This is a genomic window from Liquorilactobacillus aquaticus DSM 21051, assembly GCF_001436755.1.
Lineage (GTDB): Bacteria > Bacillota > Bacilli > Lactobacillales > Lactobacillaceae > Liquorilactobacillus > Liquorilactobacillus aquaticus.
Window position 1 is genome coordinate 1 of the sequence record NZ_AYZD01000027.1, and the last position, 57,671, is coordinate 57,671.

At 36.6% G+C, this 57,671-nt stretch carries 48 protein-coding genes (1 of these 48 running past the window's edge); 13 read left to right on the top strand and 35 right to left on the bottom strand.

Features of this window, described 5'->3' with window-relative positions:
• Window positions 1–212: 212 nt before the first annotated feature.
• Together arcA and FC19_RS08790 are read right to left on the bottom strand one after the other, a co-directional pair.
• A complete protein-coding gene (arcA, locus tag FC19_RS08785; protein WP_057876599.1) occupies window positions 213–1,439 on the bottom strand; it encodes an arginine deiminase in 1,227 nt (408 codons plus the stop codon).
• Between the two features lie 5 nt (window positions 1,440–1,444).
• Window positions 1,445–2,596, bottom strand: coding sequence for an ABC transporter ATP-binding protein (locus tag FC19_RS08790; RefSeq protein ID WP_057876600.1), 1,152 nt, complete (start codon window positions 2,594–2,596; stop codon window positions 1,445–1,447).
• Window positions 2,597–2,729: 133 nt separating this feature from the next.
• Here FC19_RS08790 and FC19_RS08795 point away from each other — a divergent pair, with 133 nt between their 5' ends.
• The 4 genes from FC19_RS08795 to FC19_RS08810 are packed head-to-tail and all read left to right on the top strand — an operon-like array spanning window position 2,730 to window position 7,137.
• Entirely contained in the window at window positions 2,730–4,028 is a 1,299-nt protein-coding gene (locus tag FC19_RS08795; protein ID WP_057876601.1) for an ABC transporter substrate-binding protein, read from the top strand.
• A gap of 5 nt (window positions 4,029–4,033) precedes the next feature.
• Entirely contained in the window at window positions 4,034–4,888 is an 855-nt protein-coding gene (locus tag FC19_RS08800) for a carbohydrate ABC transporter permease (protein ID WP_057876602.1), read from the top strand.
• A 1-nt stretch (window position 4,889) separates the two neighbouring features.
• Window positions 4,890–5,711 carry a carbohydrate ABC transporter permease gene (locus FC19_RS08805; protein WP_057876603.1) on the top strand — a complete coding sequence of 274 codons (822 nt, stop codon included), beginning with the start codon at window positions 4,890–4,892 and terminating at the stop codon, window positions 5,709–5,711.
• Window positions 5,712–5,769: 58 nt separating this feature from the next.
• Window positions 5,770–7,137, top strand: coding sequence for an MATE family efflux transporter (locus FC19_RS08810; protein ID WP_057876604.1), 1,368 nt, complete (start codon window positions 5,770–5,772; stop codon window positions 7,135–7,137).
• A 163-nt stretch (window positions 7,138–7,300) separates the two neighbouring features.
• Here the strand turns inward: FC19_RS08810 and FC19_RS08815 are convergent, their stop codons facing one another.
• The 8 genes from FC19_RS08815 to FC19_RS08850 all read right to left on the bottom strand — a co-directional run bounded on the left by FC19_RS08815 (window position 7,301) and on the right by FC19_RS08850 (window position 13,825).
• Window positions 7,301–7,555, bottom strand: coding sequence for a hypothetical protein (locus tag FC19_RS08815; protein ID WP_057876605.1), 255 nt, complete (start codon window positions 7,553–7,555; stop codon window positions 7,301–7,303).
• Window positions 7,556–7,851: 296 nt separating this feature from the next.
• Window positions 7,852–8,097 (bottom strand): PspC domain-containing protein, encoded by a 246-nt coding sequence (locus FC19_RS08820; RefSeq protein WP_083488415.1) that lies wholly within the window; start codon window positions 8,095–8,097, stop codon window positions 7,852–7,854.
• 17 nt (window positions 8,098–8,114) lie between these two features.
• A complete protein-coding gene (locus FC19_RS08825; RefSeq protein ID WP_057876607.1) occupies window positions 8,115–9,059 on the bottom strand; it encodes a DUF4097 family beta strand repeat-containing protein in 945 nt (314 codons plus the stop codon).
• The gene (locus FC19_RS08830; RefSeq protein ID WP_057876608.1) at window positions 9,059–9,673 is read right to left on the bottom strand and encodes a DUF1700 domain-containing protein; all 615 of its coding nucleotides are present in this window, start codon (window positions 9,671–9,673) and stop codon (window positions 9,059–9,061) included. Before FC19_RS08830 ends, FC19_RS08825 begins: the two co-directional genes overlap by 1 nt.
• On the bottom strand, window positions 9,673–9,996 hold the full coding sequence (locus FC19_RS08835) for a PadR family transcriptional regulator (RefSeq protein WP_057876609.1): 324 nt from the start codon (window positions 9,994–9,996) through the stop codon (window positions 9,673–9,675). Before FC19_RS08835 ends, FC19_RS08830 begins: the two co-directional genes overlap by 1 nt.
• A gap of 742 nt (window positions 9,997–10,738) precedes the next feature.
• Window positions 10,739–12,532 carry a translation elongation factor 4 gene (gene lepA / locus FC19_RS08840; RefSeq protein WP_057876610.1) on the bottom strand — a complete coding sequence of 598 codons (1,794 nt, stop codon included), beginning with the start codon at window positions 12,530–12,532 and terminating at the stop codon, window positions 10,739–10,741.
• Window positions 12,513–13,199, bottom strand: coding sequence for a TetR/AcrR family transcriptional regulator (locus FC19_RS08845; protein WP_057876611.1), 687 nt, complete (start codon window positions 13,197–13,199; stop codon window positions 12,513–12,515). Before FC19_RS08845 ends, lepA begins: the two co-directional genes overlap by 20 nt.
• 212 nt (window positions 13,200–13,411) lie before the next feature.
• Entirely contained in the window at window positions 13,412–13,825 is a 414-nt protein-coding gene (locus FC19_RS08850) for an OsmC family protein (RefSeq protein WP_057876612.1), read from the bottom strand.
• A gap of 300 nt (window positions 13,826–14,125) precedes the next feature.
• On the opposite strand from FC19_RS08850, the gene FC19_RS08855 reads away from it, so the two are divergent.
• A complete protein-coding gene (locus FC19_RS08855; RefSeq protein WP_187327548.1) occupies window positions 14,126–15,604 on the top strand; it encodes an FAD-dependent oxidoreductase in 1,479 nt (492 codons plus the stop codon).
• A 181-nt stretch (window positions 15,605–15,785) separates the two neighbouring features.
• Window positions 15,786–16,277 carry a ferritin gene (locus tag FC19_RS08860; RefSeq protein WP_057876613.1) on the top strand — a complete coding sequence of 164 codons (492 nt, stop codon included), beginning with the start codon at window positions 15,786–15,788 and terminating at the stop codon, window positions 16,275–16,277.
• Window positions 16,278–16,403: 126 nt separating this feature from the next.
• Here FC19_RS08860 and FC19_RS08865 read toward each other — a convergent pair whose 3' ends face one another.
• The 16 genes from FC19_RS08865 to FC19_RS08940 all read right to left on the bottom strand — a co-directional run bounded on the left by FC19_RS08865 (window position 16,404) and on the right by FC19_RS08940 (window position 34,821).
• Window positions 16,404–17,057, bottom strand: coding sequence for an ABC transporter permease (locus tag FC19_RS08865; protein WP_057876614.1), 654 nt, complete (start codon window positions 17,055–17,057; stop codon window positions 16,404–16,406).
• Window positions 17,050–17,994 (bottom strand): osmoprotectant ABC transporter substrate-binding protein, encoded by a 945-nt coding sequence (locus FC19_RS08870; RefSeq protein ID WP_057876615.1) that lies wholly within the window; start codon window positions 17,992–17,994, stop codon window positions 17,050–17,052. Before FC19_RS08870 ends, FC19_RS08865 begins: the two co-directional genes overlap by 8 nt.
• 12 nt (window positions 17,995–18,006) lie before the next feature.
• Window positions 18,007–18,636, bottom strand: a complete 630-nt coding sequence (locus tag FC19_RS08875; RefSeq protein WP_057876616.1) for an ABC transporter permease — start codon at window positions 18,634–18,636, stop codon at window positions 18,007–18,009.
• A gap of 3 nt (window positions 18,637–18,639) precedes the next feature.
• On the bottom strand, window positions 18,640–19,863 hold the full coding sequence (locus FC19_RS08880) for a betaine/proline/choline family ABC transporter ATP-binding protein (protein WP_057876617.1): 1,224 nt from the start codon (window positions 19,861–19,863) through the stop codon (window positions 18,640–18,642).
• 230 nt (window positions 19,864–20,093) lie between these two features.
• A complete protein-coding gene (locus tag FC19_RS08885; protein WP_162261192.1) occupies window positions 20,094–21,893 on the bottom strand; it encodes a DUF2207 domain-containing protein in 1,800 nt (599 codons plus the stop codon).
• 560 nt (window positions 21,894–22,453) lie between these two features.
• Entirely contained in the window at window positions 22,454–22,969 is a 516-nt protein-coding gene (locus tag FC19_RS08890; RefSeq protein WP_235809359.1) for an SGNH/GDSL hydrolase family protein, read from the bottom strand.
• 330 nt (window positions 22,970–23,299) lie between these two features.
• Entirely contained in the window at window positions 23,300–24,979 is a 1,680-nt protein-coding gene (locus FC19_RS08895; RefSeq protein ID WP_057876619.1) for a glycoside hydrolase family 13 protein, read from the bottom strand.
• A 13-nt stretch (window positions 24,980–24,992) separates the two neighbouring features.
• Entirely contained in the window at window positions 24,993–25,814 is an 822-nt protein-coding gene (locus FC19_RS08900) for a PTS system mannose/fructose/sorbose family transporter subunit IID (protein WP_057876620.1), read from the bottom strand.
• A 14-nt stretch (window positions 25,815–25,828) separates the two neighbouring features.
• Window positions 25,829–26,671 carry a PTS mannose/fructose/sorbose/N-acetylgalactosamine transporter subunit IIC gene (locus tag FC19_RS08905; protein WP_057876621.1) on the bottom strand — a complete coding sequence of 281 codons (843 nt, stop codon included), beginning with the start codon at window positions 26,669–26,671 and terminating at the stop codon, window positions 25,829–25,831.
• Between the two features lie 13 nt (window positions 26,672–26,684).
• Window positions 26,685–27,176, bottom strand: coding sequence for a PTS sugar transporter subunit IIB (locus FC19_RS11860; RefSeq protein ID WP_057876622.1), 492 nt, complete (start codon window positions 27,174–27,176; stop codon window positions 26,685–26,687).
• 39 nt (window positions 27,177–27,215) lie between these two features.
• The gene (locus tag FC19_RS11865) at window positions 27,216–27,638 is read right to left on the bottom strand and encodes a PTS sugar transporter subunit IIA (RefSeq protein WP_057876623.1); all 423 of its coding nucleotides are present in this window, start codon (window positions 27,636–27,638) and stop codon (window positions 27,216–27,218) included.
• Window positions 27,639–27,779: 141 nt separating this feature from the next.
• Complete coding sequence (locus FC19_RS08920) at window positions 27,780–30,386, bottom strand: sigma 54-interacting transcriptional regulator (RefSeq protein WP_057876624.1); 2,607 nt, start codon at window positions 30,384–30,386, stop codon at window positions 27,780–27,782.
• A gap of 435 nt (window positions 30,387–30,821) precedes the next feature.
• The gene (locus FC19_RS08925) at window positions 30,822–31,517 is read right to left on the bottom strand and encodes a LiaF transmembrane domain-containing protein (protein WP_057876625.1); all 696 of its coding nucleotides are present in this window, start codon (window positions 31,515–31,517) and stop codon (window positions 30,822–30,824) included.
• Window positions 31,514–31,969 (bottom strand): LytTR family DNA-binding domain-containing protein, encoded by a 456-nt coding sequence (locus FC19_RS08930; RefSeq protein WP_057876626.1) that lies wholly within the window; start codon window positions 31,967–31,969, stop codon window positions 31,514–31,516. The genes FC19_RS08925 and FC19_RS08930 overlap by 4 nt, the downstream gene beginning before the upstream one ends.
• 225 nt (window positions 31,970–32,194) lie before the next feature.
• Entirely contained in the window at window positions 32,195–33,562 is a 1,368-nt protein-coding gene (brnQ, locus tag FC19_RS08935; RefSeq protein ID WP_057876627.1) for a branched-chain amino acid transport system II carrier protein, read from the bottom strand.
• Window positions 33,563–34,071: 509 nt separating this feature from the next.
• Window positions 34,072–34,821, bottom strand: a complete 750-nt coding sequence (locus FC19_RS08940) for a glucose 1-dehydrogenase (RefSeq protein ID WP_057876628.1) — start codon at window positions 34,819–34,821, stop codon at window positions 34,072–34,074.
• Between the two features lie 650 nt (window positions 34,822–35,471).
• Here FC19_RS08940 and FC19_RS08945 point away from each other — a divergent pair.
• Window positions 35,472–37,100, top strand: coding sequence for a peptide ABC transporter substrate-binding protein (locus FC19_RS08945; protein ID WP_057876629.1), 1,629 nt, complete (start codon window positions 35,472–35,474; stop codon window positions 37,098–37,100).
• Window positions 37,101–37,263: 163 nt separating this feature from the next.
• On the opposite strand, the gene adhE is transcribed toward FC19_RS08945, so the two are convergent.
• Window positions 37,264–39,945 carry a bifunctional acetaldehyde-CoA/alcohol dehydrogenase gene (adhE, locus tag FC19_RS08950; protein WP_235809360.1) on the bottom strand — a complete coding sequence of 894 codons (2,682 nt, stop codon included), beginning with the start codon at window positions 39,943–39,945 and terminating at the stop codon, window positions 37,264–37,266.
• A 200-nt stretch (window positions 39,946–40,145) separates the two neighbouring features.
• Window positions 40,146–41,129 (bottom strand): linear amide C-N hydrolase, encoded by a 984-nt coding sequence (locus tag FC19_RS08955; protein WP_057876631.1) that lies wholly within the window; start codon window positions 41,127–41,129, stop codon window positions 40,146–40,148.
• A 502-nt stretch (window positions 41,130–41,631) separates the two neighbouring features.
• Here FC19_RS08955 and FC19_RS11915 point away from each other — a divergent pair.
• Complete coding sequence (locus FC19_RS11915; protein WP_268872818.1) at window positions 41,632–41,766, top strand: hypothetical protein; 135 nt, start codon at window positions 41,632–41,634, stop codon at window positions 41,764–41,766.
• Window positions 41,767–42,191: 425 nt separating this feature from the next.
• Entirely contained in the window at window positions 42,192–43,040 is an 849-nt protein-coding gene (locus FC19_RS08960; protein WP_057876632.1) for a DUF72 domain-containing protein, read from the top strand.
• Window positions 43,041–43,236: 196 nt separating this feature from the next.
• On the opposite strand, the gene FC19_RS08965 is transcribed toward FC19_RS08960, so the two are convergent.
• Together FC19_RS08965 and FC19_RS08970 are read right to left on the bottom strand one after the other, a co-directional pair.
• A complete protein-coding gene (locus tag FC19_RS08965) occupies window positions 43,237–44,007 on the bottom strand; it encodes a DUF1003 domain-containing protein (RefSeq protein ID WP_057876633.1) in 771 nt (256 codons plus the stop codon).
• Between the two features lie 667 nt (window positions 44,008–44,674).
• Window positions 44,675–46,603, bottom strand: coding sequence for a PTS sugar transporter subunit IIABC (locus tag FC19_RS08970; RefSeq protein WP_057876634.1), 1,929 nt, complete (start codon window positions 46,601–46,603; stop codon window positions 44,675–44,677).
• Window positions 46,604–46,811: 208 nt separating this feature from the next.
• On the opposite strand from FC19_RS08970, the gene treR reads away from it, so the two are divergent.
• Entirely contained in the window at window positions 46,812–47,549 is a 738-nt protein-coding gene (gene treR / locus FC19_RS08975; protein ID WP_057876635.1) for a trehalose operon repressor, read from the top strand.
• 57 nt (window positions 47,550–47,606) lie between these two features.
• Window positions 47,607–49,277 carry an alpha,alpha-phosphotrehalase gene (gene treC / locus FC19_RS08980; protein WP_057876636.1) on the top strand — a complete coding sequence of 557 codons (1,671 nt, stop codon included), beginning with the start codon at window positions 47,607–47,609 and terminating at the stop codon, window positions 49,275–49,277.
• A gap of 242 nt (window positions 49,278–49,519) precedes the next feature.
• Here the strand turns inward: treC and FC19_RS08985 are convergent, their stop codons facing one another.
• The 4 genes from FC19_RS08985 to FC19_RS09000 form a co-directional block, all read right to left on the bottom strand.
• Window positions 49,520–50,176, bottom strand: coding sequence for an ABC transporter ATP-binding protein (locus FC19_RS08985; RefSeq protein ID WP_057876637.1), 657 nt, complete (start codon window positions 50,174–50,176; stop codon window positions 49,520–49,522).
• Between the two features lie 20 nt (window positions 50,177–50,196).
• The gene (locus FC19_RS08990) at window positions 50,197–51,654 is read right to left on the bottom strand and encodes an ABC transporter permease (protein ID WP_057876638.1); all 1,458 of its coding nucleotides are present in this window, start codon (window positions 51,652–51,654) and stop codon (window positions 50,197–50,199) included.
• A 320-nt stretch (window positions 51,655–51,974) separates the two neighbouring features.
• The gene (locus tag FC19_RS08995; RefSeq protein WP_057876639.1) at window positions 51,975–53,180 is read right to left on the bottom strand and encodes a glycosyltransferase 87 family protein; all 1,206 of its coding nucleotides are present in this window, start codon (window positions 53,178–53,180) and stop codon (window positions 51,975–51,977) included.
• A 610-nt stretch (window positions 53,181–53,790) separates the two neighbouring features.
• Window positions 53,791–54,465, bottom strand: a complete 675-nt coding sequence (locus tag FC19_RS09000) for an EAL domain-containing protein (RefSeq protein WP_057876640.1) — start codon at window positions 54,463–54,465, stop codon at window positions 53,791–53,793.
• A gap of 136 nt (window positions 54,466–54,601) precedes the next feature.
• Here FC19_RS09000 and FC19_RS09005 point away from each other — a divergent pair, with 136 nt between their 5' ends.
• Window positions 54,602–55,984 carry an FAD-dependent oxidoreductase gene (locus FC19_RS09005; protein ID WP_057876641.1) on the top strand — a complete coding sequence of 461 codons (1,383 nt, stop codon included), beginning with the start codon at window positions 54,602–54,604 and terminating at the stop codon, window positions 55,982–55,984.
• Window positions 55,985–56,290: 306 nt separating this feature from the next.
• Complete coding sequence (locus FC19_RS09010) at window positions 56,291–57,076, top strand: CHAD domain-containing protein (protein WP_057876642.1); 786 nt, start codon at window positions 56,291–56,293, stop codon at window positions 57,074–57,076.
• A 303-nt stretch (window positions 57,077–57,379) separates the two neighbouring features.
• On the opposite strand, the gene FC19_RS09015 is transcribed toward FC19_RS09010, so the two are convergent.
• Window positions 57,380–57,671: the 3' portion of a heme-binding protein gene (locus FC19_RS09015; protein WP_057876643.1), read on the bottom strand. Its footprint extends 170 nt past the window's final position; 292 of the gene's 462 nt are visible here — the last part of the coding sequence; the start codon falls outside the window, past its right edge; the stop codon is at window positions 57,380–57,382.

The following is a 57,671-nucleotide window of genomic DNA, read 5'->3' on the forward strand; positions in this document are numbered from 1 at the left end:
CTGAAGCTTTTTCACCCCCACAAGTAAAACTTGTGGTTTATTCGCAGATATAAAAATAAGGAACCTAGATCAAAATTTAACTTTTGACCCAGGTCCCTTGTACTATCCAATACTCAGTCTATTTCACCTAATCATGAGTTATTCGTAATCAGCTGTTACTACTACGCGAGAGGGTTCCTGCTTTCTACTGCCGCATTGTCTCGCTTCTGCCTTCACAAATCATCACGCAAAAGTGGCATTGACATACAGCGCGGGCCTCCACGGCCACGTGATAATTCACTCGATGGAATCTCATGAACCTTGATTCCATGTTCCCGAAGTAACTTATTCGACACATAGTTGCGGTTGTATGTTACAACTTCGCCTGGGGCAATCGTTAGTGTGTTACTACCATCATTCCATTGTTCACGTGGAGCAGCAATAGGATCCCCATTACCGGTATATATTAGGTCAACTTCATTTAATCCTAGCGTTTCTTTTAAAACTTGCTGCAGATTTGAATGTTTTTTGTACCTAATCCCTTCAGGAGATGAGTGCAAGGTCCAAATATCCATTTTCTGATGTTTCTGCATAATATCTGGATACACCGTGAATTGATCATAGTTGACCATAGTAAACACTGTATCTAAATGCATCATTGCGTGATTATTGGGAATTTTAATAGCAACAACTGTATCATAGCCTGAATCACTTTTGAATAGTCTATTGGCTAAACTCTCAATCGCTTCAACAGATGTCCGTTGTGAAATACCTACAGCAACTACATGCTCGTTCAGTACCAAAACATCACCACCCTCAATTCTCGTGATATCACCCCGCCGATGCCATAAAGGAACAGTATACTCAGAAAAAAATGGATGGTTCGCTAAAATATATTCAATAAAGAGCGTTTCTCTTCGCCTTGCTTTAAAAGTCATATTGCTTATGCTTGCCCCTTCTCCGATAATTGAAGCCAGATCGCGTGTGAAATATAAATTAGGCATTGGCGCCATTATAAAAGGCGTGCTATCGACTTCTGGAAAACTGCGCAAGTTTTTCAATGTATCTCCTAATGTTTCTTTTCGCACACCTTCCATAATTACTGAAACCATTTTGGACGGTGCTAAATTATACAGATAGCTTTTTAATGTATCATAAGTTGCTTCGCCCTTGAACCCAGAATCCATAATAATTTGATCCAAGAAAGTGTTTTTTAGTTTTTTATCCTTAAGTACCTCAGCTATCAGTTCGTCTAAATATAAGACTTTTACATTGTTTCGACGCAAAACTTCTGCAAATTTATCATGTTCCTTCTGTGCTTCTGGTAAATATGGAATATCATCGAAGAGTAAACTGTGCATCGTTGCAGGAGTAATATGTTCAATTTCCTTTCCTGGTCTTTTTAAAAGAACGACTTTTAACTTACCAATCTCAGATTTTATTCTAGTTTGGAACCTCATTTTGGCTATTTCCCTTCTCCAGTCTGTCTATTAGCATTCCTCAAATTCAAGCCCGTTTTTTCATCGAAAAAGTAAATATTCTCGGCTTGAACATGTATCCACAAATTTTCTGGACTTTTTTCATCGTTAATTTTTTTAGCTGTTTCTACTACGATATCTGTTCCGTCATTCATTTTTAGATAGACTAAAGTATGCGACCCCATATATTCTGATAAATTTCTCTTGGCAGAAAATATAAACTCCCCACCACTTCCTTCGGACTTAGCGCTCGGTTCAATAAAATCTACTTGTGACACCTTTTCAGGCCGGAAACCCAAAACGATCTCTCTTGGACTATCAGGCAGCAATTCATCTTCAATCACTCCATTAAGATTATACTCTGTCTTTCCAACAGTGAATTTTCCCTCAGGCGTCAGCATCCCCCGAAAAATATTCATGCTTGGAGAGCCGATGAATCGTGCAACAAAAAGATTATGTGGTTGGTCGTAAAGCTGATCAGGGCTTCCGAACTGTTGAATAATACCATCTTTCATTATCACGATCTTATCAGACATAGCCATTGCTTCTGCCTGGTCATGGGTAACATAGATAGTCACTGTCCCCAACTGACGATGCATTTCAATAATATCTTGTCGCGTTGAAACTCTTAGCTTAGCATCTAGGTTTGAGAGTGGTTCATCCATCAAAAATATTTTTGGATCACGCACCATCGCGCGTCCCAGAGCAACCCTTTGTCTTTGACCACCAGAAAGCTGCGCTGGTTTCCGTTTTAAGAATTCAGACAGTCCAAGCTTTTCAGCAGCTTTTTTGACCTTCTTATCTATTTCTTCCTTCGATAATTTGCTGAGTTTCAAATTAAAAGCCATATTATTATAAACAGTCATATGTGGATAAAGTGCATAATCCTGAAAAACCATCGCAATGCGTCTTTTTTGTGGCGGTATATTGTCAAATCTTTCCCCATCTACTAAAACTTTGCCCTTTGTTATTTTCTCCAAGCCTGCAAAGCAACGCAGTAAAGTTGACTTGCCACATCCCGAAGGCCCAATAATCGAAACAAACTCTTTATCATCAATTTGAAGGTTGATATCTTTTAATGTATCCTCATCCGCATTTTCATACTTTTTAAACAAATGCTCTATTTGAACGTTACTCATTAAAATCGCCTCCTGGGTGTATTCTTTGATTTTGCTTATCTCATGTTTCATAATAACACTATAAGATTATGATAAGAATTATAACGATTTATTGACTTTATCGTATAGCAGAAAGAATGAGGGAGGCGATAGGATGTTTTTCAAAAGTCGCAAATTCAGAGCATTGATTTTTGCACTGATATTACCATTATTTTTCGTGACAGGTTGCAGCTCCGGCTCACAACAGAGCAATAGTAATAAAATTACATTGAATTTTTTTAATCAAAAACCAGAAATCAGTACCCAGTATCAAAAACTAGCAAGGATGTATACAAAAAAGCATCCCAATGTTTCTATTCAAATAACAACTTCTGGTCAAGGTGGCGGTGCAGCTGCTCTTCAAGCTAAATTTGCTTCCGGCGAAGCTCCAGATATCATCATGCTTGGGGGCTTGCCCGAAATAGATCGGTACAAAGAACACCTAGTCAGCTTAAAAGGATTGTCAGCAACCAAAACTATTCTTCCCAGTCTCCTTAGCGGCGGAATTTCAAACAATCGGCTAGTAGGTCTCCCAGTCGATCTGGAAGCTTACGGGTGGTCTTATAATAAAACCGTTTTTGCTCGAGCCGGAGTCAATGCCTCTAACATTCATAATTATGATGATTTTGTAAAGGCCGTTAAAAAAATCGATGTACAGAAAGAAAAACTTGGCCTAAGTGGCGTGTTTGGTTTCAATGGTGCTGATACAAATTCAATCGCATCCGTTTCAGCCCAGTTTACATCGCAAGCATACGACAACAACCAAGTCAAAGCTTTCAAAAGTACAAATTTCCCTTGGAAATACGGCTCCCAAATGCACTCCTATTATGATTTAATAAGGAACTACAGTGTCCAGCCGATACTATCAGTTAAATATGATCCATCTGTTCAAGATTTGTTCTATAATGGCAAAGTTGCGATGATTCCGCAAGGAAATTGGATTATTCCGACGCTCGATGGAATTGAAAAAGGCTTCGTCCAAAAAAACTTAGGGATGATTCCATTCTTTGTTAAAAATGACGGTTCTGATCGACTTTTAACTGGATCATCATGGTACTTGGGAGTCACAAATGATCATCCTAAACGAGAGAAAGCTGCTAAGGATTTTATAAATTGGATGTTTACATCGAGAGAAGCTGAGAATGTCATTATAAATGAAATGCGTTTTGTCCCAGCAACTAAGAATTTTGATGTCTCCCGTCTGCCAGATGATCTGTCAAAAGATATTTATCGGATCGGATCTTCTAAAGATGCTCGTGCTCCTATCCACAAACAGTATCCGAATGGCTTTTCAACACAAGTTCTCGGTCCATATATCCAACGCTACTTTGTCCATGATATTTCATGGAATCAGTTGGAAAAAGTTATAACCACTAAATATCGTCAGCTTCGTGAAATCCAAAGTGGGGAGTGAAAAAAATGCTTATAAAAAAACACCAGTATTGGGCATTCGTATTACCAGCTTTACTTTTCATTGTTTTTATTATCGCTCTGCCATTCCTAATTGGCATTTACTATTCATTCACCGATTCAAACGGTTTACGCGCTTCCTTTATTGGTTTCAAAAACTATCAGATTCTCTTTCATGATGTGATTTTCTTACAGAGTCTATGGTTGACCGTCAAATTCTCAGTTGTTTCTGTTTTGTTGATAAATATTTTTGGCTTAGCTTTCGCTTTAATCGTCACTAGATCAGACAATCGATTTAACAAATCTTTGCGTACTGTCTTTTTCATGCCTAATTTGATCGGTGGCATCCTGCTTGGATTCATTTGGCAATTTATTTTCACATCTGCCTTCAAAGCAATTGCCAGCAGCTTGAATCTCAATTTTTTTAATGGGTGGCTTAGTGATCCTAATACCGGTTTCTGGGGCATTGTTATTTTATTCGTTTGGCAAATGAGCGGTTATATCATGTTGATTTATGTTTCTTTTTTAAATGCTATACCGCAAAATACAATTCAAGCCGCACGTCTTGATGGCGCTAATAAATGGCAGGCCCTTTTATTTATCAAATTGCCACAACTTGCCCCAGCCTTTACTATCAGCTTATTTTTAACTTTAGCTAATTCCTTCAAACTTTACGAACAAAATCTTGCATTGACCAATGGTGGCCCCTATCGTTCGACAGAAATGATATCCATGTATATTTACAACACTGCCTTTGTTAATTTCCAACAGGGATACGCTCAAGCCGCAGGGATCATTCTTTTCCTTTGCGTGACTTTGGTTTCATTTCTGCAGTTAGCTCTTTCGAGACGGAGGGAGAAATAAAATGAAAAAAAAGAAAATTAGTAAATATCTAAGCATATTTGTTTTCAGCATTATCGGTTTGTTTTGGATCTATCCCTTTGCGATCGTGTTAATTAACTCCATGAAAGGAAAACGGGGAGTTTTTCAAAATCCATTATGGTTCACTAAAGATTTTTCTTTAGCCAATTTTAAAACTGCTTTTCAAGCTCTGGACTTTGCTCACAGTTTCTTCAACTCACTGTTAGTCACAGTAGGCAGTGTACTTTTGATTACCATTATTTCTGCCGCTGCTGCCTACGCTATTTCGCGTGTAAAGGGCCCTTTCAGCTCAATTATCTATTATATTTGCGCAGGAACAATGTTGATTCCATTTCAATCCATCATGGTCCCTTTGTTATCTCTTTTTGGAAAAGTCAATTTTTTAAATAGAACTAGCTTAATAATTATGAACACTGGCTTATCAGTTAGTTTATCTATCATCCTTTATTATGGAGCATTTCAGGGCGTATCAAAAAGTTTAGATGAAGCCGCCGCGTTAGATGGTGCTTATCCTTTAAAAACATTCGCCTATGTTATTTTCCCAGCTGTAAGCCCAATGACTGGTACTGTAATTATTCTGAATTCAATGAAGATATGGAATGACTATCTCCTTCCTTCTCTTGTTGTCAATAAAAATGGGATGTATACTATTCCACTCAAAATGTACTCCTTCTTTGGCGAAACCAACAGTGAATGGCAGCTTGCTTTAGCTGGTTTAGTTCTGTCAATGATCCCGATTATTGTACTTTTCCTACTTTTACAAAAACAGGTTATGACAAGTGTGACCGAAGGTGCTATCAAGTAATCCAGATTAACCTAATTTAAGTTCTTGCAATTCATAAAAATATATCTTATGGGAGGAAATGACAATTTTAACTGTAGGTAAACCTTGGAAAATTATCCTTAACTTTGGATGGCCAATTCTTTTGAGCGGCTTGTTGCAGCAACTTTATAACTTCTCTGATATCATGATTGTTGGTCAATTGATGGGAAAGAATGCCGTAGCAGCAATTGGAAGTACAACTAGTTTAGTTAGCTTTATACTGGGTTTTGCACAAGGTGCCACTGCTGGAATGGGATTACTGGTAGCAAATTCATTTGGGTCACGTAATCCGCAGCAAGTTAACCGTCGCTTTGGCGTGAGTGCTCTTTTAGCAATGATCATATCACTTACCTTAATGCTTGTAGGCGTCTTACTTGCCGATGAAATTCTGGAATTATTGGGAACCCCCGCAAACATTATTGTCCCTGCCCAAACATATATCAGTATTATTTTTGCAGGAATCCCAATTTCGATGACATTTAACTTCTTGTCCAACATGATGCGAGCAATCGGTAATAGTCGTACTCCGCTGATATTCCTTGGTATCTCAAGCCTTGTTAACATCGTTTTTAACTTTATTTTCATTTTATTCTTTCATTGGGGAATCGCTGGATCTGCTCTCGCAACCGTTTTTGCACAATTTGTTTCTGCTATTCTCTGTGTTTACCACATCTATCGTCATGTTCCCTTACTTTATTGGCATAAACCGCTACATCTGACTTTTAAAGAAATTAAAGTTCAACTAGCTTCTGGAATACCAATGGGATTGCAATTTTCAATCATTGCAATTGGAGCTATTTTGGTTCAACGCTCATTGAATCAGCTTGGGACCGAGGCCATTGCAGCTTTTTCTGTTGCTTCAAAAATCGATCAAATATCTATGCTCCCAATGTCCGCTCTAGGCACTGCTTTAGGCACCTATGTTGCTCAAAATGCAGGCGGACAAAAATATCAGCGTGTTTTGTTAGGAGTAAAACAAACATTTAAGCTTTCCGTCCTGATAAGCGTCATAATTACAATAGTTATCCTTCTAACTAGCAGTCAACTAACATATTTGTTCATCTCCACACCTGGACAAGAGCTGCTGAACTTAACCCGATTATACTTTAGGCTAGTAACTCCTTGGTATGTTCTGCTATCTGGATTATTCATCTTACGTTTTACATTGCAGGGGCTAAATTACAACCTTCTCCCAATGGTAGCGGGATTAATTGAGTTACTAATGCGTGCACTTGCAGCAATTCTTTTAGTTGGTATCTGGGGTTATGTGGGTATCTGCCTGTCAGCACCGCTGGCGTGGCTGGGGGGGATCATGACGTTAATCTATCGCTTTTGGAAAGCTATCCGTCAGGTTGATCAAATGGCGCAGCTCCAAAAAAGGGGCGAGAAAATTTCCGAGTCACTCTAAATACAAAAAAGAGTCAATACAGGAGGTGAGAATTTTCTCCACCGACATCTCTTGTATTGACTTTTTTTTTAAAATAAAAATATCTATGCAACAATAAATCAGACTATTCTGCTGTTAATGATCGAACAATTTACTTTCGCTGCAAATTAGAATGTTCAATACCCTAGAACAAATAAATAATTAGACCTGCAGTAATCCAGATAGAAACCCATACTTGATTAAAAAGGGGCAGCATCCAAACAAAATAGATACTGCACATACCCGCTAAAATTGACAGGAATGGATACAACGGCACCTCAAATCTATCATTGCGAATATTCTTGCGCTTTCTTAACAGAATTATACCAAATGAAATAAACCTAGAATCAGCTTTGAGATAAGTGTCAATAGACTCTTTTTTGAAAAAAATTGTTTTCAAAAATTCTCCTCCAATATAAACTTATGTATACTTTTTTCCATATAAAAAGGAAAAAAAAATCTCCCCATGCTTCTACTTTCAGCACCAGGGAAACTTCAAGAACATTGCTACTTTTTGTTAAATTAAGGTGTTCTGCTACCATTTATTTAGACAGACAAGTCTACACTTGATCAAGTGTCCCAAAATCACTTTCCAAATCAAGCTTTTTTGATCCAAACTACTTTCAGCAAAGATCATAAAGGAGACACCCACTCTTAACTCCGAAAGTTCACAGTATTTTACTGTTTTGCTAGCAATTACTCTCTAAACTCACCTTCAATTATGTCATCATCATCTTTCCGATGGTTGGTATCATTTTTTTCAGGCATGACAATTGCTGCAATAACATATACAAGGATGCCTAAAAATAAGTTTCCCGGAAAAATAATTAGGATTGCTCCGACAATTCGTGTCCACGTTTTATCCCAATTAAAATATTCAGCTACTCCTCCGAAAACACCTGAAAAAATTTTATCATTTGATTTAGTCAATTGTTTTTTCATATCTCTATCCATCCTTTTTATTTGACTTCGTTATCGCCATCACTTGTTGTTAAACGTAAAATATTAGAACTCTTACTATTCTGAACTACATCACTATCACTACTGCGCCCGTACAATCGATTACTCCCATCTGATGTTGTCAGATGGTAACCTCCTGCTTGTGCATTTACAACTGTATTGTCACCACTGCTATTATCAACATCATATCCACCATTGATACTAATCTGATTAGCACTAAAGTCCCCATCCTGCATTTTCAGACCGCCGTTTATCAAATCTACATCGGTATAACTAACATCCCCACCACGATTTTGAACTTCGACTTGATTAAGTTTACTTGCTTTCATTGTCAGATCTCCATCAGTTTGTGAAATTTTTCCCGCGTTGAAGCCCACATTATCAGCGATTAAATCGCCTCCTTGCAAAGCAACATTTGCTTTAGAAGCAGTGACATTATTGAGTGTAAGATCTCCATCAACACTTGAAATTCCTAAGCTTGCTGTCCCTTGGTCATTAACTGTAACATTTCCAGAATCAGTCTTCACTTTAATATCATTTAAAGAAACCTTTTGCGGCACAGTAATAGTTATTTTTTCTGTATCCTCACTATGTTCATTATAATAGAAACTGAGATGGAATTCATTAAATGTACTTTCTTTTTGTTTAATAATCAGCCTTTGGTTTTCTACTTCAACACTTGGCTTATGCTTTGTTTTACCATCATATTCAACCGCATAACTATCTCCTTTTACAATTGTAAGATCAGCCTCAGTTGTTGTGACATCAATACTATTAAATTTTCCAATTTTAGAATATTCTTTTTTTAATTTTGTGTTATGCACGGTACTTGGTTTCCAATTATCAAAAGTAACGGCTTTATTTCCGTGCATAACAACCCCCACCCCTAACAAAAGAATTCCGAGTATCAGAACAATCCATCCCCATGTAAAAAATTTTTTCATTACAGTTCAGACCTCCTCTGATTCCTCCTAGAAAATTTTTGATACAAGTAGCGGGCAAAATTTGCCAGAATTTGTATAACGACACTGCAAATCCAATACAATACAGGCAAAACAACCATAAGACATCCTAATGCAATAATGCCTATCCCTAAATAAAAAATTCCGGTTGCTAAATGTGTGAACAACAATAACACACCCGTATAGATGCAAACTGCCATGAGAATTATTAATGTCGCCAACAAAACAACCGTCATTATCGCCACCACCAAAGCTGCACACATAATCATTAATAGTACTACACCACCGATTCCCAGTGTCATTGGTGCCGAAATAATTACTAAAATTATCATCCAAATCATCTTTGAATTTGACTGTGGAGTACTCTTTCGGTTATTTTGACGGTTATCCTCATCAGCTTTTATCGAGTAATCCGCCAAAATTTTGCGACTCAACTGTCTGGCATTTCCTAGTTTATATTCGATTTCTTTCTTCGTTTGAAGGTTAGCATCTTCTATATATTCCCCGTAAAAATCAATTGCATCATTTGCCTCTTCAGGTGTCAGCGGCTCCAAGTAGCCTTCAAGCTCCTTGAGGTAACTTTCCTTATCTGTCATCATTCATCCCCCTTTGATGATACAAAAAAGACTTTATCTAAGCTTTCCTTGTAATTGCTCCACATTTCAAGCACTTTTTTAAGATGCTCTCTACCCTCATCAGTAATCTTATAGTAACGCCTATTTCTTCCCTGATATGCTTGGTCATATGTGGTTAAATAACCGTTTCTCCTCATCCTGCGTAAAACAGGATACATTGTTGACTCGGAAATACTGATTGCTTTTTGAATATCCTGCGTCAAAGAATAACCATAATAATCCTTTCTGTTCAACAAGGCCAAAACCAGCCCATCAAGTAAATCTGCGGCCACTTGAATTTTCATAATAACCCTCCCATCGTCAATATCATCGTCTTCACTTATCTACAACAATATTATACGGTATATAGTATTGTATTTCAATAAATTTAATACTATATATAATTTTTTGCCATTACATCAGATGATGATAGCCGCCAATTACTTTTACCACATGCTTTTTACTAACTTTGTTGAATTCCAGCATGACACTCAAATATCAAAAACTAGCCTATGATCTTTCTATAAAAATTAATTTTTAAGATTAACTCCTTAATAGTGAAGATTTAATGAATTAATATACCGGTAGCCACAATACGATTAGAAAAACACTTGATGTTTTATCTAACTATTCTCGCGCTCGCTACCTTCAAAAAAAATTAACCTCGTACTATTACTTCAGTAATCACTTAAGCCATTATTAAATTACTAAACTTTAAACAACTTTTCTTCCAAACGCAAAAGGCACGTTTCAAGCTTTCAACGTGCCTTTCTTCAGATATATTGTTTTTTTCTTACACAAAAAAGAGCTGACTTAGAAGAGATGTCGTATAATATTGTAGATTGACTTGTTAAATATATCTTTTTTTATAATTTCCTTTCTAAAAGTAATAAGCTCAATAAACAGCCCCACAGAAATAGACGTTAACACCATCAAAAACAATATATATATTACTTGTTCAACTGAAATCAATATTGATACCCTCCCCGTAAATAAGCCCCTTCCTTTTTAAGGTACGCCTAACTTTTTTATTTTGCAATTAAAATACTATTTTAATTCTAGAAGACTGTTAAAAACTTCCTGTGTGAGTTTTATATCACTTTGTGCTGATTGCCTTTTATTAATATTCTGCCGACGCAATAAATCCTTTTTCTTTGAAATGCTTCTTTTTTCGCCATTAACAGCCGCATTTTTACGCAGTGGCGGTATATCTACGCGTGCAACTGCTTTTCCTTCAACAACTGCCTGTGTTGGCATAGGATATAGTTTACGTGGAACACTATATTTTAATTTTTTTACTAAATTTTGACTTGCTTTAGGCACATCTTGTCGATGAAGTACAAAAGCTAACGCATCAACTTTAGCGTAGTTAATATGAACTTCTACTTTAACAACGTCAGCTACCTGATAATTTAAAAACGAAGTATCCAAGTCTGCATACCCATGTGAAATAGACTTTAATTGACTAAAGAAATCATATGCGATTTCAGATAATGGCATATTGTACTCTAAAACTACTAAATCCCCTTTATTATCCAAATTCTTTAAATCTCCCTTGCTTCGTTCGGCTAATTTCATTACCTGATTCACACTCTCAACAGGGGTTGTTATTATTGCACGGATAAAAGGTTCTTCAACATAATTAATTTCAGAAAAATCTGGAAATTTTGCAGGGTTATTTACCTCCATGATTTTCTGATTATTTCTAATGTGAACATGGTATGTAACATTCGGTGATGTGGTCAAAACTTCAAGATCATATTCATCTTTGAGACGCTCACGTATAATCTGCAAGTGGAGCATTCCTAAAAAACCGCATCTAAATCCCATCCCTAATGCATCTGATGATTCTAAACCATATTGAAAAGATGAATCGTTTAAAGAAAGTCGTTCAATTGCTGCTTTCAAGGCTGCATAATCATTATTTTTAGGATAAAAGCCCGCAAAAACCATTGGTTTAGCTTTTCTATACCCTGGAAAGGCACTCTTTGTCGGCTTTTTTTCATCTGTTAGAGTATCTCCAACATTAATTGCTTTAGGATCCTTTATTCCAGTAATCACATAACCGACATCTCCAACACATAAACTCTCAACGGTTTTCATATTAGGAGTTAACACTCCAATTGTACTTGCTTTAAAGCTTTCCTTCGAAGCCATCAGTTTCAATTTGCTATTAAATTTTATCTGACCATCAAAGACTCGAATATACGCAATGACCCCTTTGAAGGAATCATATACTGAATCGAAAACCAAAGCCTTTAAAGATGCACTATCATCCCCAGAAGGTGCGGGAATTCTCTGATGTATAGCTTCTAAAACTAAATGTACTCCTTGACCAGTTTTAGCAGAAATTTTCAAAAAATCTTGTTCCTCAAAAATAGGATCAAGTTTCTTGATCTGCTGTACGGTCTTCTTAATATCAGCACCTTTGCTGTCTATTTTATTTATTACTGGAATAATAACTAAGTTGTTTTCCTTTGCAAGACGAAAATTCGCAACTGTTTGTGCTTGTACACCTTGGGTGGCATCAACTAACAGTAGAACTCCTTCACACGCTGCCAGGCTTTTTGAAACTTCATATGCAAAATCAACATGACCAGGAGTATCAATAAAATTATATTCATATTCTTGACCATCATCCCCTTTATAATAATTGCGGACTGTGCGTGATTTAACCGTGATACCATGCGCTTGCTCAACTTCCATATCATCCAACAATTGTGCCTTTTTTTCTCGACTGTTAACTGTTTCTGTCATCTCCATAATTCGATCAGCTAAAGTTGACTTACCATGATCGATATGCGCAATTATTGCAAAGTTTCTAATATTTACTGATTCCATCGTTTCTTTTTGCCCTTTCTTTTTTTAAAAATAAACCATCCATATATAACGCAAAAACATTAACAGCATCTAATTCAGGATCAAGTTTAAAAGTCTCTAATCGTTCTCCTATTTCATGCTGCTCAAATTTATCTAAATTAGACATGCTAAGAACACCGCTCAAAATTGCACTTTGAATTATCAATAAATGCCCTGCTTCTCTCGGCTCAACTTCATCAACTCTTTGTGCAATTGTTTCTTCTAGATGCAAAGCTATTTCATTTAACTTTGAACGACCTTCAATTGTCTGAGATATATCTGCTTTTGCTTCCAATACTGACTCACGCAAAGCATTCAGCCTTAAAATCACTTCGTGCTGCTGAATCAGCAACCTTGCTTCTGTGACCATCAAAGCCTTAAATTCAACAATTGATAAATGTGGGATCTTTATTATCTTTTGATCCAGCTCCTTAAAGTAATTTTGATAGCCGGTCAATAAAAGATCCATAAAAATATTTTCTTTGGTATTATAATAATTAAAAAGCGTTCCCTTAGAAATATTGACTTGCTGCGCAATATCTGCCATTCTAATGTCGCTAAATTCTTTCTTTCGAAAAAATGCCAAAGCAGCATCAGAAATTGCCCTGCGTTTTTTCCTGCGTTGTTCTTCTGTCATTGTACTTCGCATGTTGCACCTCTTTTTTTGACCGCCAGTCATTTTATGAATTAATACTATAACTAAAATATTGCAAAAGCAACACTTAGGTCCCCATCTTATAGTTATTAATAAGTAATAAAGCACACTAAAACTGATTCCGGAATTTTTTCAAGTTCCTAAACCAACCTTTGTGTGCTTTATTTGCAACATACTTCAATTAAATTATGTTCTATTATCTATGTTTAGAAATGCTCAACAGCTTCAATAGTATAGTTCTTGCTGCCACTCAGCAATTTAGACACTGGGCAACTCCGTTCAGCCAATCTTACAAAGCTTTCCGCTATTTTCAGACTCACGCTGGGAATATGCACACGTGCTTTGACTATAAATTCCAATCCAGTAGGGCCTTGGACCATCGTGACCTTGACTCTCACTTCTGAGGTGTGCTCCAATCCTTGTTTGCGTTCTATTGCTTGCAACGTAGCATTCATGCAAGTACTAAGAGATAGGCCTAAGAGTTGTTCCGGATTTGTCCCCGGACTATCACTACGCGGATTACTAACCTCGATCTTTAACCCGTTTTCAATAAATGCTTTCCCATTCAGGCCATCTTGATTTATTGCTTCAGTTTCGTACAATACTTTCTTTCCTGCCATAACTGCACCCCTTTCTTTATCTACTAGAAACCTCTTCTTTACATATCCACCTTAGCTAAAAAACGTTTGCAGGTCAAAAAATTTAACTTCTTTATAAATTTATTTATTTTGTCATTCACACACCAAAAATGAATGACAATTTTCATTAAAAATCGTATAATATGTGAAAGTCAAAACATGTATTAAAAGTTACTTTCATTCGTTATTAGCCTGTATTTATAGAATATATCAGGCTAATAGATGTTAACATTTTTTTATTTGACATATATGTTCAATAAATCACATTTTTGGAGGTAGAAAATGACAGAAATTAAAGATACAGATATTGTGGTTATCGGAGCCGGAGCCTCAGGAATCGGTGCAGCGTTGACGGCTGTGGAAAAAGGCTGCGGTGTAGTTCTGCTTGAAAAGGGAAATAAATTCGGTGGTGCAGGCATGTTTGGTGCGCAAGGCTTATTCGCCGTAGAGAGCGCACAGCAGCAGGCAAAGCACATCAATTACACAGTAAGCGATGCGTTTAATGAGCTGCTAGAATATACACACTATCGCTCAAATGCTAAAATCACAAAAAAAATACTAAGCCGGTCAGCTGAAACAATCGATTGGCTTGCTTCAAATGGTCTAAAAACCGAACTAGTTAATAACACACAAGAACCACATCAAAAACATGCTGAGGTATATCATCAGTATATTGACAAATTTAATGGCTTTCAAAAATTAATGGATAATTTCATTGATCGTGGAGGAATCCTTCTGACTGAAACATCCGGTCTTGGGATCATCACTGATAACTCTGGTCAAATATCGGGCGTTCGTATTCTGCATGAAGGTAGGTCGAGTACTATCAATTGCAAAGCTGTCATTTGTGCTGATGGCGGTTTTATTGGCAACCAAGAAATGGTCGCCAAATATTCTGCTGTTGCTCCAGATGTTCTCCACAGCATGGGTGAAAGAAAGGCAACTGGCGATGGTATCAAAATGCTTGAAAAAATTGGTGGAGATACTCGTCATATAGGCACATTTGAAAACCATGCAGCAACTGTTATCAGCCCAACCAACCCTAAATGGCGCCAGCAATCACTCTTTACTTTGACAAATATTCCCTTGCTGTGGATTGACAAGCAGGCCGCACGTTTTGTAAATGAAGAAGTTGTTTACGATTTTGCTTTATGGGGAAATGCAACCTATGCAGCAGGAGGATACTATTATATTATTCTTGATCAGAACCTTGTTTCAACATTAGAAAAACAGCAACTTGACTGGACCGACGCATTCGAACGGACTTTCAAAACTTTAACACATGAGCCTGTTTCTCACAAAATCGGTCCTTTTTCAACACTCCAAAACGACTTAGCAGATGCAGTTGCAAATAAAGCAGCTTGGACAGCTAAAACACTTGATAGCTTAGCTTTACAATTGAAACTTGATCCACAAAAATTAGATGCTACCATTAAACAATACAATGAATTCACTGCGAATAAAAAAGATGACTTATTTTATAAAAGCAGCCAATTTTTATCTTTTAAAGTTGAACAAGGTCCTTTCTATGCTCTAAAAGCATGTTCAACTAGTCTGGGTACCATTGGTGGGATTGAAACAAATGAAAACATGGAAGTTCTTGATCAAAAAAGCAATATAATTAAAGGTGCGTATGCCACGGGAAACAATGCAAGCGGTATGTATGACACGTCTTATCCGACACTTGAAGGTATTAGTTGTGCATTCGCTTGGAATTCAGGTCGAATCGCTGGAGAGTCTGCTGCAAACATTTTGAATTAACCTCACTACCCTATAACTATCTTTAAAAAGAAAGTTGTGCTAAGTTCTTTAGTCACAACTTTCTTTTTTGTCTTGACCTATTTCTAAACAGTTCAATTAAGAGACTAGATGCACAAATTATTGACCGCTTTTATTTCAAAATTAACCATGCTAAAATAAAATCAAAGGGAGGTGTTCTAAATTGGAAAAGGAAATTTATGCTCTGTTAAATCAACAAATTAACAAGGAATTTCAATCGGCCTATATTTATTTGGATTTTTATAACTTCTTTGAAGAAAAGTCTTTAGATGGTTTTTCAAAATGGTATAAAGATCAAGCAAATGAAGAAATAGGTCACGCGTGGAGATTCATCACTTATTTGCATGATAGGGATCAGCCCATCAAACTAACCCCTATCGAACATGATTCACAAAATTACAGCTCGGTTAAGGAAATTCTTGATAAGGGATTAGAACATGAACAATATATTAGTAACTGTATTCGTGCTATCTATGCTCAAGCAGATGCTACCAAAGATTTTGAAACAATGAACTTCTTGAATTATTTTCTTTCCGAACAAATTGAAGAAGAAGTTAACGCACGCAATTTGATCGCTAAATATAATTTTGTTGGGGAGACTGGTGTATTAGCCATGAATGGTCTTCTTCAAAACAGCAAAGATCATGAAGGCTAGAATTTAATCAGCAGGAGCGATAATCATATTAGAGTTTAAAGTGGCTGGGCCAAAAGTTATTTTTTGACCCAGCCACTTGTTCTTTTTAATTCACTAACCTGCATTTTAATATTAAGTTAAATATTATTAATTTCTTTTAGGTTCAAGCCTTCGTTGGAAAAAGCCTAAGACAAGATCCGAAATAATTGCCATCAGTGCAGTTGGTAAAGCTCCCGCTAAAATAATTGCTCCACCGCTAGTCGCATTGGTTCCACGGACAATAATATCACCTAAGCCTCCCGCACCAACAAAAGCCCCGATAGCAGTGATTCCAATAGCAACAACCAACGCATTTCTGATCCCTGCCATGATAACAGACATTGCCAATGGGAGTTCCACCATATACAAAATTTGGAGACTCGTCATTCCCATCCCTTTACCTGAATCGAGGATCGTCTTATCCACACTAGCCATACCAGTATAAGTATTTTTAATAATTGGTAAGAGTGAGTAAAGAAAGACTGTAAAAATAACTGTATTTACTCCTAAACCTAATCCCAGCATGACAATAGACAACATCGCTAAAGAAGGAACCGTCTGAATAACATTGGCAAAACCGATAACAACTGTGCTCAGTCGCCGTTTGCGTGCAATCAAAATACCAATTGGAATACCAATGATTGCAGCTATTAGAACACCATAGATTGAGATCAAGAAATGTCGAACAAACTGGCTTAAAACGTATGAACCGTTGTTAGCTAAATAATACCAAAACTGTTCCCAAGTGTTCATATTAGTCATTCTTTTCACTTCCCCTAAAATAATCATGCTTCGCCAAAAATTGCTGTGCAACAACTGAAGGTTCTAATAGATCATTATCTACTTTGTAGTTCAGTGATTGCATTGTTTTTAAGCCTATTTTGCCATCTAGTCGATGTAAAAGTGGTTCTAACTTAGGATATTTTTTCAATAAACTATCGTTGACCACTAATGAACAATCATAAGGCGGGAAAAAACGTTTGTTATCTTTTAGAATTTTTAGATCATAACTTCTGATACGCCCATCTGTTGAATATCCAAGTACTGCTTGCATTTTCCCAGCTTCAACCGCATCATAAACTAATCCAATCTGCATTGGATAAACTCTTTTAAAATCAAAGGCATACTTCCGCGAAAAATCTTTATAACCGTCTCCAGGACGATTCATCCACGAACTATCAACACCTGCATTCATTTCACTAGCATATTTACCCAAATCAGATATAGTACTAATATTATATTTTTTAGCTGTTTTTTGCGTTACCATAAAAGCATAAGTGTCTGCAAAACCATATGATGGGAACCACGTCTGATTATATTTTTTTTGAAATTCTTTTTTTACAAGCTGCAAGGCTTTTTTAGGATCTTTGACCACTGGTAACTGTAAAGTCCCTGTTATATCAGTTCCCGTATACCGTGTTGCAGAAATATCAGCATCACCGCGAATCATCGCTTGGTGAGCAACAGTAGTGGAACCAAGATTACTGACCAATGCGGTCTTATATCCAAGTTCGTGATTGATCAACTCTGAAAGAATATTAGCCATGATTTGTGACTCAGTTGAACTTTGCGATGCGATGCGAATCGCATTTCCACCTGAACCGCTGACACCTGGAAATGAACACCCTGTCAGAAGAAGTAAAATACCGCCAAAAAGCAATGCTGCTTCAAAAATAATTTTTTTTGTTGATTTAAGCATTCTTTTACCTCCCTATGATCTTTGACTAACAGGTGTCAGCCATTTTTCTAACCTGCCCAGTAAATAGTCCGCTAAAAGCGCTAAAAGCGTTACTGGGATCGTTCCTCCGATAATCAGATCGGGCTGAAACAAATTTAATCCATTAAATATCAAATCACCCAGTCCGCCTGCACCGATATAGGAAGCCAATGTTGCCCATGCAATAACATATACAGCTGACAACCTGATACCAGCCATTATAACCGGGATCGCCATTGGAATTTCAACTTTCGTAATAGATTGAAATGGAGTCATCCCCATTCCTTTGGCACTATCTTTTAAAATTGGATCAACATCTTCCATTCCAATATACGTATTTCTTAGGATCGGCAAAAGCGAGTAAATAAATAAAGCAATGATCGCTGGTATTTTTCCAATTCCGAATATTGGAATCATAAGAGCCAGCAAGGCTAAGGATGGCACCGTTTGTAGCATACTAGCCAATCCGATTATTATTTTTGCTGTTCTAGCAAAACGTGTTAATAATACTCCCAGCGGAACCGCCACAATAATTCCTAGTGCGAGAGCTATCCCTGAAATATAGAGCTGTTCCCACGTTTTAGTTATCAGCTCACTGCCATGTTGATTTAAAAAGTCGACCATTGCCTACACCTCCTTGGTGCTTGAAGCCTGATCGAACTGATTCAAACCATCTCTGTCAGAACTTTCTGAGTCCGAATCTCCTTCATCCTCAGAGTCGCCCCAAATTGTATCGTAAACCATATCAACAATTGCAGCACGCGTGACAATTCCACGCAGTTTCCCCGCATGATCCACAACTGGTACATACTTCAATCCACGCTTCAGAATTCGATCAACTGTGTCTCGCAACAACGTGTCGTCAACAACGTAGAAAATTTTAGTATTTAAAATATCTGAAACGCTTGTAGCGCGACGATATCTTGTGTTTAATGTTTCAATGTCAATGTAACCTTTTAAATAATTATCGGCATCAGTCACTAAAAGTGTATCGACTCTTCGTTTACGCATTAACCGAATTGCTTCAGTTAAAGAACGTCCAGGTGTAATAGACACTGGATTCTTAAGCATAATTTGACTAACAGTTGTAACATCAGCGCGCGCCTGCATCAACCGATCTTCGCCAATCAGATCTTCGACAAAATCATTTGCAGGATGCTGCAGAATTTCACTGGGCGTTGCGTTTTGAATAATATGTCCTGAATCCATAACCACTATCTGTGTTGCTAAATTCAATGCTTCATCCATATCATGTGTGACAAAAATAACCGTCTTCCCTAATTTTTCTTGTAAATGTTTAACAAGTTCCTGCAGGCTTTCACGAGTGATCGGGTCAAGTGCACCAAATGGCTCATCCATTAAAATTAAGTCCTGATCAGCCGCAAGAGCACGGATAACGCCAACACGTTGTTGCTGACCACCAGATAGTTCTGAAGGATAACGATCCAAAAAATCCTGAGGTAACTCAACCAACTTAATGAGTTCCTGTGCTTTTTTTCGCCTTTTATCATCTGGCCATTTCAATAATTTAGGAACCAAAGTAATATTTTCATAGATAGTCATATGCGGCATTAAACCAATGTTCTGAATGACATAACCAATTCGACGCCTTAATTTCACTGCGTCCGTCTTATGTATGTCCTTCCCGTTATACAGGATTGTTCCTCCAGTTGGTTCTAGCATACGATTAATCATACGCATAGCAGTTGTCTTCCCCGAACCTGAACGACCGATAAAACAAACAAAATCACCCTTATTGATCGTTAAATTTACATGTTCTATTGCGACATTTCCGCCACGATAAACTTTTTCAACATCCTTAAAAATTACAATTGGATTTTCCTTTGGCATATAGAGCCTCCATCATCAAGTATTTACTTCCGCAATTTTATTCTAACATATTAAACTAAACAGCGTGTTTATAGAGAATTTAGTATAATTTACCCAACAATGCTAGTTTAGATAAAAAAATAGGACTTGTGCCAAAATATTTTTGGTCACAGTCCTATATCTAAAAATATTCTACCAAAAAGAAAGTTTTTTTGCTTTCGACTATACCTTTAAAATTTTAAAGCATCGAGTTAGAAGGCGCCGCCGCCAGAGCCACCTCCAAAACCACCAGATGAACCACCACTGAAGCCACCAGACGAGCCACTTGCCGAAGAAACTCCGCCGATCGCACTTGAAAAACTACTGTTAAATGCTACTTCAAAGTTTGTGTTCCCTAGAATAAAAATAGGATAATAGCTTCCCAAGCCTGTCTCTAATTCCTCAACAGAGAAATTAGCCTTCAACTCTCTGATGACCTTTTTGGCTAATCCGAACGCTACGGCATATGGTAAAATCTGTTCCCATAAAATAAGATCGCCGACTTTTTTCATATCAAAACGGCCAATATCCTGCAACATTTTCTTAAAACAGGAGAAACGATAAAACAACTCCCAACCAGCTGTCGAATATTTTGGTCGTTGCTTGCGGTATAAAGAACAATTCGAGATATTAAGTATTATCAGAACAGCAAACAGCCAAAGCCACCAGGTTTTCCAAAACATAGCTGCAGTGATTATTAATAAACCACTGCTGACGACTGTTGCCCATAAAGCTGTCGTTCGCAGCTTAGCATTCGTTTCGTCATAATACCCTAAGTCTCGTGCTTGTTTAAAAATCTTTTTCTGCCACGAGCTAAAAGCTTTTTGTATTTGCAAACTACGTTTCGATGAGTTGCCAAATTTATTCAACTGTTTCAGCGAAAATTTATTTCCATCACCGACCTCATCAAACAGTGTTTTCACCAATTCATCTTTCTCTAGAATTGTCTTTTCAAGAAGCACTATCTCGTAATCATTTTTCTTATCTCCCGTTCTTCTGATATCTATTTTCTTAGCAGCTGCCAGTTCAAGTAAATATGCACTAAAAGTTTTGGAAGTAGGTTTTGCATCCTCAATAATCGTTTGGGTGATTTCCGCCGAGTATTCCGGTAGTTCATATGAGTGAACCAATGGTGGTAATGATTTTTGCGGATTTCCCGGGTTACGCCAGCGCCACAACCACCAACCACCAGTGCTTAACAAACTTAAAACCATAACCGTATATTTTATAATCATACTACGCTGCTGATTACGTCTACGTTTTTCATTAGCCTTACGCGCTAATTCAGCTTCACGCTGCTGTGCCTTCTTTTTGATATTTTTATTTACCTTATTGTGATTAGCCGATGTCACACTTGTTGGGAAGAGTAAATGGCTCTCAACAAATTGATTCGCTGGATTTTTATCCAAACGTATTACAACTTGACCACTTTTTTTTCTGATGCTCGTATGGCCATTCAGATCTCCATGTGTCCAGCCTTGAAGATCATGAATGTTGCTTTGCGGTAATTGAATCGTGATCAAAACATTTTCTAGAGGAACATCCCACTTTTCCCCGATTATTTTCCAATTTAACTCAGCAGTATCATTATAATTAGTAACCACACCATGCAATAAATACTGGTATGTAAAGGTTGCAGAATCATCAGAGATAGCGTGAAAAACTTTGATTTGCAAATTATCTTTGGTTTGATTCAATCTGTATGTATTGTTAGTTTCAGTATTGGCTTGCGTTAAATTAGTTTTCTTTTCATTCTGAACTGAAGAAACACTAATATTTGAAACATTCTTAATTCCGCGAAGATCTTGGTTATAGTAAACCCCATGAAAATCTCCATCAAAATCATAAGTAATTCGCTGCGTTAATTCGGCATCTCCATTTTTCAAAATGTTTACATCAATATGATATTGCTTAATATCATATGTGTTATCAGCTCTTGCCGGCACAGCAGAAAATAAGAATAAACTTAAGACTGCCGCTATAAACCCTAATATATAAAACCTATACTTCATTAGTTTGACCCCCATCTAATTTCCCCCATTATCTCAAACATTCTCAAGAAAACAAATATTATAATATCTTAAACTCCTAGAAATGCAGCAAAAATCCCAAATTTTGTAGTCATTTTTTAAAGTTCTTTTTTTTCAGAAGACAGTCTGGTATTTCTATTATTGTATGCACTGAGTGAAAGAATATCAAAAATCCATATATATTCTCTTTGAAAAATTATTAGTTTTTGCTTTTTCAAACAAAATACGTTTAAGAAATAACTATACCACAAAAAAGAATGGTCGCACATTTAAACTGCAAGTGTGCAACCATCCATTATTAATTTTCAAATCCATCTGCTATTTTCTTATTTAAGACTGAAGTTATTTTAACGGCAGCGTGCTAAGTGTTGTTAGGCTTCAAATATTAACTGTGCATTATGCACCATAGTCTGGGTTTGACTAATAAGTTATTCATAATTAAGCAAAATTTACTAAAACACATTAGTTCACATAATACGAGGTTAAAACAAGGTGTCGGGTCTTTTTTATTTTGCCCCCAACCCTGCCTAATCAGTAAAAGGCTAATTATTAATGTAATTGTGAATTTTTCGTGCAATCTTATAATGACCCAAGTCATTAGGATGCAGTGTATCATAACTGTATTTTTCAGCCAATGTCGGAATGAAGAAATTAAATCCTGCATTATGGTACAAGCTCAAATGTGGAATCCCAAAATTCTGTGTCATTCTGCAAATGGCCTCTTCATAATCCAATTGGAGTAAACCAAAACTGTTTTTTTGGGGGAAAAAGTCTGTCCCGATATGAACATGAGATATATAATATATAACCATGTCTGGATGAGCTGACATACTTTTCATAAACAACTGTTCTAAAGCACCATAGAAAGTTTCTACCGTCTTATCTCCAAAGTGTCCCAAGGGCTGATTCCTGCCAAAATCATTAATACCCCCGTAAATAGTCAAGATATCACAGTCCGCTGGAACCTGCTGACACCGCTCGACCATTGAATCATGTCCCCAGGCCACTGTTGACCCAGCAGTTCCAAGAATTGTCGTCTGTTGCGGCTGCGCCACCACTCATTAAGCCCAGTCATGATACCATTTACTGGCATATGGGGTCCTATTATCTGTTATACTGTCCCCCAATGCTACATAATGTGTATACATGAAATCTCACTTTCTCCTTTTTCTTTTAGCTAGGGCATAAAAAGTATCGCAAACACGATAAAGTACAGTTAAACTCCATCTAAAAATTAATTTTAATTTTCAGCATTAATATATTCGCATTCCAAGAACGTTTTTCCACCTAACAATAAATTAATCATAGTCGGAACCAGATTGCACTCACTAGCTGAACTCGTTACTTAATCCTTCCCGATTTTTGGCACATTTTTAAGAATTAATCCATCAAGAAATCGCTAGAATTAAACTTTCCCAAGGTCTCAAAAGGCCATCTGTATTGGTTCGATCCCGATAATTAGCAATTATCAGAGTCTCTTTTTTCAGCACTTGCGGCAAGTAATCACTCAATTCAAATTGGGTATCACTCAAATTAACAACTATCAACCAAGTTTCCCCATCCAACATCCTTTTATATGTGAAAACATTTGGATCTTCTGGATAAAGCAGTTCGTAAGAACCTTCTGTTAAAATTTTACATTCGTGCCTGAGCCTAATCAAAGTCTGATAGTACTTAAAAACAGATGTGTCTTTTTTTCGATCATCTTCCACATTAACTTCTTTATGGTCTGGGTTAAGCTTAAACCAAGGAGCTCCAGTCGTAAAGCCAGCGTTATCAGTCTCATTCCATTGCATAGGAGTCCGAGCATTGTCGCGACTTATTTTACGAGCTGCCTTGAGGAACGCTTCCTTCGAAATCGTTTTTTGTTCAAGTACGAGTTCACGATAATTGTCCAGAAGCTCGATATCCTCGTAATCTTCGATTTCAAAATCTGGATTTGTCATGCCGATTTCTTCGCCTTGATAAACAAAAGGTGTCCCTTGTAATCCATGCAAAATGGTTGCAAAAGCCGTCGCACTCTCATATCTGTATTTTTTATCATTTCCCCAGCGCGAGGTGACCCGGGCCCGATCATGATTCTCAAAATATAATGCATTCCATCCATGACCTCTTAAATTTATCTGCCAAGAAGACAAAATTTTCTTTAGTTTTATCAGATCCATTTTTTGAATATCCCAACGTCCATTTACACCACTCTGTGCACGATCGACATGCATGTGTTCAAAGGTAAAGATCATATCAAGCTCTTCACGTTCTGGATCAACTAACAAAGTTGCATCCTGACTAGTTGAATCAGGCGACTCTCCTACACTCATCATTGAGAATGGTTTCAAAACTTCCTGATTCATTTCATGTATGAACTCATGCATCCGCGGACCGTTATTTTGATTTCCCACAACATATGGCTTTCCATGCGGATTAGGATTATCTGGAAAATGCAGATCTTTAGAAATAGATGTAACTACATCCATCCTCCAACCATCGACACCTTTTGCCTTCCAGAAGCGCATCATATCATAGATATACTGCCGTACCCTTGGATTCTCCCAATTCAAGTCAGGCTGCTGTTTCGCGTAATAATGTAAATAATACTGTTTACGATTTTGATCCCATTCCCACGCGGAGCCTCCAAAGTTTGAGCCCCAGTTATTTGGTTCGCTCCCATCTTCTTTGGCATCACGCCAAACATAAAAGTCACTAAAGAAATTATCCTTTGATTTGCGGCTTTCCTGAAACCAAACACTTTGATCTGATGTATGATTAGCAACCATATCCATAATAATCTTTATCCCGTATTCATGTGCTTTGTCAATCAGATGATAGATATCGTGGTTGTCGCCGAACATTGGATCAATTTTACGATAATCTGTAATATCATATCCGTTATCGATTTGTGGCGATAAATAAACTGGGCTTATCCAAATGGCATCGATTCCTAATTCAACAAGATAGTCTAATTTTTTTTCGATCCCCTTGATATCGCCTATCCCGTCTCCATTAGTGTCTAAAAAGCTTTTGGGATAGACTTGATAAATGACTGCTTTTTTCCACCATTCTTTTTCCACTATTATGCACTCCTTAAGCAATCCCGAGTAGCGAAACAACAATTCCTAAAATAATTATTCCAAATATCAGATAATTGATTGAAATATTCTTTTTCTTCAATAGATAAAAGCACAGCAAAGTAATTAGTAATGGGACTAACCCTTTAAAAATCTGATCAAGCATTACTTGAGTCTTTAAAACAGTCTTCCCAGCCATTACCATATTCCACTTGACCTTGAACAGTACCATTTGATTTGTCATAGCTCCAACCATGATCAATCCCACGATACTTGCAGCTTTAGTCAAAATATTGATAAGGCCATTTTCATAAAGCTTCGAAATATAGGTTGAACCCAATGTGTAACCTAATTTACCGCCATACCACCGAACAGCTTGAACCGGTATATTAAAGATCAGCAAGAAAATAATCGGTGCGAGGAAGTTACCAGATTTGGCTAAGCTAATGGCAACACCAGCCGCAATTGCTTTTAACACACCCCAGAAAACTGAATCACCTATTCCTGCTAATGGACCCATCAAACTAGTTTTTATGGCATTAATAGAGTCCGCATTAAAATCTTTCTTAGTTGCGTTTTCTTTTTCCATTGATGCTGTAATTCCCATAATGAATGGGCTCATGGCTAAATTAGTATTAAAATAGGACATTTGACGAACCATAGCTTCTTTTTTATCTTCAGAATCCTTATAAAAATAATTGATAAATGGAAGCATTGAATATTCAAAACCTGAAGCACCTTGTTTTGCTGGTGTTACAGATGAATACAACATAAAAGAACGCCAGTACATTTGATGTAATAATTTTTGTTCATCTTTACTTAAAGTATTGTTTGCCATCTTTTTTTCCTCCACTAATCAAAGAAATCATCATCTTCTATATCATTTCCTGCTCCAGCTACCTGCGCATTTTGAACGTTTGCTGCTGCTAATGCTTTTTGTTCGGTTGCTTTTTTGTTCAGCTGATGCATTTCGAAATCACGCTGGCCGCTTACAACTCCAATTACAATTGCCATAACCGCAACTGCAATCAGTGGAACCTGGAAGTATGCAACGATTAAGAAGCCTAAAAAATAATATACTGAAATATTGTTCTGCCATAAAATTTTCATTAACATTGCCATCCCAACGGCGGGTAGCAGATTCCCAGCAACCGTAAGCCCATTGACGATCGTTTTAGGAATCATATTTAAAATTTCCTGCGTAGCTGTTGATCCAAAAAGAATGGCGAAAAACGGAATTAATGAATAAATAAACCACTGTGAGGCCCACAATCCATAATGCAGTGCAACTATTTGTTTTTGATTGCCTTGTTTAGCCAATGTATCGAATCTGCTGGCAAATGGGCCAACAAATAATACATAAATTAATGTCTTAATCTGTAATCCAATGATTCCGATTGGAATTGCGATAGGCAAAGCAACACCCAATCCACCGTGTAAATTGATTGCAAAAGCTACGGCTAAAGCACTTGCCAATCCTGGTTCAGCCGAACTGGCACCCCCAATGTTAACAACACCCATAAAGATTGTTTCAAGTGCCGCTCCCAACAATAAACCTGTTTTTAAGTCTCCTAGTGCTAATCCAACAAGCGGACCAATAACGATTGGTCTCCCCAATTGAGTAAACCCAAGCAGTTCTTGACCACCTACCGTGAGCCATACTATCAGGGCAACTATTATAGCTTGATACAACATGTTTGCTTCCTCCTTACAAACTCAATTTTTTCAAAGCACTGCTTGCTAATTCTTTTTTATCATCTGGCAAATTCTGAAGTGCAGTATCTGGATAGATCTTTACCAATTCCTTAAGACTTTCTATTTCTTGGTTTGTTAGCATTACAAATTGAGTTAGAGTCGTTTTATCTCCTTGAACAGACTTGCCCACATTGCCAATATTGACATAGTTAATACCTGAGATACTTTCCGCCAATACCTTTGCATCCGCAATTGTCCTCACTAAGACAAGTAACTTCATCTTTCCGGCACGAGGATCATTTAGCAAATTGATCGCACCATCAATTGTTTTGATAATAACTTTAATTCCTGTAGGAACCGCCATCTTAAGCGCCATCTTTTGCGTTTCATTGCCAGCGGTTTCATCATTAGCAACTACAATACCATCTAGGTCAAGTGCTCTTGACCATACCATCGCGATTTGTCCATGAATAAGTCTTTCATCTACTCTTAAAGCTTGAATCATTTTAATCTCTCCCTAAATTTATTTTTTTATTATATTTGCTTACTCAAAAAAATCTTGTTCATTCTCATCAATATCCGACTGTAACTGAACTTGTTTTAAATTATCTTTTCCCTTTTTGATCACACTTTCAATAAAATCTTGTGTAATCTTTGCTTGTCCCAACACAGTCTCCAAAATAACAGGCAAATTAAATCCAGTGATAATAAAGATGTTTTTTCGTCCAGCAGCCATAACGCTCACTTTTTGATTGACACTGCCGCCATACAGGTCAGTAAAGATTACTGCACTATCTTCATCATTTAATCCATCGAAGAAACCATTTAATTCTTCATCTAAATCCTTTGTACCGTCTGTATAGGCAGAAATATAACTAATTGGCTGCTCCTGCCCTGCAAAAAGTTCAATTGTACTTTTAATTCCTTTTGCCAGCTCACCGTGTGTTGCAATCAAATACTTGTTCACAAAACCATCCCTTTCTATTCTTCTTTCTCATAATTATTACATAGCAACTTCCGTGCCAACTTTTACAAAAAGCTTCAATTCAACTTTTTTGAGCAAAAAAAAGAAACAAGCACTCATTTTTGAGCACTTGTTTAAGCACATTCAATCAACTATCAGCGGTCTTAGCAGCTCGTACATCAATGATATCTCATAATCATTCACCGTAATATTGTACTTCACTTCAGCATCATGAAAAATATTCTTTGAAACTGAATAAAATTCTAATTGAGCTTCTGACATCTGTTCATGGATAGTATGTCCTTTGTTACTGGAATTATTTGAAACCAATGTTCTTTCAAGCATTAAAGAAATATGCATATACAAATTCAATTTTATTTTCCCGCTTAAACTCAAATGATAGTACTTTTCATACTTGCTGGTAATTTTCTGAACTTCTTTTATCACAACTTCTGGATTTAAAAACTCTAACCTATCCCCAATGCCCTCAATCGTGAAAAATTTCAGTAGCTCTTCGATCAAAGCATTAATATTTTGATCACTTTCTCCAAGTTCTTTTAGCAAAGCATAGAGCTTTTGGGTACCCGGTTTATCCATAATATCGTAAATGTTAATAATTGAGGTTGCCGTATGCTGTGGAATATCTGTGGTAGTGAGAATTACCTTTGTGTTCCGAAAGTATTCGTGATCGTGATTGTCCAAAGAATTTTTCAGGTCTTTATAATCCATCGTTATGATATCAGTGTCGGTTTGAGAAACTTTCTTTATAATATTTTTGATTTCCTTAGAAAGTCCCTCACCTGACATACACGAGACAATAATATTTTGTTTCTGCGATAATCCCTCATAATATTGTGTACTGATAACATCTCGATATGATTCTGCCTTTTCGGCAATTTCTTTAAATTGATTATTTTGTTGTATTTGAAGGCCTATATCCAGTGCTGTCGCTGTTGTCACATTATTGATAACCAATAAATCTGAGGAAAGCAATGGCTTTATCTCTTTATACATCTGACTCAAAGATCCCATATCAAACATCAAAATCGTTCCCTTATATGTTTGAGACTGCTGATTGATAAAATTACCGATTTTTTTACTAATATCCAACATTGAAGTTTCAATTGGCATATCGAAGCTTTCAAAAATATAATTACCACACAAATTATTAACAATACTCTGGATGCTGGCCGCCATTGTTTCTCCATGCGACACAATGATTGCTAACATATCTATTTTCTCGATGTCATTTACTTTAGGTGCAAAAATCAAGAAAACCATCGCCAAGGTAACTAAATTTTGAGGTATTTCCTTAAAATTTAGTTGCTGTGTAGCAAGTACTGCTAGATATGTTGTTCGTGGATATCTTTTTTTGACAGATCGTACCAAGCTTTCGATGTCGTTCAAATTAAGCTGCTCAGAAAAATGGATCATCACATCCAAAAACTGCGTTAAAGTTCTCACATCACTATCTGAAATATTAAGATTCAATCCATAGCGATGCCTTAAAAAAATAATTACTTTTTTTACTCTTTTTGCCATTACACCGGCCATTTTCTCATCTAAGTCAATATTAAGAACTGCCTGTTTCATATCATGTAAAAAACTTTGGATTTCTAAAACATTATCTGAAATGGGCGCATTTTGATGTTCATTTTTCTTCAAAACACTAATAAGTTTTAAAACTTCCTGCTTATCGCCAACGGACATTACTGGTTCAAAATTCTCGACTTTTTGATACTCAAGGAGAACATACTCTTCCAAGAAAACCTTTTTATTATCGATCGTTATGCAGTGTCGCTTACTATTATCATTACGATACGCATCAGCACACATTAACTTTACTTTATTTTGAATGGTACCAATATTACCCGCTGAGGAAATAGCGACTAGTGATCTGAGAATACCATAGGCAATTTTCAAATCACGCTGAATAGAAACAGCTTCTTGATAAAAGAAATGAAGTATAATTTGATATCTCTCGAATAGAGGCCTTTTAGAAAAAGATGGCAGTTCAAGCTTCAAAGGTACTCGTCTCCTAAATGTTTGCAGGAGATAGTTATCTAATTTCTCTGTTGTGGCAAAAATAAAACGGATATGAACCTGACGTGCTTCTTTGCTCTCTCCCAATGGATAATAATAACCAGTATCAAGCAGGGTAAATAATTTTTCCTGACTCTCTATTGGTAACCGGTGAATCTCATCTAGAAAAAGATAACCACCATCTGCTTGTTCAACCAAACCAGCAGTATCTTTTTCAGCTCCAGTAAATGCACCTTTTTTGTAACCGAATAGAACTGAAGAAAGAAGTTCCGGATTATTCGCATAGTCAGCACAATTTAACACAACAAATTTTGCAGATTCGGCGATAACATGCTTCTGGTGCGCATATTTATATATAAGGGATGCAAGATAACTTTTACCTGTACCCGAAGGACCTGTGATAATCAACGGGAAACCGCTAGGCGGATAAACAACTGATGATTTAGAAGATTCGATGACTTTCCTTAAACTACCTGATGAACCTATAAATTTTGAAAAAACATCTGTGTTCTCTTTTATTTTCCAATAAATAGGCTTAGTTCCATATTTAATGACCAAACCATCTTTACGCAATTGAGATAAATATGAGCTAGTTACACCGCGTGTGAGTCCTGCAGCTTTCGCAATTTCTTCAGTTGATATGTCCTGATGACCACCGTTGAGCAACTCTTCCAGCGCATCTCTGACTTTAAAACGAGCTTTTTTCATGAACTAATCTCCCTTAGAGTGTTTAACTATATTTAATCACATTACCACAAACACAACCATCTTATTTTTTAATTACAAAAACAAGCAAAAAAGCTCGTTATTTTCTCTCCTAATCCGTCTTTCTCCATTAATTCAGATTAAAAGCTAAACTGCTTAATCCCATTAAGCACATTATAGTTAAGCCTGCGTTAAAAGTTATATTTAACTAATCTTCTCCTTGAGTCTTGTATTATACAAGTTAGCATTTTTTTTAGCCATGAATCAATATTCAAAGCCAAACTTTGTTCACAATTCAATTAATGCTCAAGGTTAGCAAATCCTGGCACACTCCTCTTTCTACAAAATAAAAAACATCCTCAAAGTTTTTATTCCGACCTTGAAGATGTTTCATATGATAACCACTAGTTTTTTATAAATTATAATTAAAAACACTCTTTAGATATAATGAATCACCAAACCGCTTAATTTTAAATTACCCTTTAAAAAAACAGTCGGTCCTTCTCCAACGTTGGGCCTTCCCTTTTCTTCTATCCCGCTCAAGAAAGAGGCCACTTGTTTTTTTAATTTCCATGTTTTCGGAATATAGAATTCAACCCCACTGTATGCAGCATTTATGTTGATTGCTGCACCGTCTTCTTCAATCGTTGCATTGTCAAAATAAATCTTCATCCCAGATGCATATGCATCAACATCTGCTTGTCTGAAATTTTGAGACTGTACATACTGGACACTTGAATTCATATTGCCGCTGAGGCGGACATGAGAATCATCTTTTGTTGCCGATGTTTTGTCAAACGTATATCCGTGCTTCTTTTTTCCAAAACTCATCCCCTGGTGAAATAAGAGTGAAAAGCCAATACTTAACAACACCGCTGATCCAAGTATTGTCCATGGAACCAAATGTTTAATTCCCAGAGGTTCCGCATAGAGCATGCATAAAAAAGCGATCGAAAAAACCATTCCTGGAACAGTTCTGTGAACCACGCTCTGAACAAACGCTGCAACTAAGAAAAGTGTAATAATAACACTCCAAAAACTAATTTGTCCACTAATCCATCCCATTTGACCAGCAACCAACAAAAATGCACTCAATAAGAAAAATATTCCCCAAAACCATCTTTGCTTTTTCATAAATTTTCCTCCTTTTCTTCTAACCGTTTCCTCAATAATTTGTAGTATTTTCTAGAAACATAGATCTGCTTATGTGAATTTTGAAATTGGATAAGGCTATTAGAAACAGAGTGAGTCAATGAAAATATTTTATTTGTGTTCAGAATAGTTGATTTCGACACACGCATGAATTCATCCGACAAAATATCTTCCAACTCATATAAACGATACTTGACCACATAAACATCATCTTCCGTATGTGCGTGAATTTGACGAGCATTTGTTTCAAAGAACAGAATATCATCAACGTTTATGTAATACTCTGTTCCTTTTTTATAAAATAAAAGAGAACACCTTTTCTGCTTAGCTTGGAGCATCTCATTTAACTGCATAATCTCTTGAGAATATTCTGGGGCGTGTATCACGACCTCTGTTTCTTTCAAATTTCCATCAATATCAATTGTTATCTTCATAGACAATCCCTTTCACACTCTAAGTAGAACATATTTCGAATGGCGGGTAAATTATTTTGGTACAAGTGGTAAGTTCTTCTGTGTAAGTGGCACATAGTTCTAGAAATCAGGCACCAATTAACTGATCTGCAACCTTGAACAGCGTATTACAGCACCTCCCTCTCATCTGTCGAGATAACGAAGGAAAGTATTTGCAATCTTTTAATCGCAAATGACCTTCATGTTTTAAGCTGCATTACGTTTGTTTAAAGCTTTTTCAGCCGTACTTTTTTTCCAATGCAGCAAAATCCCCAGTGCTAACCCTGCTACTGTGGGCAATATCCATCCAAACCCAACTCCCGAAAATGGTATAAATTGATGATATTCACTTAAAAGGCCGCTAAAAAGGCTGCTTAGTTCTTTTGGCGCAGCGTTAATACCGTCTAAAACCGCAGCAATACTAGTAAAAATCAATGTGGGACGGTATATAATAGGATTCAGTTTAAAGAAGTAAGTAAGCAATGAAAGTAATATCAAAGCCATTGCTAATGGATAAAGAAACATCAATAGCGGTGTAGCCCAGGCAATAATCTGGGTCAAGCCTAGATTAGACGTGCAAAATGATGCAGCAACTGTGAAAATAAGGAAAAAATTGTATTTGATCTTTGGAAAAATGCTATGCATATCTTGCGCAAAAGAAGTTACCAATCCTAAAGCCGTTGTAAAAACAGCCAACGTTCCCATAACTCCTAAGAATGCAGTTCCAAAAGAACCTAAGTAATGTTGGGTGATCTGCCCCAGTGCAATCCCACCGTTTGCGGAAATTTTAAATTGACCTAAACTTGCTGCTCCTAACATTATCAATCCAAGATAGATAATCGCTTCAATACTCATTGCCAGAATACCTGTTTTTATCAAGGATCCTGCAATCTTTTTCGGATGAGTAATCTTCAAAAAGTTAAGTGCTTTTATAATTGTTACTCCAAAAGCAAGTGTTGCAAGAGCATCCATTGTGTTATATCCTTCTAAGAAACCATTTGCAAATGGTGCTGTTTGATAAATAGCTGTGACATTTTGCTGCAAGCTCCCCATGGGTTTGCTTATACCAATAATAAAAATAATTGCTAGCAATAATAAAAACAATGGATTCAACCATTTACCAATGTAACGCGTAAGGTGTATTTCATTCTGTGCAAAAAGATACACCAAAAAAAAGAAAATTGCAGAAAAGAAAAACAGACCTAAGCCTTGATACTTCGTTGGTAAAACACTTGCAAATGATAACTGAAAAGCAGTTGAAGCTGTCCGTGGTGTTGCAAATAAAGGTCCTAAAGATAAATGCGTAATTATTAAGAAGAACACAGCAAACTTTTTACCAGCAGGCGCCCCAAAGTCATATAATCCGTGACTCTTAGAAATTCCTAATGCTATCAATGCTATCAATGGTATCAATGTTCCAGTTACTAAAAAACCTAATGATGCTAACAACCAGTTCTGTCCAGCCAACTGCCCTAAATGTACTGGAAAAATAAGATTGCCTGCCCCAAACAACATGCCAAAAATCAGTGATGCAATCAAAATTATTCCTCTAAAACTCAATTTGTTTTCTTTCATAATAAAAATACACCCTTTCATAATAAAATATTCTATTCATTTTTTTCATTTTAATTTACATCTTAATTCGACTTCCTTTCATATTTTCGCAACAAAAAAGCGTCCTTGAATTAAATCCAAGGACGCTTTCAACGCGGTACCACCTTTTTTACCAGAAAACTGTAGTCTGAAAATAGACTATAATTCTGATCTCTCATGCGCGGCCCCAAAAAGAGCGATGCATTGGCACTTTAATGGGTGCACTCATCAACAACTAAAGGCTTACTTTTCGTTGCTGCTACTCAAAGACTACAAACAGCACTCAACCAGATATTCTTCCACCATCGCGAATATTCTCTGTACGGGCCAATATTACTGTTCCTTCTTCTCAACGTATCTTAACTATATATTATATTAAGGCATATTATTCTTTAAACTACATAAAAAGTCAAGATTTTTTTATCTTTTTGTTTTTTTTTTGTAAAACCAGCATCTATTTTTCATCTCTGATTGAAAATTCGAAGAGCTATTTAAGCCCTTATACCACCGTCAACTGTAAATTCTGAACCCGTGACGTAACCAGACTCATCGCTGCCTAAGTAAACACACAACTCCCCAACATCTTGGGGAGTTCCCACATGTCCTACCGGTATTTCAGGGATGATCTGCTCATAAATATCTTTTGGCACCATCGGGGTGTCTATCCAACCTGGATGAACCGAATTAACACGGATTTCTATTTTTCGATGAGCTAACGAAAGAGCCGCTGAATGAGCTAATAATCTTGTACCGCCCTTACTTGGTGAATAAGCTGGTGCAAAAGGGAAGCCTACTAAACTGGCATCCGATGAAATATTTATAATTGAACCTTTAGAATTATTTGTCTGCTTCATTGCTTGGATTGCTGCCTTAACGCCTAAAAAGTTACCTGTTAAATTCACATCGATAACTTTTTGCCAGTCACTTAATTCCTCTTCTTCAATTGGAACTAAATTTCCACAAATACCTGCATTATTTACCAAGATGTCTAATTTGTGAAACTTTGCTAATGTTTCTTCAATAACTTTTTGCCAATCTTTCTCCTTAGAAACATCTTGTTGAACAAATAACGCTTGTTTTGAACCAAATTTGTGAACAGCAGTTTCCCCGCCTTTCACATTATGATTAGCAGTCAACACAACACTAGCGCCTTCACGAACATAACATTCAGCAATTCCTAAACCAATTCCTGCGACTCCACCGGTAATAATCGCTACTTTTCCTTCCAATCTTCCTGCCATCTATACTCACCCCATTATTATTTAAATTCACTTACTGCAATTCGACATCACGCATCTTTGAAAGATAGATTCTGCGCAGTTCAACTGTCTTTCAAGTTTTAAGATAGCACTTCCATTTTTTATATGCAAGTAACTGCTTGCTTGATCCTAAAAAATAATTTAAAAATTATGTATATATTTTGATTTTTTTTAATAGATAATCTTTGATTTCGTTTTGCTTTGTTAGGAAACCAGAAGTTAAATAATCATGACAATTAATATTAACTAATATTGCTATAACATCTAAGAAAAAATTTGCTATTGATTTTTTTTTTTAAATGGCTATACTTTAACTATTCGTTAAAAAAACTGCTAGTCAGTTTAAAATAAAAGGGAGATTAGATGACCATGACGCGTTTACATAATTTCACTATTTCTTGTTTATCAGTAATTTTAATTATTAGCCTAGTCATTATTAGCACGCGCGATGTGTCATCTAATGTCTTGGCTTTTTAGGAAACCAAAAATTAGACCCATCGCGCGAAAAAACCATTTTTCAAAGCGGTGGGTTGTTAAATATCGAACTCTGGCACCCACCTGCTGCGCATTCTCAGGTGGGTGTTTTTTTCAGTTATATTAAAGAGTTGATCGTCCCTTTAGGAGGAATTTATATGAATTGGAAAAAAGTTTTATCTACATCAGTTGTTTTTGCAGCTTGCAGTCTAGCTCTTGGAGCATGTGGTTCTAAAAGCTCTGGTCAAGCATCATCCAAACAAACCTTGCGGTGGTCAGAACCTTCTGAGCTGCAGACGTTGGATCTCTCAAAAGTTGTTGATACTGTTAGTTCCGATATGATCAGTAACAGTACTGAAGGCCTCTATCGCCTTGGTAAAAACAGCAAAATCGAACCTGGACTTGCTACCAAAACTCAAGTATCTGATAACGGTCTAAAATATACTTTTACCTTGCGCAAAAATAGTAAGTGGTCAAATGGTGAACCTGTAACTGCTAAAGACTTTGTCTATTCCTGGCGCAGAACCATTGATCCTAAAACAGCATCTGAATATGCTTACCTCTTCGCGGGCATTAAAAATGCTGCCGCTGTTACGGCTGGGAAAAAAGCAACATCCGAGCTTGGCGTTAAGGCAATTAATAATTATAAGCTGGTTGTTACTTTAGACAAAAAACTGCCCTACTTTAAGCTTTTGATGGGTTTCACTCCATTCTTCCCACAAAATCAAAAAGCAGTTGAAAAATTTGGCTCAAAATATGGCACCTCTGCTAAATACATGGTTTACAACGGGCCTTATAAAATGACCGGCTGGACTGGTTCTAATTTAAAATGGAAGTTAGTTAAGAATAATAGTTACTGGGATAAGAAAAATGTCAAATTAAATGATATCTCCTTCCAAGTTACTAAAAGCCCAACGACTTCATACAACCTTTATCAAGATAACAAATTGGACGAAACTTATTTAAATGCGGAACAGGCTAAACAACTGAGCAACAATAAAGAATATCTTTCTTTAAAACAGTCACGAACAAACTATTTAGAATTCAATCAAACAAAAAAAGAATTTCAAAACAAAAAAATTCGCGAAGCTATCTCTTATGCAATCGACCGTCAGCAATTAGTTAACAAAGTACTAGGCAACGGCTCGCTTGTGTCCAAGAGCGTTGTTTCAAAGGGATTAGCAAGCTATAATGGTCAGGACTTTACTAAAGACGCCGCCACAACAGCTGGAACTAGCTACAACAAAACTAAAGCGCAAAAATTGTGGAAAGAAGGCTTGAAGGAATTAGCTGTTAAGAAATTAAGTTTCTCTTTATTGGGTGATGATGATGATGCTAACAAGGATGTTGCAACTTATCTTCAAAGCCAATTAGAAACTAATTTGCCTGGTGCAGACGTCTCAGTGTTAAGTCTTCCTAAGAAGACAAGAATAACTCGCTCTACCAATGGACAATTTGATGTGGTTGTTTCTGGCTGGGGAGCAGATTTTTCAGATCCAATCAGTTTCTTAGATCTATTCACAAAAGGCAATTCCTATAACAACGGTAAATGGGATAGTTCAGAATATGACAAACTGATCACAGCTTCAAAAACAACTGATGTTAACAATACCAGTAAACGTTGGAATGATTTAGTCAAAGCATCACAACTCTTGAATAAAGAACAAGGGGTCGCTCCACTGTATCAACTGTCCCAAGCTCAAATGTTGAAGAGCAAGGTTAAGGGTGTTATTTACAATACAGCTGGAGTAGCCTTTAACTTCAAAGAAGCTTATATTGAGAAATAATCATTATATCTTTTATTTCATTAATTTCATGATACTATTCCTCAATCTTTAACTCTCAGTCTTTGAGGTTTGTGTTGAAAAAAAATAGAACAACAAAAGGGTCTACGCAAAACGTTAGTTTTGCGTAGACCCTTTATTGTTTGGATACTATTTCTTCGAAAACTTAAAATTGATCTAACAGCATCTGACGAATTTCCTCAAGACGTGGTTGCCTTGGGTTGGCTGGTGTGCATTGATCGTTATAGATCAGATCAACCAGTTTATCAAGTGCACTGTCAAATTGTTGCTTCGTCACACCGTTAGCAGACAATGTAGGTACAACCTCTACAGCCTTCATCAAGCCTGCAATTTTATCGCACAAAGCCTCAACTAGCTCTGCATCAGTTCTGCCTTTCAAGCCTAAGTAACGCGCAACATCAGCATAGTCCTTTTGAGCACGGTAAACTTCATAGCGAGGGAATGGAGTCCGTTTTACTCTTCCCGCAACACCATTAAAGCGAATCACATGCTGCATCGCAATTGAAATAACCAAGCCATGTGGTAACCCAAATTCCCCACCAGTTTTATGAGCAATCGAGTGATTGATACCTAAGAAAGCATTGGCAAAAGCCATTCCACCTAAAGTTGCAGCATAATGCATATTTTCACGTGCTGTCTCACCTGCTAAATCTGGCTCCTTAGGATTAAATTTGTATGAATTTTCCAAGTTTTCAAAAACAAGTTTAATTGCTTGCAATGACCATGGACGAGTGAAGTCAGATGCCATAACAGAAACATACGACTCCAAGGCATGTGATAAAGTATCCAAACCTGACAAAGCAACTGTCCGCTTTGGAACCGTCATAACGAATGCTGGATCAACAATCGCAACTTGAGGTGTCAGTTCATAATCTGTTAATGGATATTTAACATGTGTCTTATCATCTGTAATGACGGCATAAGGTGTCACTTCTGAACCAGTACCAGAGGTTGTTGGAATTGCAACTAACTTAGTATGTGTTTGGTGATGGAATTTCACAATTCTTTTACGGATATCAATGAACTTTTGCTGCAATCGAGTAAACAGCTCACTCACTGCTTCATAGCTATCCAAGAAACCTGGTTCTTGATCAAGTGAATACTCGTAGATAAAGCGTGCAATCTTTGAAGCATCCAAGGCAGAGCCACCACCAATTGCAATGACTGTATCTGGTTGAAAATCACGCATTTGTTTTGCAATTTCAATTGTTTGCCCTAAGGTTGGGTCAGGACGAACAGTTCCGTAAATTGATGTTTTAACTTCATCGTCTCGAATTTCCAGTTGTTCATAAATTTTATCAACAAACCCGAATTTGACCATCCCTGGATCAGCAACGACGAATGCTCTCGTAATATTTTCAATATCCTGCAAATATGAAATGGCATTTTTTTCATAGTAGATGTTTTCTGGCAACCGTACCCATTGTGGACGATTACGCCTTTTAGCGACTGTCTTAACATTCAAAAGATCTTTTGTTGATAAGTTATGTGACAATGAATTCTTCCCCCATGATCCTGTACCTAAAGTCAGACTTGCGCGTAATGCATCAGTATAGATATCTCCAATCCCGCCAATTGAATCTGGTTGATTAACCAAAATACGAGCTGCTTTAGTTTTATCTCCAAACTCTGTCAGGAATGGATCAGATTGAGAACCAATTTGAATAGCTGCATTATGACCAGCCCCTTGATAATTCAAAAGGTCAGCAACAATTTTAATCCCATCTTCCCGATTTTTGGCCTTGTAGACTGACAGTAATGGTGACAATTTCTCTGAAGAAAGTTTTTCGCCGATATTCTTAGGATCAAGTTCAAACAACATAACATCTTTGCCTTGTGGCAACTTGACGCCAGCCTGTTCAGCAATCCACTTCGCCGGTCTTCCGGCAACCGGTCCGTTGACACCGTGCCTGTCGTTGAAAACATAGTCAGCTATCTTCTGATAGTCTTTCTTCGGCACAACGTATGAGCCCTTTTCTTCCATTTTTGCTAACCATTGATCATAGATTGCTGCTTCAACTACAACTGAGTTTTCAGTTGCACAAATCATCCCATTATCAAAACGCTTTGATAAAAGTAAATCCTCAACAGCACGATCAACATGTGCAGTATGATCAACGAAAACTGCCCCATTACCAGCACCAACACCCATTGATGGATTACCTGACTTCAAAGCGGCATTAACCATTCCGGGACCACCAGTGGCCAGAATAGAAGCGATCTTTGGATTCTGGATCAAAGCCGTTGTATTATAAAGCGATGGTGTTTCAACCCACTGTATAATATCTCTTGGTGCTCCTGCTGCAACTGCTGCATCATATAAAATTTTAGCAGCATGGACTGAACATTTTTGCGCTTGTGGATGAAAGGCAAAAACAATCGCATTTCGTGTTTTTAATGATAGTAAAGATTTGAACATTGCGGTAGAAGTCGGATTAGTAGTCGGAACAATTCCGGCTAAAACTCCAAGTGGAGCAGCAATTTGAATTTCACCGGCAACTTTATCTTCATGAATCACACCGACTGTTTTATCATTCTTAATAGTATTAAAAACGTTTTCAGTTGCAAACCGATTTTTAGTGTCTTTATCTTCAACAACTCCGCGCCCCGTCTCGTCAACAGCTTCATGTGCAAGTGTCAAAGCTGCTTCAGATCCAGCTAGAGCGGCCGCAGCAACAATTTTATCAACCTGTTCTTGTGTAAAAGTAGAATATTCTTTCTCTGCTTTTACAGCCTTATTGACCAAGCCATCTGTGTACTTTCGTGCTTCATCCATCAAAGCCGCTTTTTCCTCAGCAGACAATACTTTTTTTGCTTTTGGTTTCATTACTTTTACCATGTGATAATTCCCTCCTACGCTTTAATTAATATGCAATGTTTTTAGTTATTCTACATGTGAATAACTTCACTTATTATATTAAATCTATTTGGCAACGATTTCAACTGTTTTGAACATTTTTTTAAACTTTTTTTTTTAACTTTTTGATCAACGTTAATTAGTTTCCACTGAGACTGTGTAATCACCAACTAGTCTTCAATTACCGCAGTCGTCTTTAAATGATCGTCCACAGGATAAAAATGTGTTTCTTTCCAATGAAGCATTTCTTCAGTCAAAGTTAAGGTAACAATGCCTAGCCTATTGTAGGGTTCAAAATAATAAGTCAATGATTCTAAACAAACTGCAGAACGATACACAGAATAATTACGCTGATAGTTCTTACTTTTAGGGACACTCACAGTATTCAGTAAATGCCAGCTGCTAACAACGGCCTCGGCTTCATTTTGCGGAATGTCAATTCTTTCCCTGAAATACGCAGCTCTGGCAAACCGCGCTCCGGGTGTATATGAACTTGATGGCACTTTTTTACCCGCAAAATGACCAGTACTAACTCGTGAAAAATCACACAAAAACGGTTGCTCTAACACCCCAGGCTTAAACTCCAAATAATCCTCTAAACGTTCAAGATGTTGTTTAAAATCAAAAACATTTGTTGCCACTCCTAATGGATTTTCAATTAATTCCATTGGCTGTTGCACAGGTTCTAACAGTACAACTCTCCCAGTTAAATCCATTGCGGCATAGTGCAATTCTGGGTACCCATATGGTCTCTTTGCTTTTTTACCGTTCATTAATTGAATCTCATCCAAATGTTGTTCAATATCTGCTACAGATTTGAATCGTCCTAACAGATACAATGGAAGTTCAAACGGAGCCAAAGAAGTCTTATCAGTTGATGGAGTCGTTAATAGTTTGCTTCCGTTTTTAAAAGTTAATTTCTGGATGCTGAGCCCACATTCATTAGCACCATCTGAAATATCCACCTGACTGTTGCTGGCATGACCAACTCCAATTATTGCGTAACGGTTGTGATACTTTTTGCCATCAAAAACCGAATGCCATTGATACTGACGGGGAACAAACAATAAACTACTCAGCAGTTGCGGCCAATCCATTGTACGTGCAAGTACATGGCTGCCATCAGCAGCTACCTCTGAAATACTTGTACACATAGTGACATCCCCTTTATATCTTCAATACGAAACTTTCTACCTATCCATACTAAAAGATAATTTTTTCTATATATACAAGCATAATCGAAAACGACTAAAATTACTTCTCAAATGAACTTTCAAAGACTCTTTACTAAATTCATACTCAAGCTCCTAAAAACTTTTGAGCATTTTCAAAAAATACAAACATAGTTCAGACAATTATCAATTTTTATTATTCGCTTGAAATTTTTTATTCTGCAATCTCTATTAAATAACTAAATCCTAAATACTTGTTTATTTATGAACAGATGTTCAATATAATTAAAAATGTATCTGAATAATCTAATACTACATGTAGAAAGCCAAAATCTTGTCATCATTTTTAACTTGATTTCTAGTCCCCCATGCTTAAAGTGAGCTATTATGCTTATAGATCGAGATCTGTATCATGAATTCCTATCATTCATCACGACTCCTTTATTAATCTTGCATCTATAAAAAATCAGTTGAGGTGTTTTAAATGAAGAGAGTCCGAAAAAAAATGCTCAAAGAAGTTACAGTAACAAAGCTTATCTCTGCAGCAGATATTGGAAGAAATATTTTTCATCTGTATTATAAAGATGTTTACAATCTATATGATCAATTATTGAATTAATTTATAGATAACATGTTAAAATTATTCGATAACACATATTCTGCTAATTTCACTACTTTGATGCAAAATCTGATTGCCTATATATCAAAAAAACAAACATTTTCTCAAACTATTTATTGATAACAGCTATGATGATCAAATTATATCTAAACTAAAAGCACTATTTACAAAAAAGTTCCCCAAAGAGAACCTATTTAACGGAACTTCCAAAATAAAACAGAGGTAATTTTTTATATTTCTGGAACGATCGGGACTATTATGGAATGGTTACAAGGACAATTGCCCCTTGAGTCCTCTGAATTATCAAGTTATTTAAATAACCTACTCACAAAGTGATTCATTAGCAAGAGAGTAGATACCTTAGTAATTTATCGCTTCAGTATTCCCAAATTAAAAGAATTAAACTAGAAAGGAGTAATGCACCAATGATTACAATCGGTTTAACCACTTGGAGCGAACATCATGCCTTGATTAGAAATCAAGACAGACCCGTTAAACTAGGTGAATACACAGCTTATTTTCCAACAGTTGAGCTTGATACTTTTTTTTATGGCATTCCACAATTATCAACTGTCCAGAAATGGCAGCAGCAGGTTCCGCCCTCCTTTCAATTTATTATTAAAGCTAATCAAGCTCTGACTGGCCATCCAGGTCAGCAATTAAATGCAGTACAGTTGAAAGAAAGATTTCAGCAGTTAGCAGAATCAGTACAACCGCTAGTTGATAAGCAACAATTGAAAACAATTCTCTGCCAATTTCCACCTTTTTTTAGCGCTACCAAACAAAGCATCAACTATCTGAGATATTTTCGCCAACAACTTCCCTATTTACCGTTAACCTTAGAATTCCGTAATCAAAGTTGGTACTCTCCAGAGATCATTGACTCGCTAGTCAGCTTTTGTCAAAAAGAACGTTACACCCTTGCCGCTATTGATGAACCTGCACAAACGACAGCTTCAATTCCATTTTATCCTGCCATCACTACCTCTGAATTATTATTGTTCCGTCTTCATGGTCGCAATCAGCAGGGCTGGCTTAGTAGTGGTAAGAATTGGCGTAAACAAAGAACCCTCTACCGCTATAACACAGACGAATTAAACGCTTTTAAAGACGAAATTGAAAAATTCCAAAAAAATGTCAAAGAAATTTGTATCATCTTTAACAATAATTCTGGCGGTGATGCTGCTCCGAATGCACTAGAACTCAAGCAATTACTCGGCATTGATTTTAGTGGGTTAGGGCCATTGCCCCCTGAACAACTAAATTTGTTCTAACATTACCATAATCTATTAGTATCTGAAAACATTTCTTGCTCCTGATCAAACAACCTATTATTGAAAACAAAAAAGAGACCGAGTCATTTTGACCCGGTCTCTTTTAAACCTTGCAATACACGAACTAACGTATTTCCTCATTTGATTACTTTGTGTTATCTCAAAATAAACATTTTAAAGTTTCATTTGTGCACTATTACGTTTCATCATGTTCTTCCATTTTTTCTTTTTTTTCAAAATACTGCTGCAAGCGTCTCAATTCACTTACCTGTGATTCGATCGATCCCAGCATCTCAGTTTGAATTTTCTGAATCTGTAGCAAATTAGGCTGATCCTGCTGAATCAAATGATCAATCTTAGAATGCAGCACTCGAATTTCTTCTTCTGATTTTAAATTAACATGATAATCATTGCGCGATTCCAATCGATCATATTCTGAAGATCGATTTTGGCTCATCATTATTAATGGCGCCTGAATTGCTGCAATCATACTCAAAAAAAGATTTAACAAAATAAATGGATATGGGTCAAAATTGAAGCCCAACCAATGAAAAGTATTGATTAGAATCCAAAAAACCATGACCGCAACGAAAGAAATAATAAATGGCCAACTACCCCCGAAGTGCGCAACAGCATCCGCAATTTTCTGACCAAATGTCAGTGAGTTTTCCAATTGTTCACGAACATCGACCATCTGATAAGCATCTTTTTCCATCACTCGTGTAAGTTTACGGTTGAGCTTATTATTCTGCCGATAATCCTTCGCAATCATCTGATCCATCTTCAACAACCGATAATGAACCAAATGCCCACTGCAAATAAAGTCCTCATTTGTCGCCTTAGGAAAGTCCCGACGAATCAACGCCTTCAAAGGGCCATCTAAGTCTCCTAGGAATACACCATCCACCAGATCATACTTTTTATGATCTGACACACAATTAAATGTACGATTAAATTCTTTCTTCATTAGAGATATAAACACCTCGTTTGAATACTAATTTCTCGTGCAATCAGTGCGTTAAATGGGTTGGGTGGGATAAATGTCCACCTTCCCCCTGCTGATTACACGCGGGACCATCATCACCAGCTGAAGAAGCTATATGATTATCAGACATAAAACCCACCACCTTTCCTAGAAACCAGTTTTTTCCACTACATTCGCACTATATACTCTTAAAACCGTAATGTCAATTATAGTCATTCAAAGATCTCTTCCAAAAAAGCTTTAATGTATTAAAAATCTTTTATTACTACTCGCATGCTCTCTGACTCTTTTTAAAGGGCTAGTCCTAAGCTATTAAATTGTTAATAATAATTCTTTATCTTATACTGAAGGTAGTTTGATGGTTAGTATCAAAAGCTGGGGGGATATTATGAAAAATAAATTAGGCTTCTGGGCCAAATTGTCTTTGCTGGTCACAACTCTTCAATTCATATTTATGTTTCTCGAAACATTCCACCGTTATCATAAGAAATGTGCTCGAAAAAAGAATAGTTAGTATATCTCAGTCAGTGATGCGCAAAATATTTTGTTGCTTCACTGTTTTTTATATTAAAAAAATGTTTTATAACCGCTGAGTTTTCTTCCCATGGTTATAAAACATTTAATTCAAAACAGTAAAGATAATTTAAAACTAGTTAGTACCTGGTTTTCCCTTTTTTTCGACTTTTTTACCAACTGTCATTTTGTCGTTGTATCCCCATACCCAAGTTAGTACGAAGGAAATGACTAAGGCCACTAGACTTGAGAGAAGAAATGCATAAAAGCTGTTCAAATCTGATGGTGTTTTCGTATTGAAGAATGATGAAAAGCCAATCAGTGAGCCTGTAAAACCAAACATCGACCCATGCATCAATCCTGTAATAAAGCCTCCTGCAGCTGAACCAATCAATCCAGAAATGAAAACCTTCTTATAGCGCAAATTTACTCCGTAAATTGCTGGTTCTGTAACGCCGCAAAAAGCTGAAATTGCTGCTGCTATCCCGAGTTCTTTTATGTTGGCCTTCTTTGATTTGATTGCAACTGCTAGAACAGCTGCACCCTGGGAGACCATTGTAACTGATATAATCGCATTCAAGGCACTTTCACCACTGCCAGCAATTTGTTGTGCAACCAATGGTACGACACCCCAATGTAATCCGAAAATAACCAATAATTGATAGAAACCACCAATAATCAAGCCGCCTGACCAACCAGACACATGAACAAGCCAGTTAATAAAGTCGGCAATCCCATTAGCTGCGCCTTGGATAATCGGTCCGGTAACTACCAAGGTAATCGCTGAAACCACTAGTACTGTAATCAACGGATTGAAAATCATTTGTAGGTAACTTGGCAAATGATCCTTAAGCCATGTACCAAGTTTTTTAGCCATCCATGCTGCTAAAATCATCGGAAAAATTGAATAAGTATAGTTCAAAAACTGAAATTGAAAACCGCCGATTTCAAACATTTGTTTAAAAGATTGACCCCAAGTAACGATTTGAGGATATGCCAATACTCCACCGATTGTTGCAGCAACAATCGGGTCGCTGCCTAAACGTTTAGCTGCCGCAAAGCCTACTAAGATCGGTAGAAAATAAAAAGCGGAATCTGCCATTGAACTAACCGTCAAATACACTGTACTCTTCACATCTAGCAGGGAGCCAAGCTGTGGCAGCGTCAACAACGCTAAAATACCCTTAATAATACCTGAAGCTGCGATCACACCTATTACTGGACTCATTGCTCCAGTAATAAAACCTATAAGATTCCCAAAAGCACGACTAACAGGATTTCTGTCATCATTTTCCGGTGGTGCTGAATTTGCACCACCATCAAAATCATTCCCCAATTGTTTCATTACAGCATCATAAACTTGGGTAACTTCATTTCCGATGACAACTTGATATTGTCCACCAGCATGCATCACATCTATCACTCCGTCGGTCTCTTTTAAAACATCGTCATTAGCAGACCCCTCATTCTTAAGTGTGAATCGTAACCGTGTAATGCAATGAATCAAACTGTTAACATTTTCCTTGCCACCGACATTCGACAAAATCGTAGTTGCCAATTCATCGTAATCTCTTTTTTTAGATCTTTTCTTACTTTGTTTTGCATATGCAGTTGCCACTACACTTCCAGCTTTGGCCGGTCCCTCTACGAGGTCCATCCCTTCTAATTTGTCTTTAGAATTGGTTATAACCACCATAACTGTCTTAGCTAAATTGTGAGCAGTTATAACTTCAAGATCCATTTTGGCCAGCATATCTCCGACCTTGACTTTTTGACCATTCGAAACGGAGACAGTGAACCCTTCGCCTTTAAGACCAACTGTATCGATTCCCATATGAACAAGAATCTCTAAACCTTCCTCAGTCGTGATTCCAACTGCATGTTTGGTATCAGCAACCATCGAAATAACTCCGTTAACTGGTGCTACGATCTTGCCATTCTCAGGTTCTAATCCGAACCCTTCGCCCATCGTCCCACCTGAAAAAACAGGATCAGATGTTTTATTAAGAGCTAATACTTCACCATTTGCTGGTGATGATAATTGCATTTTTTTACTTTGAGCCATCTCTTAATCTCCTCCTCGTAAAACGCTTTCGCAATACTCTACAGAAATATTACAACTTGTATAGTCATGTTGTCAAATGTTTAGTCATATCAACTAAGAAAGCTTTTAAAAAAACCAATTCTCACCATTAACTATTTTCTTGCTTGTCTAGACATAATGTGTTTAAATAAAAAATGTTAAAACTACAAAAAGAGAGCTGAACCACCTTATGGCGAGAAATAAACCAACTAAAAATAAACAAAATAGTATTGCGCAAGATATTGCATTAAAAATACGGCACGAACAATATCGTCCAGGTACTTTTTTACCGAGCGAGCATCATCTGTGCGATCTGTATGGCAGCTCGCGTGAAACGATTCGCAAAGCCTTAGAACAGTTGACTGAACTGGGCCTAATTCAAAAGATGAGGGGAAAAGGATCACTCGTTCTAGATATCCAGCGTTTTTCATTCCCTGTATCTGGGATTACCAGTTTTCAGGAATTGAATAAAACACTAGGAATGCATGCAACAACAGAAGTTTTGCAGAAAAAAAATGATATGATTCCAGATACTCTAGCAAAAGGACGCGTAGACTCTGGCCGTACTGCTTTGCATATTGAGCGACTGCGTAAAATTGATCAAGTTCCAATAGTTTTGGATGAAGATTATCTATTAAATCCACCCATTAGTGAAGTTTCTGATGCGGCAGCGGCTTCCTCACTTTATGCATACTTTGAAAAAGAGCTGGGCCTTGATATTTCATACGCAACTAAGGAAATCACAGTTGAAAAAGTTTCAGATCGAACTGCATCTTTACTTGCCCTGGATGAGAACAAATTAGCTGTTGTTATTCGCAGTATGACTTATCTAGCTGATACAACACCATTCCAACTAACTGCTTCGTACCACAAACCTGATCGTTTCAAATTCATTGATTTTGCTCGCCGCAGAAAGATTTCGTTTTAGTAACTATTAAAAAATTGTAAAGCAATATTTTCCAGTCCCAGAATAGGAGGCACATTTATGATAAATCTTGGTAATAAAGTTATTTATCAAATCTATCCAAAATCATTCTACGATAGCAATAATGATGGTATCGGTGATTTACGCGGCATAATCGACAAAATCGATTATATTTCAAAACTAAATATCGACATGATTTGGTTTAATCCCTTCTTTGTCTCACCGCAAAACGATAACGGTTATGATATTGCAGATTATTACAATATCGATCCCAAATTTGGAACAATGTCCGACTTTGAAGACTTAGTTGCCGCCTTAAAAAAAATAGATGTTGGTGTAATGCTCGACATGGTACTCAACCACTGCTCTACTGAACACGAATGGTTCCGAAGAGCACTGGCTGGAGAGAAAAAGTATCAAAAGTATTTTTATCTTCGACCTGCAAAAGAAGACGGCTCGCTGCCCACGAATTGGCAATCTAAATTTGGCGGCCCTGCTTGGGAAAAATTTGGTCAAACTGATCTTTATTACCTGCATCTGTATGACAAATCACAAGCTGATCTTGATTGGCATAATCCTGACGTTCGCAAGGAGGCAGCAGCTGTAGTTAATTTTTGGCGTAGTAAGGGAGTACAAGGTTTCCGTTTCGATGTCATCAATGTTACTGGTAAAAGTGAACAAATGGTTGATTCTGTCGATCCAATCCAAGAAAAAGCCCTCTACACCGATACTCCTGTTGTTCATGAGTATTTAAAGGAGCTTAATCGTTCTAGTTTTGGAAAGGATCCTAACTCAATCACAGTCGGAGAAATGTCCTCCACTAGCATCGGTAACTGTATTGAATATTCACACCCTGAAAAAGACGAGCTCTCGATGGTCTTTACCTTTCATCATCTTAAGGTTGACTATAAAGATGGTGAAAAGTGGTCGAAAACTCCATTTGATTTTAAAAAATTAAAACGCCTCTTTATTGACTGGCAAACTCAGATGGATCGTGGTGGTGGTTGGAATGCACTTTTTTGGAACAATCACGATCAACCATGGGCTCTCAATCGTTTTGGTGATCCCATAAAATACCGGGAAAAATCTGCCGAGCTTCTAGCAACTGCTATTCACTTAATGCGCGGAACACCTTATATTTATATGGGTGAAGAACTCGGAATGATTGATCCAAATTATCAGTCGATCCATGATTACGTCGATATTGAAAGCTTGAACGCATATCGCGAACTTCTTGAAAAAGGAGTAAGCAGTCAAACTGCTTTTAAATTAGTTCAAACTAAGTCACGGGACAATTCACGCGTTCCAATGCATTGGGATAATACTCTTAATGCTGGGTTTTCGCAAAGCAGGCCGTGGCTGCGTCCGACAGGACAAGATATAATCAACGTCAAGGACGAGCTTGAGCATGGGGAAATTTTTAACTACTATCAAAAACTAATTTTGTTGCGTAAATCTGAAAAGTTGATCTCTGAAGGACATTTCAGCAGTTTACTTGAGGACAATCCCCAAGTCTTCGCGTACGAGCGTTATCTCTTAGACGATCTTCAAGAAAAGCGAATGCTTGTTATAAATAATTTCTACGGTAAGCCAACAACTGTTACACTTCCAAAACAGTACCAAGATAAAGCTGTTAAAACATTAATTTCCAACTACAATCTTGATATCACGAAACTTGATAAAGAAATAGTGCTGCGTCCTTATGAAGCTTTAGCGGTTAAGTTTAATTAGTTTCAAAGACATCGTTATCAAGCACCAGCCAGTTTTAGAATCTTGACAGTCTTTCTTCATCTATATGAGGCCTCGAGTATTCTCTGAATTTAATAAAGGGGCTAGGTCAAAATTCAACTTTTGGCCTGGCCCCTTTATTAATGATTCCGTATAAACGTGTTCCATAAGTCCAAATTCTCCGTATAACTCCAATTTTATCGCCTTATGTCACACTCCCTAGTTCTTATTTTTTTGTTCCTAGATCAGACTATGCTAAATTTCTTATTCTTCAACTCTATTATTTGATCACATAACGAGGCTACTTCGGGTTCGTGCGTTACCAAAATAACACATTTTTTTTGTTTATGTGCTAAATCTTTAAATAGATTTAAAACCTCACGCGTGTTTTGCTCATCTAAATTACCTGTCGGCTCATCTGCCACAACCAATCTGGCGTCACAACACATGGTTCTTGCGATTGCAACTCTTTGCTGTTGACCTCCAGAAAGATGCGTTACTTTTTTCTTAGCCATTTCTTGATCGATTCCAATATTTGAAAGCATCTTAAAAACATATTCTTTATCATTAGCGTGCTTGGCCTTAGTAATTGCCATTGCTGTCAACACATTCTCCAGCGCTGACATGTAATTAAACAGATTATAAGATTGGAAAACCATTGAAACATTCTTATTTCGATAATTTGTCAATCCAATTTTAGAAAGAGGCACCCCTTGATATTCAATTGCTCCAGCGCTTGGTTTATCCAACCCAGCCAAAAGCGAAAGAAATGTTGTTTTACCTGAACCACTGCTGCCAATTATCGCGTATAATTTTCCTTCTGCAAACTCCAAATTCGCATTGTTAAAAAGTTTATTTTCCTTATGATCATACCAATATTCAAGATTTTTTGTTGTAAGCATTTTTATCAATCCTTCCGCAATTAAGATATCAATATTTTTTTAGGCTGCAACCTTAAGATCCCAATAGAACCAATCATTATTGCTAATAGGATAATGCCCAATCCAAATGCAGCTAATTGAATTAGAGATACTACACTAATGTTCGTTGAAAGATTTTTAAGCTGTTGAGTTGAGCTAGTACTTTGCGGTGAACTGCTGTTGCTTCCCCCTGGCGATTGCTGATTATTTCCTCCAGGCTGTCCGCCATTATTCATCTGCCCTTGTCCATTACTGTTGTTACTTGTAGCTACACTGGTTGTCGATGTTTCTTGGCTAACGAGTTGTTTCCCAACCGCATCTCCAACAAACTTGCCTCCAAAACCAGCAATTGCAATTGAGACGACCATTATCATCGCCATTTCTACAAAAAATTGTGCAATTACTTTCCAACGTTTCTCACCCAGTGAAAGCAAAACACCGATTTCATAGCGTCGTTCACGAATCATCAAAATAACGATCAGTGTCAAAATGATTGTCCCTGCAACACTAACCAGCAATACAATTTTTCTCGCAAAAGATTTAACATTGTTAAGCGGCGTCAACAATGCTTGATATGTACTGTCATCCTTTGAAAGAGCAAGTTTAGAGGTATTGATTGATTTCTTGGCATCCTTGATAAAGGTTGATGCTTTTGCCGGATTGTTAATCGTATAAGCCACTGATTCGGCCGTAGCACTTGTCCCTTTGAGTGAATTGGCTAGTGTATATGAGCTGTAAATCGTATTTGCTGGATCACTTTGCCCCATCATTCCACTGCTCTGGCTTGTTGTTGAGCTTGTTTTGTAAATACCCACCACTTTTAGTTTATAAACCTTCTTGCTTGTACTTTTAATAGTGACAGTATCCCCTACAGAAATGCTGTTTTGTTTAGCTAAATCCTTCTCAATCACAACATTTTTTGTTCCTGCATCTGAGGCCTTTATACCGCGTCCGCTTGTTATTTTACTTGTATCAGACGTGAACGAACTAACCTGATCAGTGGAAGAAACTCCAGAAATCGACAGATCTCCTTGGCTGCTTGAACTTGATCCCGATTTTCCACCCATAGGATTACTCATTTGGTTATTGCTCGAAGTTTCAATTGCATCAAATGATTTTGCATTTGCCGTAGTTGAACTAGTTATATTGTAGTTTTTGACGTACTTAGACTTGCCTATCTTCTCAGCCGTTTTTATATTGACGCTTGCTAAGTTTAAAGTAGGAGTCTTACTCTTACTTTTCTGTTGCCGCATTTTTTTGAACGCATTATCCCGATTGGCAGATAATGTCACTGTTGCTCCTGAACTTTTTTTTGCACTGTTTACCGCACTGGTTGCTGCGTTTTGAATAATAATTCCTGCTAAAACAAAAAGAAGTATTGCTGAAAGAACTAAGGTTAGAAGTATTGTTCGCCCCATTTTTCCTTTGATATTTAAAAAAGCCCTGTTAAAAAAATTCATTAGAACGCCTCCAATTTCTAAAAATGCTGCTTTTTAGTTTATTACTTGCGTAATGGAGGTAATTTTAACTGTAATATTTTAAGACATCAATAATACTTAAGAGAGCTTAGAGAAAAAAGCGTCAATTTAATAAATAAACAATATACTAAATCATTTTATTAGACTTTAATTAAGTAATTGTCAGTTTTGCTTTTTAGATTAGCGTTCACTGTAACTTATCTTTATTAACCATACCTAAAAACCCCGCTTTCTATCATAAGAAATAGCGGGGAGTAATATATTCAAGCTGTTTACATGTCGATTATGCTTTTTTAATCTGTTTATCTTTGAACTTTACTTTCATAATTTTCGTTTTCTAGTTTACCATCTGCGCCCAATTCAACTGCTTTTTTTACCAAATTATATGTGAAAAACAGGTACGTTGCTAAGTAACAGACACTAATCTCAAAAGGATTTATATTACTTCCAAACATCATTGGACTGTATTCTAGCATGCTGGTACCAACAGAAATTGCAGCGAATAAAACAAACTTTTTATTCTTAAAAACTGAAATAACCAAGAAGATATCCAACATATATGCATATCGATCGTGCATACTAGGCAAAAACATCACACATGTCCAAACCGTCCAAACTAAAATAGTCAAGAACAATTCGTCATTGCCTAAATCAATTCTTTTGCCCATTAACCAAACAAGTCCTATGCCCAAAATAAAAATAGTCAACATTGAGGCAAAGCCCTTCAAAAGATCATACCTATTTCCCCCCATCATCGCCCATAAATTCATAAAATTCATCTGCATGTTATGATATGTATTCGTTTGGGAAGTATAAATTTCAAAGGGTGCTGTAAAAGTACGCCCAAAAATAAAACCTGGGATACACATTACATACATCACAAATGGTATTATTAGGAAATTAAATATACTGTAGTTTTTCTTTATTAAATAGACGTATATATAAAATGGCACTATAAATATTGTTTGCAGTTTAAATGAAAAAGCCAAGCCTAAGAAAATAAAACTGGCAACAACTTTGTTTTTATGTAGAAAAAGCACCGCTAAGACTGCAAATGTTACGAATATCGAATCACATTGTCCCCAAAAAGATGAATTCCATATCACAGTTGGAAGCATCAATACTGCGGAATACGTAAAAGTAAATAATTTTAAAGACCTTTTTTGTTTTATCTCGAGTACCAGCAACCCACTTGAAATTGCCAAAGCAAAATCAAAGAAAATAGAAATCCATTTATACATATAAAGCGGTTTGAATGGTAAATAAGTCATAAACGCAATTATTGTCTGATAGGGAATATTGTAATCGCCAACTTGTTTTCCCAGCGAAAGCAGGCCTTCCTGTTTAATTTCTCTAAACCATGGCAGCAGAAACCATGACGCATCTCCTGAAACAAAGTTAATGCCAGATAGTCTAATTATTATGGCTAATACAGTTACGACTACTCCTAACAAGAAAATCTTTTTACTATCTATAAATCTAATTATTTTTTTCTCAATGTTTGTCATGTCTACCCCTAATTATTTTCAATATTTCTTTCAAACATGTTAAAATCTTGTATCTGTCAAAAACGAAAAAATAACACCAACACTCTATCCCCTAATTTCTTTTGAATATTCCTCCCTTCAAAATCATTATCAGAAATCTTCCTAAAAAAATAATTATATCACTTACAAAGCGTGTTGCTCACCTGCTTGATCAATAACCTCAATCAGAGCAGCTAATTTGTTCCGCGAGCCACTGTGATCCTTCTTCAAGAAATGGTAAACTTGGGAGTTTCATTCGTACCTAAAGCTTTCTAAAAAGCCCTCATTCATACTAACTATTGTACTTTGCAAATAATGATTTTCATGAATAATCACTTTAAATTATCCCTAAAAATATTATTACAGTATTCTTTCTCCAAATCAACCTCCAAAAATCATAGTCATATCTTATGTTAGTTTATATAAACCTACCCATTCCGCTTTCATAGCACTCCTGTGCCTGTTAGTCTTTTAATCCTAAACTGTTCAAAGTTTGGAGTTGCACATATCAAAAAGCACCTTCAAAAACTAAGCTTAAGCTTCTAATCTTGAAAGATGCCTTGGCATATCATATTTTCAATTACGCACATTATTATTTTGGATTGCAGGATTTTTCAAAAAGATGAGGTTTTTCATAATAAAATCCTTGTCGCAAAGGAATATCAAGCGCATTCAAAAATTCATCGTCAGCAGCGGTCTCTACACCCTCAACAATTAACCGCAATCCGAATTTTTGTGCTATTCTGCGCCAAAAAATCAGCTTTTCTGGAATTTCTAACGCGCGTTTTTCACTTCGCAAATTTTGCATTGGAAACTTCACTTCTGCCGCGAAGGGCAAAAGCCATTTTATTTTATCATATGTATTTTCTTTCGTACTAACATCATCAATACTCAATTCTATACCGCTTTTAAGATAACATTCCAAAAATTTTTTAACTTGAGATTTCCTAACAACCGTTTTCCCACACTCTTCGGTAAGCTCAACAACTAACGTGATCGGATAGATTTGTTTCTGTGTTTCAATTAATTTTTTTGCCATAATTTCATTAACAAATTGGCTTTTGTTAAGATTAAACGATAGTGAGTCAACTTTGAACATTAATTCAGTCCCTATCTCTTTCAACAAATTTATTTGATCAGAAATTGGAATAGAGGCAAAGTCTTGAGGTACTTGCCAGCCTTTGGCATATTTACGAATCAACATTTCATAACCAATTAAAGCACCTGTAAACACATTTATCTGTGGTTGAACATAAAAACGATACATTGTGCAGACCTCCTCAATACAAAACATTCTTCTAGTATTATTGTCACACATTAATTACTTTCAATTTTTTAATTTGATTGCTAAGATATACGCAAATAATAACCTATATTCCACATAATACAAGGAGAGACTTCTTATGAAAGTAATCATCATCGGATGTACTCATGCCGGTTTAACCGCAGCAAAGGAAATCCTGCTTAATCATCCTGAAACAGAGCTTACGATCTATGAAAGAAATAATAATTTTTCATTTTCTTCTGATGGTATTTTTTTATACTTAAAAGACCAGATCAAAAACTTAGAGAGAATTTTCATTTCCTCCCCAGCAGAAATCCGCCAACTAGGGGCCAAGGTTAGAAGCATGCATACAGTTCTAAATGTAAATACTGAAAAAAAGCAGCTTTGTGCAGCTAATATGCAAACAGGAACTATTATCACTGATAACTATGACAAATTGATCATTGCAACAGGTGCCAATCCACGTCTGCCCGTCATCACAGGTATTGATAATCATCGTGTTTTGTTATGTAAAAGTTATCTCCAAGCCAAAAAAATTTATAAAATGGCACAGTCGAGTAAAAAAATTGCAATTATTGGAGCGGGTTACGCTGGTGTAGAGCTCGCAGAAAGCTTTGCTCAAAGGGGGTATGAAGTTGATCTTTTTCAGTCAAAAAATCAGGTATTAGATAATTACTTTGACATTCCGACCTCAGAATTTATAGTTGACCTGTTAAAAAAACATAATGTAAATGTTCATTTGAATACAAATGTAATAGCCTTCACAGATGCAACTGACTCAACGATTATGCTTTCAACATCAACTGCAGACAGTTTTTTAGAAGACATGGCAATTGTATGTACCGGCTTTATACCTAACACCAAACTCTTTTCTAAACAACTAAAAATGGAAAGGCATGGTGCCCTATTACTCAATAATTACCTGCAGACTTCGGATCCTGATATTTATGCAGCTGGTGATTGTGCTGTTGTTCATTTTAATCCAACTAATAAATCGATTTATGCTCCACTTGGAACGAATGCTGTTCGACAAGGATTCTTGGTCTCTAAAAACATCTATGGCAATTTTTATCCATATATGGGAACACAAGCCACCTCAGCATTAAAATTATTTGGACACAACTTTGCAATGACTGGTTTGACCTTAGCCAATGCCAGACAAAATGGCTTAAATGCTCATAGCACAGTTTATACAGGTAATTGGCGACCAGAATATATGCCAAATTCTGAGATAGTAACTCTAACTTTAGTTTATAATCGTGATAATCGTAAAATACTTGGTTTGCAGTTTAATAGCAAAAAAGATCTTACTCAATCAGTTAATACTGTCTCACTTGCAATTCAAAATGGTAATACCATCGACGATCTTTCGATGACAGATATGTTTTTTCAACCTAACTTTAATAAGCCTTTTAACTATCTTAATCTCACAGCACAAGCAGCTGTTAGATATGAACAAAAGGCAGGCTTTGACAATCCCCGCTTTACAACTTCGTATTAATTCTAAAAAAGTCAATTGTTTTCTAAAACTAGCGTCAGTATTAAATAAATGCGTAAGAAAACAGCCGTTTTGCAATTGTAATAGTTTAATCTGTCTTTAAAGAAATTCTTGCTATTAATATTAAAATGCACAGGTGCTGACCTTAACTCTGCAATATTAAATATCTTCAACCTTATTTTAAGATTTCAAAGAATCTTTAATGTACAATGATTTTTTTAAATATGTTATGTTTAGGTCGAGTTTATCGTCTCCTCTTATGATTTGTTTTGTTGTCTTACTTTTTTTAAAACTGAAAAGAGGCATATCATGATATCAATAGCGACCATCTTGCAGCGCCAATATAGTTTGATTCAAACGGAACTTGTTCGCTACCTCAACAATCCATACGATGCTGAACGCACTCATGACCTACGTGTTTCTATTCGAACACTTCGGGGGTTATTCAAATTTTTGAAACGTAAACTACCGCAAACTGTTTTTTTAGATGTTAATAAAAATCTCGGCAATGCGGCCAAAACATTTAATCTATTGCGTGAGCTTGATGTTTTGATTGCTAAATCAAGCGCGTTTGCTTACGCTCATCCTGAAGAAAATACTAATTATCGTCATTTTTTTCAGGAGTTTCATAAAAAACGCGATGCGGAAATGAAAAAAACTCTAGCAGACAAAGTTCAGAAGGACCTTGACAAGTCTTTTACCCACGTTAAAGATCAATTAAATGTTTTAGAGTTCTCCAAAACAACAAATTGGTCCAAGTATATTTCGCAGGAACTGAAGCGACGGGAGAATAAATTACTTGCGCAATACAACCAACTTGATCTTAAAGACTATACTCGTGTCCATCAAACCCGCAAAAAAGCTAAAACCTTACGTTATTCAGCAACCTATTTTTCAGCATTTGCTCCTAAGAAAAGTAAAAAAATTCGTAAAAAGGCCAAAGAAATTCAAAATGTTTGCGGTGAAATAACTGATGCACATATAAACTATGGCTTTTTATATGATTTTGCAACTCAAACAAAGGATGAAAATGATAAAAAATTACTATTAACAATTGCTCAGGCCCAACGTAAACTGTACACTTCAGATAAATAAAATGACTAACGTCTTACACAGAAAACTAACTTGCTCCATGCATGTAAGAGCAAATATTTTTGCAAGAGCTGCTAGCATTAAGTCTTTAAAATGCCTATTTTAGTTCAACAGCCTCAGTTCATTTTAGATTCCAACAAAAAAATAGTGCGTTAAAAAAGGTGGCTGGATCAAAATAAAAATTTTGACCCAGCCCCTTGTCTTGACCTAGTATTATACGAATTAACGTATTTCAATAGCCAATCTTTGAACGATCATGAAAAATTGCTTGGTTCGTTTCCACAACATCAATCCCAAAAATAAAATTTAAAAACTCGTCTTTTTCTGTGATTGTTCCAATACTTTTTCAAGTGCCGTTACTAAAAGCAAGTGATCCTCTTCATGATCCAATCCTGAGACTGCGAAAACTCCACGCAATGTATTATTTACATATAACGGAAAGCCTCCACCACAAATTGCATACTCATCACTGTCCTTCCATTGACTAAAAGGTGTTTCTTGACTGTGAAAAAAAGTATATAACGAACTATGCTCAGACTCCAACACCGTATGAACTTTACGTGTCAACCATCCGCTGCTTGTTCGCCCTGTAGTACGG

Bases quoted from the DNA above. Each gene is read 5' to 3' on its own strand.
- FC19_RS08970 (WP_057876634.1), bottom strand. From the start codon at position 46,603: ATGGCTCAAAGTAAAAAAATGCAATTATCATCACCAGCAAATGGTGAA.
- FC19_RS08955 (WP_057876631.1), bottom strand. From the start codon at position 41,129: ATGTGTACAAGTATTTCAGAGGTAGCTGCTGATGGCAGCCATGTACTT.
- FC19_RS08900 (WP_057876620.1), bottom strand. From the start codon at position 25,814: ATGGCAAACAATACTTTAAGTAAAGATGAACAAAAATTATTACATCAA.
- FC19_RS08905 (WP_057876621.1), bottom strand. From the start codon at position 26,671: ATGTTGTATCAAGCTATAATAGTTGCCCTGATAGTATGGCTCACGGTA.
- FC19_RS08920 (WP_057876624.1), bottom strand. From the start codon at position 30,386: ATGAAAAAAGCTCGTTTTAAAGTCAGAGATGCGCTGGAAGAGTTGCTC.
- FC19_RS09000 (WP_057876640.1), bottom strand. From the start codon at position 54,465: ATGTATCGTTTTTATGTTCAACCACAGATAAATGTGTTTACAGGTGCT.
- lepA (WP_057876610.1), bottom strand. From the start codon at position 12,532: ATGGAATCAGTAAATATTAGAAACTTTGCAATAATTGCGCATATCGAT.
- FC19_RS08945 (WP_057876629.1), top strand. From the start codon at position 35,472: ATGAATTGGAAAAAAGTTTTATCTACATCAGTTGTTTTTGCAGCTTGC.
- FC19_RS08845 (WP_057876611.1), bottom strand. From the start codon at position 13,199: ATGCGAAGTACAATGACAGAAGAACAACGCAGGAAAAAACGCAGGGCA.
- FC19_RS08885 (WP_162261192.1), bottom strand. From the start codon at position 21,893: ATGAAGTATAGGTTTTATATATTAGGGTTTATAGCGGCAGTCTTAAGT.
- FC19_RS08990 (WP_057876638.1), bottom strand. From the start codon at position 51,654: ATGAATTTTTTTAACAGGGCTTTTTTAAATATCAAAGGAAAAATGGGG.
- FC19_RS08930 (WP_057876626.1), bottom strand. From the start codon at position 31,969: ATGAAGATAACAATTGATATTGATGGAAATTTGAAAGAAACAGAGGTC.
- treC (WP_057876636.1), top strand. From the start codon at position 47,607: ATGATAAATCTTGGTAATAAAGTTATTTATCAAATCTATCCAAAATCA.
- FC19_RS08810 (WP_057876604.1), top strand. From the start codon at position 5,770: ATGACAATTTTAACTGTAGGTAAACCTTGGAAAATTATCCTTAACTTT.
- FC19_RS08960 (WP_057876632.1), top strand. From the start codon at position 42,192: ATGATTACAATCGGTTTAACCACTTGGAGCGAACATCATGCCTTGATT.
- FC19_RS08880 (WP_057876617.1), bottom strand. From the start codon at position 19,863: ATGCCAAAGGAAAATCCAATTGTAATTTTTAAGGATGTTGAAAAAGTT.
- FC19_RS08850 (WP_057876612.1), bottom strand. From the start codon at position 13,825: ATGGCAGGAAAGAAAGTATTGTACGAAACTGAAGCAATAAATCAAGAT.
- FC19_RS11915 (WP_268872818.1), top strand. From the start codon at position 41,632: ATGAAGAGAGTCCGAAAAAAAATGCTCAAAGAAGTTACAGTAACAAAG.
- treR (WP_057876635.1), top strand. From the start codon at position 46,812: ATGGCGAGAAATAAACCAACTAAAAATAAACAAAATAGTATTGCGCAA.
- FC19_RS08835 (WP_057876609.1), bottom strand. From the start codon at position 9,996: ATGAAAATTCAAGTGGCCGCAGATTTACTTGATGGGCTGGTTTTGGCC.
- FC19_RS08800 (WP_057876602.1), top strand. From the start codon at position 4,034: ATGCTTATAAAAAAACACCAGTATTGGGCATTCGTATTACCAGCTTTA.
- FC19_RS09005 (WP_057876641.1), top strand. From the start codon at position 54,602: ATGAAAGTAATCATCATCGGATGTACTCATGCCGGTTTAACCGCAGCA.
- FC19_RS08870 (WP_057876615.1), bottom strand. From the start codon at position 17,994: ATGCTTAAATCAACAAAAAAAATTATTTTTGAAGCAGCATTGCTTTTT.
- FC19_RS09010 (WP_057876642.1), top strand. From the start codon at position 56,291: ATGATATCAATAGCGACCATCTTGCAGCGCCAATATAGTTTGATTCAA.
- adhE (WP_235809360.1), bottom strand. From the start codon at position 39,945: ATGAAACCAAAAGCAAAAAAAGTATTGTCTGCTGAGGAAAAAGCGGCT.
- FC19_RS08965 (WP_057876633.1), bottom strand. From the start codon at position 44,007: ATGAAGAAAGAATTTAATCGTACATTTAATTGTGTGTCAGATCATAAA.
- FC19_RS08790 (WP_057876600.1), bottom strand. From the start codon at position 2,596: ATGAGTAACGTTCAAATAGAGCATTTGTTTAAAAAGTATGAAAATGCG.
- FC19_RS08865 (WP_057876614.1), bottom strand. From the start codon at position 17,057: ATGACTAATATGAACACTTGGGAACAGTTTTGGTATTATTTAGCTAAC.
- FC19_RS08875 (WP_057876616.1), bottom strand. From the start codon at position 18,636: ATGGTCGACTTTTTAAATCAACATGGCAGTGAGCTGATAACTAAAACG.
- FC19_RS08820 (WP_083488415.1), bottom strand. From the start codon at position 8,097: ATGAAAAAACAATTGACTAAATCAAATGATAAAATTTTTTCAGGTGTT.
- FC19_RS08825 (WP_057876607.1), bottom strand. From the start codon at position 9,059: ATGAAAAAATTTTTTACATGGGGATGGATTGTTCTGATACTCGGAATT.
- FC19_RS08995 (WP_057876639.1), bottom strand. From the start codon at position 53,180: ATGACAAACATTGAGAAAAAAATAATTAGATTTATAGATAGTAAAAAG.
- FC19_RS08805 (WP_057876603.1), top strand. From the start codon at position 4,890: ATGAAAAAAAAGAAAATTAGTAAATATCTAAGCATATTTGTTTTCAGC.
- FC19_RS08940 (WP_057876628.1), bottom strand. From the start codon at position 34,821: ATGGCAGGAAGATTGGAAGGAAAAGTAGCGATTATTACCGGTGGAGTC.
- FC19_RS11860 (WP_057876622.1), bottom strand. From the start codon at position 27,176: ATGATTCAAGCTTTAAGAGTAGATGAAAGACTTATTCATGGACAAATC.
- FC19_RS08795 (WP_057876601.1), top strand. From the start codon at position 2,730: ATGTTTTTCAAAAGTCGCAAATTCAGAGCATTGATTTTTGCACTGATA.
- arcA (WP_057876599.1), bottom strand. From the start codon at position 1,439: ATGAGGTTCCAAACTAGAATAAAATCTGAGATTGGTAAGTTAAAAGTC.
- FC19_RS08855 (WP_187327548.1), top strand. From the start codon at position 14,126: ATGACAGAAATTAAAGATACAGATATTGTGGTTATCGGAGCCGGAGCC.
- brnQ (WP_057876627.1), bottom strand. From the start codon at position 33,562: ATGAAAGAAAACAAATTGAGTTTTAGAGGAATAATTTTGATTGCATCA.
- FC19_RS08830 (WP_057876608.1), bottom strand. From the start codon at position 9,673: ATGACAGATAAGGAAAGTTACCTCAAGGAGCTTGAAGGCTACTTGGAG.
- FC19_RS08985 (WP_057876637.1), bottom strand. From the start codon at position 50,176: ATGCTTACAACAAAAAATCTTGAATATTGGTATGATCATAAGGAAAAT.
- FC19_RS08925 (WP_057876625.1), bottom strand. From the start codon at position 31,517: ATGAAAAAGCAAAGATGGTTTTGGGGAATATTTTTCTTATTGAGTGCA.